The organism is Streptomyces sp. NPDC045431 (genome assembly GCF_040646655.1).
GTDB lineage: Bacteria > Actinomycetota > Actinomycetes > Streptomycetales > Streptomycetaceae > Streptomyces.
The window spans coordinates 115,344-169,001 of the sequence record NZ_JBEZAQ010000008.1 but is presented as its reverse complement, the minus strand read 5'-3'; the positions used below and the strand labels follow the sequence as shown (position 1 = coordinate 169,001).

At 72.3% G+C, this 53,658-nt stretch carries 59 protein-coding genes, 1 tRNA gene, 1 pseudogene and 1 riboswitch (2 of these 62 running past the window's edge); of the genes and pseudogenes, 18 read left to right on the top strand and 43 right to left on the bottom strand.

Annotation, left to right across the window (positions count from 1 at the left end):
* The 8 genes from AB0A69_RS19285 to AB0A69_RS19250 all read right to left on the bottom strand — a co-directional run.
* Positions 1-225, bottom strand: partial view of an ABC transporter permease subunit gene (locus AB0A69_RS19285; protein ID WP_361422907.1) — the start only. Its footprint begins 573 nt before the window's first position; 225 of the gene's 798 nt are visible here — the first part of the coding sequence; it begins with the start codon at positions 223-225; its stop codon lies beyond the left edge, outside the window.
* Positions 206-1,120, bottom strand: coding sequence for a 2-aminoethylphosphonate ABC transporter permease subunit (locus AB0A69_RS19280; protein WP_361422904.1), 915 nt, complete (start codon positions 1,118-1,120; stop codon positions 206-208). The genes AB0A69_RS19285 and AB0A69_RS19280 overlap by 20 nt, the downstream gene beginning before the upstream one ends.
* Complete coding sequence (locus AB0A69_RS19275; RefSeq protein ID WP_361422901.1) at positions 1,113-2,207, bottom strand: ABC transporter ATP-binding protein; 1,095 nt, start codon at positions 2,205-2,207, stop codon at positions 1,113-1,115. Before AB0A69_RS19275 ends, AB0A69_RS19280 begins: the two co-directional genes overlap by 8 nt.
* The gene (locus AB0A69_RS19270; RefSeq protein WP_361422898.1) at positions 2,204-2,896 is read right to left on the bottom strand and encodes a phosphonatase-like hydrolase; all 693 of its coding nucleotides are present in this window, start codon (positions 2,894-2,896) and stop codon (positions 2,204-2,206) included. Before AB0A69_RS19270 ends, AB0A69_RS19275 begins: the two co-directional genes overlap by 4 nt.
* Positions 2,897-2,898: 2 nt before the next feature.
* Positions 2,899-4,014, bottom strand: a complete 1,116-nt coding sequence (locus AB0A69_RS19265; RefSeq protein ID WP_361422895.1) for a TIGR03364 family FAD-dependent oxidoreductase — start codon at positions 4,012-4,014, stop codon at positions 2,899-2,901.
* Positions 4,015-4,114: 100 nt separating this feature from the next.
* The gene (locus AB0A69_RS19260; protein WP_361422892.1) at positions 4,115-4,876 is read right to left on the bottom strand and encodes a GntR family transcriptional regulator; all 762 of its coding nucleotides are present in this window, start codon (positions 4,874-4,876) and stop codon (positions 4,115-4,117) included.
* 29 nt (positions 4,877-4,905) lie between these two features.
* Positions 4,906-5,820, bottom strand: a complete 915-nt coding sequence (locus AB0A69_RS19255; RefSeq protein WP_361422889.1) for a cell wall protein — start codon at positions 5,818-5,820, stop codon at positions 4,906-4,908.
* A 507-nt stretch (positions 5,821-6,327) separates the two neighbouring features.
* Entirely contained in the window at positions 6,328-7,479 is a 1,152-nt protein-coding gene (locus AB0A69_RS19250; protein ID WP_361422886.1) for an ROK family transcriptional regulator, read from the bottom strand.
* 56 nt (positions 7,480-7,535) lie between these two features.
* Between AB0A69_RS19250 and AB0A69_RS19245 the strand changes: the two genes are divergently transcribed.
* The 3 genes from AB0A69_RS19245 to AB0A69_RS19235 all read left to right on the top strand — a co-directional run bounded on the left by AB0A69_RS19245 (position 7,536) and on the right by AB0A69_RS19235 (position 10,002).
* The gene (locus AB0A69_RS19245) at positions 7,536-8,618 is read left to right on the top strand and encodes a Gfo/Idh/MocA family oxidoreductase (RefSeq protein ID WP_361422883.1); all 1,083 of its coding nucleotides are present in this window, start codon (positions 7,536-7,538) and stop codon (positions 8,616-8,618) included.
* Positions 8,615-9,091 (top strand): heme-degrading domain-containing protein, encoded by a 477-nt coding sequence (locus AB0A69_RS19240; protein WP_361422880.1) that lies wholly within the window; start codon positions 8,615-8,617, stop codon positions 9,089-9,091. Before AB0A69_RS19245 ends, AB0A69_RS19240 begins: the two co-directional genes overlap by 4 nt.
* Positions 9,092-9,615: 524 nt before the next feature.
* Complete coding sequence (locus AB0A69_RS19235; protein WP_361422877.1) at positions 9,616-10,002, top strand: hypothetical protein; 387 nt, start codon at positions 9,616-9,618, stop codon at positions 10,000-10,002.
* A gap of 85 nt (positions 10,003-10,087) precedes the next feature.
* Here AB0A69_RS19235 and AB0A69_RS19230 read toward each other — a convergent pair whose 3' ends face one another.
* The 3 genes from AB0A69_RS19230 to AB0A69_RS19220 all read right to left on the bottom strand — a co-directional run bounded on the left by AB0A69_RS19230 (position 10,088) and on the right by AB0A69_RS19220 (position 12,189).
* A complete protein-coding gene (locus tag AB0A69_RS19230; RefSeq protein ID WP_361422874.1) occupies positions 10,088-10,945 on the bottom strand; it encodes a fumarylacetoacetate hydrolase family protein in 858 nt (285 codons plus the stop codon).
* A gap of 116 nt (positions 10,946-11,061) precedes the next feature.
* The gene (yidC, locus tag AB0A69_RS19225; protein WP_361422871.1) at positions 11,062-11,781 is read right to left on the bottom strand and encodes a membrane protein insertase YidC; all 720 of its coding nucleotides are present in this window, start codon (positions 11,779-11,781) and stop codon (positions 11,062-11,064) included.
* 108 nt (positions 11,782-11,889) lie between these two features.
* Positions 11,890-12,189, bottom strand: a complete 300-nt coding sequence (locus AB0A69_RS19220) for a DUF6412 domain-containing protein (RefSeq protein WP_361422868.1) — start codon at positions 12,187-12,189, stop codon at positions 11,890-11,892.
* A gap of 130 nt (positions 12,190-12,319) precedes the next feature.
* Here AB0A69_RS19220 and AB0A69_RS19215 point away from each other — a divergent pair, with 130 nt between their 5' ends.
* Together AB0A69_RS19215 and AB0A69_RS19210 are read left to right on the top strand one after the other, a co-directional pair.
* Positions 12,320-13,336 carry an SEC-C domain-containing protein gene (locus AB0A69_RS19215; RefSeq protein ID WP_361422865.1) on the top strand — a complete coding sequence of 339 codons (1,017 nt, stop codon included), beginning with the start codon at positions 12,320-12,322 and terminating at the stop codon, positions 13,334-13,336.
* 6 nt (positions 13,337-13,342) lie between these two features.
* Positions 13,343-13,611: pseudogene (locus AB0A69_RS19210) on the top strand (hypothetical protein); the annotation flags it as partial.
* Between the two features lie 59 nt (positions 13,612-13,670).
* On the opposite strand, the gene AB0A69_RS19205 reads toward AB0A69_RS19210, so the two are convergent.
* Entirely contained in the window at positions 13,671-14,273 is a 603-nt protein-coding gene (locus AB0A69_RS19205) for a hypothetical protein (RefSeq protein WP_361422862.1), read from the bottom strand.
* Positions 14,274-14,473: 200 nt separating this feature from the next.
* Here AB0A69_RS19205 and AB0A69_RS19200 point away from each other — a divergent pair, with 200 nt between their 5' ends.
* The gene (locus AB0A69_RS19200) at positions 14,474-14,776 is read left to right on the top strand and encodes a hypothetical protein (RefSeq protein ID WP_361422859.1); all 303 of its coding nucleotides are present in this window, start codon (positions 14,474-14,476) and stop codon (positions 14,774-14,776) included.
* A gap of 313 nt (positions 14,777-15,089) precedes the next feature.
* On the opposite strand, the gene AB0A69_RS19195 is transcribed toward AB0A69_RS19200, so the two are convergent.
* Complete coding sequence (locus AB0A69_RS19195) at positions 15,090-16,379, bottom strand: DUF445 domain-containing protein (RefSeq protein ID WP_361422856.1); 1,290 nt, start codon at positions 16,377-16,379, stop codon at positions 15,090-15,092.
* Between the two features lie 98 nt (positions 16,380-16,477).
* On the opposite strand from AB0A69_RS19195, the gene AB0A69_RS19190 reads away from it, so the two are divergent.
* Entirely contained in the window at positions 16,478-17,815 is a 1,338-nt protein-coding gene (locus tag AB0A69_RS19190) for a GDSL-type esterase/lipase family protein (protein ID WP_361422853.1), read from the top strand.
* Positions 17,816-17,849: 34 nt separating this feature from the next.
* Here AB0A69_RS19190 and AB0A69_RS19185 read toward each other — a convergent pair whose 3' ends face one another.
* The 3 genes from AB0A69_RS19185 to AB0A69_RS19175 form a co-directional block, all read right to left on the bottom strand.
* Positions 17,850-18,842: an ABC transporter ATP-binding protein gene (locus AB0A69_RS19185; RefSeq protein ID WP_361423197.1), complete on the bottom strand. Its 993-nt coding sequence runs from the start codon at positions 18,840-18,842 to the stop codon at positions 17,850-17,852.
* A gap of 93 nt (positions 18,843-18,935) precedes the next feature.
* Positions 18,936-19,703: an ABC transporter permease gene (locus AB0A69_RS19180; protein WP_361423194.1), complete on the bottom strand. Its 768-nt coding sequence runs from the start codon at positions 19,701-19,703 to the stop codon at positions 18,936-18,938.
* A 127-nt stretch (positions 19,704-19,830) separates the two neighbouring features.
* Complete coding sequence (locus AB0A69_RS19175) at positions 19,831-20,631, bottom strand: ABC-2 family transporter protein (protein WP_361422850.1); 801 nt, start codon at positions 20,629-20,631, stop codon at positions 19,831-19,833.
* 776 nt (positions 20,632-21,407) lie between these two features.
* Here AB0A69_RS19175 and AB0A69_RS19170 point away from each other — a divergent pair.
* On the top strand, positions 21,408-23,615 hold the full coding sequence (locus AB0A69_RS19170; protein ID WP_361423192.1) for a transglycosylase domain-containing protein: 2,208 nt from the start codon (positions 21,408-21,410) through the stop codon (positions 23,613-23,615).
* Positions 23,616-23,619: 4 nt separating this feature from the next.
* Here the strand turns inward: AB0A69_RS19170 and AB0A69_RS19165 are convergent, their stop codons facing one another.
* From AB0A69_RS19165 to AB0A69_RS19155, 3 genes are all read right to left on the bottom strand, one after another.
* Positions 23,620-23,940, bottom strand: coding sequence for a multidrug efflux SMR transporter (locus AB0A69_RS19165; protein WP_361422847.1), 321 nt, complete (start codon positions 23,938-23,940; stop codon positions 23,620-23,622).
* A 43-nt stretch (positions 23,941-23,983) separates the two neighbouring features.
* A riboswitch (guanidine-III (ykkC-III) riboswitch) is annotated at positions 23,984-24,051 on the bottom strand.
* A 1-nt stretch (position 24,052) separates the two neighbouring features.
* The gene (locus AB0A69_RS19160) at positions 24,053-24,391 is read right to left on the bottom strand and encodes a co-chaperone GroES (protein ID WP_031076289.1); all 339 of its coding nucleotides are present in this window, start codon (positions 24,389-24,391) and stop codon (positions 24,053-24,055) included.
* A gap of 43 nt (positions 24,392-24,434) precedes the next feature.
* Entirely contained in the window at positions 24,435-24,755 is a 321-nt protein-coding gene (locus tag AB0A69_RS19155; protein WP_361422843.1) for a DUF3618 domain-containing protein, read from the bottom strand.
* A gap of 121 nt (positions 24,756-24,876) precedes the next feature.
* Here AB0A69_RS19155 and bcp point away from each other — a divergent pair, with 121 nt between their 5' ends.
* On the top strand, positions 24,877-25,344 hold the full coding sequence (gene bcp, locus AB0A69_RS19150) for a thioredoxin-dependent thiol peroxidase (protein ID WP_361422840.1): 468 nt from the start codon (positions 24,877-24,879) through the stop codon (positions 25,342-25,344).
* A gap of 107 nt (positions 25,345-25,451) precedes the next feature.
* A tRNA-Leu gene (locus tag AB0A69_RS19145) sits at positions 25,452-25,535 on the top strand.
* A 57-nt stretch (positions 25,536-25,592) separates the two neighbouring features.
* On the opposite strand, the gene rdgB is transcribed toward AB0A69_RS19145, so the two are convergent.
* The 4 genes from rdgB to AB0A69_RS19125 form a co-directional block, all read right to left on the bottom strand.
* Positions 25,593-26,195 (bottom strand): RdgB/HAM1 family non-canonical purine NTP pyrophosphatase, encoded by a 603-nt coding sequence (gene rdgB / locus AB0A69_RS19140; RefSeq protein WP_361422837.1) that lies wholly within the window; start codon positions 26,193-26,195, stop codon positions 25,593-25,595.
* Positions 26,196-26,217: 22 nt separating this feature from the next.
* Positions 26,218-26,610: a hypothetical protein gene (locus AB0A69_RS19135; protein WP_361422834.1), complete on the bottom strand. Its 393-nt coding sequence runs from the start codon at positions 26,608-26,610 to the stop codon at positions 26,218-26,220.
* Positions 26,611-26,702: 92 nt separating this feature from the next.
* On the bottom strand, positions 26,703-27,434 hold the full coding sequence (gene rph / locus AB0A69_RS19130; protein ID WP_361422831.1) for a ribonuclease PH: 732 nt from the start codon (positions 27,432-27,434) through the stop codon (positions 26,703-26,705).
* 76 nt (positions 27,435-27,510) lie between these two features.
* On the bottom strand, positions 27,511-27,744 hold the full coding sequence (locus AB0A69_RS19125) for a PTS glucose/sucrose transporter subunit IIB (protein WP_031076305.1): 234 nt from the start codon (positions 27,742-27,744) through the stop codon (positions 27,511-27,513).
* Between the two features lie 197 nt (positions 27,745-27,941).
* On the opposite strand from AB0A69_RS19125, the gene AB0A69_RS19120 reads away from it, so the two are divergent.
* The gene (locus tag AB0A69_RS19120; protein WP_361422827.1) at positions 27,942-29,237 is read left to right on the top strand and encodes a PTS transporter subunit EIIC; all 1,296 of its coding nucleotides are present in this window, start codon (positions 27,942-27,944) and stop codon (positions 29,235-29,237) included.
* Between the two features lie 243 nt (positions 29,238-29,480).
* Positions 29,481-30,731, top strand: coding sequence for a PTS transporter subunit EIIC (locus AB0A69_RS19115; protein WP_361422824.1), 1,251 nt, complete (start codon positions 29,481-29,483; stop codon positions 30,729-30,731).
* 53 nt (positions 30,732-30,784) lie between these two features.
* Here the strand turns inward: AB0A69_RS19115 and AB0A69_RS19110 are convergent, their stop codons facing one another.
* The 8 genes from AB0A69_RS19110 to clpS form a co-directional block, all read right to left on the bottom strand.
* Positions 30,785-31,537, bottom strand: coding sequence for an MBL fold metallo-hydrolase (locus AB0A69_RS19110; protein ID WP_361422821.1), 753 nt, complete (start codon positions 31,535-31,537; stop codon positions 30,785-30,787).
* 200 nt (positions 31,538-31,737) lie between these two features.
* The gene (locus AB0A69_RS19105; protein ID WP_361422818.1) at positions 31,738-32,688 is read right to left on the bottom strand and encodes a cysteine synthase; all 951 of its coding nucleotides are present in this window, start codon (positions 32,686-32,688) and stop codon (positions 31,738-31,740) included.
* Positions 32,688-32,966 carry a MoaD/ThiS family protein gene (locus tag AB0A69_RS19100; protein ID WP_361422815.1) on the bottom strand — a complete coding sequence of 93 codons (279 nt, stop codon included), beginning with the start codon at positions 32,964-32,966 and terminating at the stop codon, positions 32,688-32,690. Before AB0A69_RS19100 ends, AB0A69_RS19105 begins: the two co-directional genes overlap by 1 nt.
* Before the next feature lie 122 nt (positions 32,967-33,088).
* Positions 33,089-33,205: a putative leader peptide gene (locus AB0A69_RS19095; RefSeq protein ID WP_355364863.1), complete on the bottom strand. Its 117-nt coding sequence runs from the start codon at positions 33,203-33,205 to the stop codon at positions 33,089-33,091.
* 87 nt (positions 33,206-33,292) lie between these two features.
* On the bottom strand, positions 33,293-33,715 hold the full coding sequence (locus AB0A69_RS19090; RefSeq protein WP_361422812.1) for a M67 family metallopeptidase: 423 nt from the start codon (positions 33,713-33,715) through the stop codon (positions 33,293-33,295).
* An 82-nt stretch (positions 33,716-33,797) separates the two neighbouring features.
* Positions 33,798-35,213: an amino acid permease gene (locus AB0A69_RS19085; protein ID WP_361422809.1), complete on the bottom strand. Its 1,416-nt coding sequence runs from the start codon at positions 35,211-35,213 to the stop codon at positions 33,798-33,800.
* Between the two features lie 281 nt (positions 35,214-35,494).
* Complete coding sequence (locus AB0A69_RS19080) at positions 35,495-36,073, bottom strand: DUF2017 domain-containing protein (protein ID WP_361422806.1); 579 nt, start codon at positions 36,071-36,073, stop codon at positions 35,495-35,497.
* The gene (gene clpS / locus AB0A69_RS19075) at positions 36,073-36,387 is read right to left on the bottom strand and encodes an ATP-dependent Clp protease adapter ClpS (RefSeq protein ID WP_361422803.1); all 315 of its coding nucleotides are present in this window, start codon (positions 36,385-36,387) and stop codon (positions 36,073-36,075) included. Before clpS ends, AB0A69_RS19080 begins: the two co-directional genes overlap by 1 nt.
* A 108-nt stretch (positions 36,388-36,495) precedes the next feature.
* Here clpS and AB0A69_RS19070 point away from each other — a divergent pair, with 108 nt between their 5' ends.
* Positions 36,496-37,824 (top strand): nicotinate phosphoribosyltransferase, encoded by a 1,329-nt coding sequence (locus tag AB0A69_RS19070; protein ID WP_361422800.1) that lies wholly within the window; start codon positions 36,496-36,498, stop codon positions 37,822-37,824.
* 107 nt (positions 37,825-37,931) lie between these two features.
* A complete protein-coding gene (locus AB0A69_RS19065; protein ID WP_361422797.1) occupies positions 37,932-38,519 on the top strand; it encodes an isochorismatase family protein in 588 nt (195 codons plus the stop codon).
* Positions 38,520-38,577: 58 nt separating this feature from the next.
* Here AB0A69_RS19065 and AB0A69_RS19060 read toward each other — a convergent pair whose 3' ends face one another.
* Positions 38,578-38,919, bottom strand: coding sequence for a hypothetical protein (locus AB0A69_RS19060; protein ID WP_361422795.1), 342 nt, complete (start codon positions 38,917-38,919; stop codon positions 38,578-38,580).
* A 120-nt stretch (positions 38,920-39,039) separates the two neighbouring features.
* Entirely contained in the window at positions 39,040-41,499 is a 2,460-nt protein-coding gene (locus AB0A69_RS19055) for an immune inhibitor A domain-containing protein (RefSeq protein WP_361422792.1), read from the bottom strand.
* Positions 41,500-41,943: 444 nt separating this feature from the next.
* Here AB0A69_RS19055 and AB0A69_RS19050 point away from each other — a divergent pair, with 444 nt between their 5' ends.
* A complete protein-coding gene (locus AB0A69_RS19050) occupies positions 41,944-42,210 on the top strand; it encodes a hypothetical protein (protein ID WP_361422789.1) in 267 nt (88 codons plus the stop codon).
* Here the strand turns inward: AB0A69_RS19050 and AB0A69_RS19045 are convergent.
* Together AB0A69_RS19045 and AB0A69_RS19040 are read right to left on the bottom strand one after the other, a co-directional pair.
* Positions 42,196-42,882, bottom strand: coding sequence for an RDD family protein (locus AB0A69_RS19045; protein ID WP_361422786.1), 687 nt, complete (start codon positions 42,880-42,882; stop codon positions 42,196-42,198). The genes AB0A69_RS19050 and AB0A69_RS19045 overlap by 15 nt on opposite strands.
* Positions 42,883-42,937: 55 nt before the next feature.
* Entirely contained in the window at positions 42,938-44,350 is a 1,413-nt protein-coding gene (locus tag AB0A69_RS19040; protein WP_361422784.1) for an RDD family protein, read from the bottom strand.
* Between the two features lie 260 nt (positions 44,351-44,610).
* Between AB0A69_RS19040 and AB0A69_RS19035 the strand changes: the two genes are divergently transcribed.
* Positions 44,611-45,048 carry an SsgA family sporulation/cell division regulator gene (locus AB0A69_RS19035; protein WP_361422781.1) on the top strand — a complete coding sequence of 146 codons (438 nt, stop codon included), beginning with the start codon at positions 44,611-44,613 and terminating at the stop codon, positions 45,046-45,048.
* A 23-nt stretch (positions 45,049-45,071) separates the two neighbouring features.
* Here the strand turns inward: AB0A69_RS19035 and AB0A69_RS19030 are convergent, their stop codons facing one another.
* The 6 genes from AB0A69_RS19030 to AB0A69_RS19005 form a co-directional block, all read right to left on the bottom strand.
* Entirely contained in the window at positions 45,072-45,389 is a 318-nt protein-coding gene (locus AB0A69_RS19030; protein ID WP_361422778.1) for an SCO5918 family protein, read from the bottom strand.
* 52 nt (positions 45,390-45,441) lie between these two features.
* The gene (locus AB0A69_RS19025) at positions 45,442-46,881 is read right to left on the bottom strand and encodes a DEAD/DEAH box helicase (RefSeq protein ID WP_361422775.1); all 1,440 of its coding nucleotides are present in this window, start codon (positions 46,879-46,881) and stop codon (positions 45,442-45,444) included.
* Between the two features lie 310 nt (positions 46,882-47,191).
* Entirely contained in the window at positions 47,192-47,395 is a 204-nt protein-coding gene (locus AB0A69_RS19020; RefSeq protein ID WP_064071132.1) for a cold-shock protein, read from the bottom strand.
* 161 nt (positions 47,396-47,556) lie between these two features.
* Entirely contained in the window at positions 47,557-47,907 is a 351-nt protein-coding gene (locus tag AB0A69_RS19015) for a MerR family transcriptional regulator (protein WP_361422771.1), read from the bottom strand.
* 109 nt (positions 47,908-48,016) lie between these two features.
* Positions 48,017-48,400, bottom strand: coding sequence for a VOC family protein (locus tag AB0A69_RS19010; protein ID WP_361422768.1), 384 nt, complete (start codon positions 48,398-48,400; stop codon positions 48,017-48,019).
* Between the two features lie 112 nt (positions 48,401-48,512).
* A complete protein-coding gene (locus AB0A69_RS19005; protein WP_361422765.1) occupies positions 48,513-49,880 on the bottom strand; it encodes an FAD-linked oxidase C-terminal domain-containing protein in 1,368 nt (455 codons plus the stop codon).
* A 98-nt stretch (positions 49,881-49,978) separates the two neighbouring features.
* Here AB0A69_RS19005 and AB0A69_RS19000 point away from each other — a divergent pair, with 98 nt between their 5' ends.
* A complete protein-coding gene (locus AB0A69_RS19000) occupies positions 49,979-51,484 on the top strand; it encodes a tetratricopeptide repeat protein (RefSeq protein WP_361422762.1) in 1,506 nt (501 codons plus the stop codon).
* Positions 51,485-51,539: 55 nt separating this feature from the next.
* Here AB0A69_RS19000 and hppD read toward each other — a convergent pair whose 3' ends face one another.
* Complete coding sequence (hppD, locus tag AB0A69_RS18995; RefSeq protein ID WP_361422759.1) at positions 51,540-52,685, bottom strand: 4-hydroxyphenylpyruvate dioxygenase; 1,146 nt, start codon at positions 52,683-52,685, stop codon at positions 51,540-51,542.
* A gap of 121 nt (positions 52,686-52,806) precedes the next feature.
* On the opposite strand from hppD, the gene AB0A69_RS18990 reads away from it, so the two are divergent.
* Positions 52,807-53,343, top strand: coding sequence for an Lrp/AsnC family transcriptional regulator (locus AB0A69_RS18990; protein ID WP_361422756.1), 537 nt, complete (start codon positions 52,807-52,809; stop codon positions 53,341-53,343).
* Here the strand turns inward: AB0A69_RS18990 and AB0A69_RS18985 are convergent.
* Positions 53,282-53,658 carry the 3' end of a S16 family serine protease gene (locus tag AB0A69_RS18985; protein WP_361423189.1) on the bottom strand. 412 nt of this gene lie beyond the right edge of the window, so the window shows 377 of its 789 coding nt (coding positions 413-789); the start codon falls outside the window, past its right edge; its stop codon occupies positions 53,282-53,284. The genes AB0A69_RS18990 and AB0A69_RS18985 overlap by 62 nt on opposite strands.

Below are 53,658 nucleotides of genomic sequence, written 5' to 3'. Positions count from 1 at the left end.
CGCGGTGACGGCCGTGACCACGCTGGTGGTGAGCGCCTGGAGCGACTCGCCGCGCACGGCGGAGGCGTAGTGCTCGGCGGTGGGTCCGGAGGGCAGGGCGCCGGACCAGTTCGTGGCGAAGGACGCGGCGAGGATGACGAGGAGGGGGAGGGCGAAGAGCGGCAGGAAGAGGACGAGGAAGCCCGCCCAGACCGCCCACCTGGCCTTAGCGCTGTGCACCAACACGACGGCTCACCACCCGGTACACGGCGTACAGCCCCACGGAGATCGCGATGTTGACGACCGCGACGACGCACGCGGCCGGATAGTCGGACTCGAGGATCGCCTTGCCGTAGACCAGCATCGGCAGGGTCGTCACGCCCTTGGCGCCGGTGAACAGGACGATGCCGAACTCGTTCAGGCACAGGACGAGGACGAGGCTCCCGCCGGCGGCGAGCGCGGGCAGCGCCTCAGGCAGGATGACCTGCCGCACGATCCGCGCCGGGCGGGCGCCCAGCGAGGACGCCGCCTCCAGCTGCGCGGTGTCGAGCTGCGAGAACGCGGCGAGGAGCGGCCGCATGACGAACGGCGTGAAGTACGTGACCTCGGCGAGCAGCACCCCCCACGGCGTCGCCAGGAACCGGAACGGCCCCTCGGGGGCCCCGGTGGCGTCGGTCCACAGGCCGTTGGCGATGCCGACGGTGCCGTAGAGGAAGAGGAGGGCGAGCGTGATGAGGAAGGAGGGGAAGGAGAGGAAGACGTCGATGGACTTGGCGACGGCCCGCCCTCCGGGAAACGGCACGAAGGCGATGACGAGCGCGAGCGTGAACCCGAGGACCAGGCACCCGACGGTCGCCCCGACGGCCAGCCACACGGTGGTCCCCAGCGCCTCCCGGAAGGCCCGCGAGGTGAGGACGTCGGCGTACGCGCCGGGGGCGAGGGACTCCTGCACGACGAGGCCGAGGGGGTAGAGGAACACCACCCCGAGGGCGAGGAGGGGAGGAAGGCCCCAGAGCCACGCGGGTGCGCACCGCCCGCCCCAGAGCCACGCGGGTGCGCGCCGCCCGCCCTGGGGCTGCGGGCTTCCGACCTCGCCGAGGGCGGCACGGGCACCGGTCAGCGGACGAGCCGCGCTACCCACCGGCCACCTCCGAGGGCAGCAGCACCGCGTCCTCCGGGGCGAAGTGCAGCGCCACCTCCGCGCCCAGCGGCGGCAGGTCGCGCGGCTCGCGCAGCTCGCGCACGTCCGCCAGCACGCGGTGGCCGGCGACGTCGACGTACAAGCGGTGCGTCGAGCCGCGCCACTGGACCTCCTCCAGCGTGCCGCGCAGGGCGTTGGGCCCCTCGCCGAGGCCGAGGAGGTGCGGGCGTACGCACAGCGTGGCCCCCGCGCCCGGCCGGGCCCCACCCGTCGGGACCGCCAGCGCGCGCCCCGCGAAGGCGACGGTCCCGGCGGACGGGCCGACGGTCACCGGCAGCAGGTTCGCGTTACCGACGAACGACGCCGTGAACTCCGTACGCGGCCGCCGGTACAGCTCCTGCGGCGTGCCGCAGTCCCGCAGCCGCGCCCGGTCCATGACCGCGATGCGGTCCGCCAGCGTCAGCGCCTCCACCTGATCGTGCGTGACGTACAGGATCGACACGTCCGGCAGCTCCCGGTGCAGCCGGGCCAGTTCCGCGAGCATCCCCGAGCGCAGCTGCGCGTCGAGCGCGGACAGCGGCTCGTCGAGGAGCAGCACGCCGGGGCGGATGGCGAGCGCCCGCGCGATCGCGACGCGCTGCTGCTGCCCGCCGGACAGCTCGCGCGGGTAGCGGCCGGCGTACGCGCCCATGCCGGTCATCTCCAGCGCCTCGGCGACCCGCCCGGGGATCCGGCCCTTCTCCACCTTCTGCGCGCGCAACCCGAAGGCGACGTTGTCCGCGACCTTCAGGTGCGGGAAGAGCGCGTACTGCTGGACGACCATCCCGATGCCGCGCCGGTACGGCGGCAGGGCGGTGACGTCCCGGTCGCCGATGAACACCCGTCCCGCCACCGGCCGGACGAACCCGGCGACCGCCCGCAGCGCGGTGGTCTTGCCGGAGCCGGACGGGCCGAGCAGCGCCATGACCTCACCGGGCTCGACGGTGAGGTCGAGGGAGTCGAGGACGACGTTCCCGCCGTACGCGACGGAGACCCGGTCGAAACGGATGCCGCTGCGGGTACCGCCGCGGGTACCGCCGCGGGTCATGACTCCACCCGTGCCAGGAGCTCCGGCAGTTCGGCGACCGAGCCGAGGACGTGCGTGGCGCCCGCCGCCCGCAGCGCGTCGGCGCCGTGCGCGCCCGTCAGCACGCCCGCGACGACCCGCGCCCCGGCCCGTACGCCGCTGAGCATGTCGTACGAGGTGTCGCCGGCGACCGCGACGCCCTGGACGCCGTCCGCCGCGCCGGTACGCAGCAGGGCGGCCAGCACCATGTCGGGGTACGGGCGCCCGCGCCCGCCGGGCGTGTCGGCGGGGCAGAGCGTCAGCTCGACGAGGTCGCGCCAGCCGAGCGCGTCGAGGATGGCGTCCTGCGTGACGCGCGCGAACCCGGTGGTGAGGACCACCGTGCGGCCCTCCGCCCGCAGCCGCCCGATGGCGTCGGCGGCACCGGGCAGCGGCGCGATCCGCCCGGTCGCGACCAGCTTCCCGTACGCCTCCTCGAAGGCGCGGTTGGCGGCTCGGGCACGTGTCTCGTCGCCGAAGAGGTGGCGGAAGACGGAGATCTTGGACTCGCCCATGGTGGCGCGGACGTGGTCCAGCATGGCCGCGGTCGGCCCCTCGCCGAGGTGGCGGGCGGCCGCGGCGAACGCCTCCTCCACCAGGCCGCCGTCGGCGACGGTGGTGCCGGCCATGTCGAGGACGACGAGTCCGATTCCTGCCCTTCGTACTGCCATGGTCACCAACCCAGTTCGTTCGCGGTCGTCTCGGCGATGGCGGGCGCGCACGTCATGCCGCGCCCTCCGGGCCCGGTCACCAGCCACACGGCCTCGCGCACCCGCTGGCGGTGGACGACGCGGCGGGTGTCGGTGCACTGCGCGTACACCCCGGCCCAGCGGCGGCGGATCCTCGGCAGCGGCCGGCCGAGGAAGGACTCGACGACCCGGGCGAGGTGCTCGTAGGGGTCTTCGAGGGTGTCGAAGGCGAAGGGGTGCTCGTACTCGTGCGTGTCGCCGATGGTCAGCCCTCCGTCGAGGCGCTGGACCATCAGCAGCTGCATGCGGTGCGCGGCGGCGACGGGTTCCTGCGGCTGTGCCGCCTCCAGGGCCTCGGAGGCGTACGCCGGGTAGTAGCGGAAGGAGTCGGCGTCGGCGACGGAGGTGGTGAGCGGCTCGCCGAGGGGGTCGGTCTGCATCATCTGGAGGCGTACGCGGCGTACGGGGAGGTCGGCGCCCGCGACCTCGCGGACGAGCCCGCCGAGCCAGGCGCCGGTGCACAGGACGACGGCGTCGCCCCGGTGGACGTCGCCGTGGTCGTCGCGCACGGCGTTCTCGCCGACGACCTCGCGTACCTCCCGCCCGGGGAGGAAGGTGTAGCGCCCGGACGCGTACAGGGCCTCGCGGAGGGCGGGTTGCGCGGTGCGCGGTTCGACGGCCGCGTCGCGTTCGCACCACAAGGCGGCGGCGAAGTCGCCGCGCAGGGCGGGGTTGAGGGCGCGGGCCTCGGCGGGGGTGACGAGCCGGTACCCGCGGGCGGCGGCGTCGGGACGGGCGACCGCCGCCTCGGCGACGGCGAGCTCCGGGTCGGTGCGGACGGGGGTCAGCGACCCGATGGCCCGGAAGCCGAGCGCGGGCACGCGGGCGCCGATGGCCTCCCACAACGCGCGGGCGCGCAGGGCGGTTTCCAGCTCCTCACCGCCCGCGCGGCCACTGACCCAGATCTGGCCGAAGTTGCGGAGGGACGCCCCCCGGGCCTCGGTCTCGCGCTCGATCTGTACGACCTCGTGGCCGCGCTCCACTGCGTGCCAGGCGTGCATGGTGCCCACCACGCCGGCTCCTACGACGATGACTCTCACGGACGGAAACGCTCGTGGCGGCGGGTGGCGCGGGCGGGTCGGGTTGTCGACGGGCGGGTGAACGCCCCCGCAAGCTTGGACTAGACCCGTTATGTTCTCGTTATCTGCCGAGGTGGGTGGTGAAGCTGAAGCGGTCGCCGCGGTAGAGGGTGCGGACGCGTTCCAGCGGTCTGCCGTCGGTGTCCCGCGAGACCCGGTGCAGCAGGAGCATGGGCAGCGCGGGCGGGGTTCCGATGAGCAGCGCCTCGCGCGGGGTGGCGAGGACGGTCTCGATGCGCTCGTCGGCATCGCCGAAGGAGATGCCGAGCCGTTCGCGCAGGTACGCGTAGAAGGAGGAGTCCGGATCGAAGTCGGCGTCCAGGCGCGGGACGCGCGCCTCCGAGACGTACGTGCTCTCCAGCCCGACCCGTTCGTCGTCGGCGAGCAGCACCCGCTCCAGGTGCCAGACGGGGTCGCCGGGCGCGATGCCGAGGTCGGCGGCGAGCTCGTCCGGCGACGGGAAGCGGTCGAGGGAGACGAGGTGGCGGCCGGGCCTGCGCCCCTGGCGCCGGACGCCCTCGGTATAGCTGGCGAGCGCCAGCGGCTGCTCCAGCTTGGGCCCGGCGACGACGGTGCCGCGCCCCTGGCGGCGCAGCCGCCCTTCGAGCAGCAGTTCGCGCAGGGCCTGGCGTACGGTCTCGCGGGAGACCTCGTACCGTACGGCCAGATCGCGCTCGGTGGGCAGGGTGCCGCCTTCGCCGAGCTCGTCGAGGAGGGCGGAGATGCGGGCCTTGACCGCGTAGTACTTGGGGACGCGGCCGTGCTCCGGGATGCCGGAGCGGACGGGTGCGCCAGGGGAGGCCTGGCCGTTCGGGTAGTCCACGGCGGGATGGTCGCAGACGTACGTGAACGTCAGGAGCGCCCGGCCCCTCGGCGCCCGCCGTCACGGCGCTCGACCCCTCGGCGCCCGCCGTCACGGCGCCCGACCCACCACCGTGCCCCGGTGCCGAGGAGGAGCGCGAGGGCGGTGGCCCCGGCCACGAGGAACGTGTCGTGGCCGGTCTTCGACAGCTCCTCGGCCACCCCGGGCTCCGCCGCCTCGCCGGTCGGCGGCGGCCCGGTGGGCTCGGCCGTGGCCTCGCCGGCCGGGCGCTCCTCCCCGCGGACGGCGAAGCGGTAGTCGCCGGACTCCCCGACCCAGTCGCCGTCGTCGCCGCGGCGCTGCACGATCGCGGCGTTGGCGGTGATCTCGTCGGGGCGGGCGGCGGAGGTGAAGGCGAGCCGTACGGGGACGGTGAGGGTCCGGCCGGGCGGCACGGTGTAGCCGGGGAAGCCGTTGTCGAGGACGCCGACGAGTTCGTTGTGGTCGGTCTTCTCGATGGTCACGGGGTGCGGGCGGCCGCCCTCCGCGGGGCCCCGCTCGTCCTCGTAGAACTCCAGCTGGATGTGTGAGGGCTGGAGGGTCTGGGCGCGGTCGGTGAAGACGATGACGGGGTGGATGTTGCCGCAGGTGCGGGCGGTGGTGTTGGTCAGCTCGACGCGCCAGGTCCGGAAGCCGCCGCCGGCCTCGTACGTGGTGGGCCCGTCCTTGATCCGCGTACCGATCGGGAAGGCGGTGTCGGCGGCGTTCCCGCAGGTCGGCTGGCGCTCCGGCACGGCGATGGTGTCGGCCCCGCCGGCGGTGTCGGCGCCGCCACCGCCGACGGGCGGGGGCGTGGGTCCGGGCGCGGTCGCGGTCGGTGCGGCCAGCGCGGTGCCTGCGACGACGGAGGGGACGGCGAGCAGGGCAACCGTGGCTCCGGTGGCGAGGGCGTGACGCAGTCGCATGGGGGCACCTTCGGCGGGGCGCGGAAAGTCGTGCCCCGAGAACCTGCCACGCATCGCCGCCACCGCACCGGCCGGGGCGGGGCGACCCGCCGTACGGGGGCACTTATGCGCCCGATCAGCGGAGCGGGGGGCGCGTGCCCGGCGTCGGGGTGGGGGCGCGTGCCCGGCGTCGGGGTGGGGGCGCGTGCCCGGCGGGGCGGCGGCGCGTGCCCGGCGGGGCGGGGGCGCGTGCCCGGCGGGGCGGGGCCGGAGCAGGGCGCGGCGGGGCCGGGGAGGTCCCGGCGGTGCGCGTGGCTTGCGGCGGCTCCCGGCCCGCAGGGGGCTCGGCGAGCCCGGCCACGCGGGGCCCACGCAGGCCCACGCCCCGACCCGGGCCCGGCGAGCCCGGCCCCTCGCCGACGTACCCGCCCGGCGGCCCGACGGCCGGGGTCCGGGGGTCCGGGGGGACCGGGGGTCCGGGGGTCCCGACCCGGCACAGCCGGGACCCGGCCCCTGCCCCTGCCCCGCTCAGAGTCCGAACAGCGGCGCCAGCGCCAGCAGTGCCGCGCCCTGGGCGACCTGGTGGTCGCCGGTGGCGGTACCGGCACCACCGGCACCACCGGCACCCCCATCACCGGCACCACCGGCACCCCCATCACCGGCATCACCGTCGCCACCGTCGCCGGGCTCCGCGTCCGTGAGGCTCACCGGGACCGGCCGCCCGCCGCCCTCGCGGCGCGCGCGCTCCTCCAGGACCGCGCCGACTCCTCGTACGAAGGGCTCCGGCGCCGCCGCGACGACGCGCCCGCCCAGCAGGACGCGGTCGATGTCCAGGAGGCCGACGAGGTTGGCGGCGCCGACGCCCAGCACGCGCGCGGCCTCCGCCAGGTCGCCTCGCGACACCGCCGCGAGGCACAGCGCCTCCAGGCAGCCGCGCGCGCCGCACCCGCACGGCGGGCCGTCGAGCTGCACGGTCTGGTGCCCGAACTCGCCCGCGCCGGTCCGGGCGCCCCGGTGGAGCGTGCCGCCGAGGACGAGCCCGGCGCCCAGTCCCGTACCGAGGTGGAGGTACGCGAACGACTCCCCGCCCCGCCCCCGCGCGGCGATACCGAAGGCGGCGGCGTTCGTGTCCTTGTCGAGGACCACGGGGAGCCCGAGGCGTTCGGCGAGCGCGTCGCGCAGCGGGAACCCGTCCCACTCGGGGAACCCGGTCACGCGGTGCGGTACGCCGGCGGCGTGGTCGAGCGGCCCCGGCATGGCGACCCCGGCGCCGAGGACGGTCGCGTCGAGGAGGCCCGCCGCCTCCCGCGCCGCCACCCCGAGGACGGCCTCCGTACCCGCGCCGAGGTCCAGCGGAACGCCGCGCGCCGCGACGACCGCCCCGGCGAGGTCGACGCGTACGACCGTGAGCTCGTCGCGGTCGAGGTGGAGCCCGAGGGCGTGGGCGGCGCCGGGCACGAGGCGCAGCACGGTGCGGGGCTTGCCGCCCGTGGAGGCGCGGCGCCCCGCGTCGACGGCGAGGCCCTCGTCCCGCAGCCGGGCGATGATCTTGCTGATGGCCTGCGGAGTGAGCCCGGTGCGCTCGGCGAGCTCCAGCCGACTGACGCCGTCCTCGCCGGCCTGCCGCAGCAGGTTGAGCAGCAGGGCGGTGTTGTGGCTGCGCAGAGCGTTGATGTTCACGGTCCCATTGTCCGGCCCGCTTGCACTTTGGCAACAGCGTTGCTTAAGTGGGCCGCATGACTGGAACGCTGACTGGAACGCTGCGCGTCGGACTCGTCGGCTACGGCCTCGCGGGCTCCGTCTTCCACGCCCCGCTGATCGCCGCGACCGAGGGCCTGGTGCTGGACACGGTCGTCACGTCGAACGCGGAGCGCCAGGAGCAGGCGCGCGCCGCGTTCCCGGGGGTCCGGGTCGCGGCGTCCACGGAGGAGCTGTGGGCCCGGGCGGGCGAGCTGGACCTGATCGTGATCGCCTCCCCCAACAAGACGCACGTCCCGGTCGCGACCGCCGCCCTCAAGGCCGGCCTGCCGGTCGTGGTCGACAAGCCGGTCGCGGGCACGGCGGCGGAGGCGCGGGGCCTCGCGGCCCTCGCCGAGGAGCGCGGCCTGCTCCTCTCCGTGTTCCAGAACCGCCGCTGGGACAACGACTTCCTCACGCTCCGCTCGCTCGTCGAGCGCGGCGAGCTCGGTGACGTACAGCGCTTCGAGTCCCGGTTCGAGCGGTGGCGGCCGCAGTTGAAGGGCGGCTGGCGGGAGTCGGGGGCGCCGGAGGAGTTCGGCGGGCTGCTGTACGACCTGGGCAGCCATGTCGTGGACCAGGCGCTGGTGCTGTTCGGCCCCGCCACGCGGGTGTACGCCGAGGCGGACGTCCGGCGGGCGGGCGCCGAGGCGGACGACGACACCTTCATCGCGCTGACGCACGCGAACGGCGTCCGCTCCCACCTGTACGTCAGCGCCACCGCCGCCCAGCTCGGCCCGCGCTTCCGGGTGCTCGGCTCGCGGGCCGGGTACGTCAAGTACGGCCTGGACCCGCAGGAGGCGGCCCTGCGCGAGGGACTGCTGCCGGGCACGAGCCCGGACTGGGGCACGGAGCCGGAGTCGCTGTGGGGCCGCCTGGGTGCCGGGGAGTCGCCGGTGACGGGCGGCGGCACGCCGGTCCCGTCGCTGCCGGGCGACTACCCGGCGTACTACGCGGCCATCGCCGCCGCCCTGCGCGACGGCACTCCCCCGCCGGTGACGGCCCACGAGGCGGCGGCCGCGCTGGACGTCCTGGAGGCGGCGCGCCGCTCGGCCCGCGACGGCGTGGCGGTGACGCTGTGACCGCGACGGCCCCCACCATCGAGGAGCTCGAAGCCCAGCAGGCCCGCCTGACGCTCCCCCACTTCACGCACGACGACGCCTGGCGCCTCGGCACCCTGCTGGTCGACCTGGCCCGCGAACGCCGGGCCCCGGTCGCGATCGACATCCACCGCGGCCCGCAGCAGCTGTTCCACTGCGCGCTGCCCGGCTCCAGCGCCGACAACGACGCCTGGATCGACCGCAAACGCCGCGTCGTCGAGCGCTACGCCGAGAGCTCCCTCCTCGTCGGCACCCGCTTCCGCGCCAAGGGCAAGTCCTTCGACACCGACTCCCGCCTGGACCCCGACCACTACGCGGCCCACGGCGGCTCCTTCCCGCTCACGGTCACCGGCGTCGCGGGCGTCATCGGCACGGTGACGGTCTCGGGCCTGCCACAACTGGAGGACCACGCCCTGGTGGTCGAGGCGCTGGAGCGGTTCATCGCGGGGCTGTGACGGCCGCCCCGGGTGGCGGCTGCGCGCCACCCCACGAGAAGGCGTAGGGCTCCGGCCCCCCGGAGCCGGAGTACACGCACCCCACCCCTATGTCAGGCAGGTCGAATTCCTCTCTGAGCCAGCCGTCCATGGTGAGGGCCGCCACTTCGGAGCGGTAGTCGCTCAGGGGGTAGTCGAAGGACCTCACCTCGACGCACACCGGGTCCGGCAACGTGGCGGAGCGGAGGGAAAGAGCGAAGGACATCCAGGCGAGGTCTTCCCAGTACATGCCCGCCGCGGGGAGGGCGAGACACACCCCTCGGTGAATCCGGACCAGGGGAGGCGACGTCTCACCGGGTGCCCTGACGCGAGCGGTGAGGTCCGCCGCGAGGCCACCGAGAGGACTCCTCAGGCGGTACTTGTACGTGCGCATCGCTTCACCCATTCGGAGTAATCCAACCGCGCGGCATCACCCGACCGGCCCTACGGTCGAGAAGGCGTGCGAACCGATCACCCTCGCCTAAGCGCGCCGGAAGGAGGCAGTCATGCGCTCCATGAGAGCAGCCGCCGTCGCCCTCGCGGGAGGCGCCACCCTGCTGGCCCTGACGGCCGCCCCGTCGTCGGCGGCGGCCCCGACCGTTGATCCCGGCGCCGCCACCAAGGCGGTGAACTGCGGTACCGGCTGGAACGGCCTCTCCGTCGTCGCGGTGACCACCAAGGGCAGCTCCGCCTGCGGCACCGCGCACCGCGTGGCCAACGCGTACGGCGACGCCGTCCAGGCCAAGCACCACGGTGGCACGGGACGCAAGGTCGTCGTGGTCCACGTGGACGACGCTCGCTGGAAGTGCCGCGAGCGCCAGGGCGACCCGAACCCGTACACGGAATGCGTCAACCTCAAGGACCGCGCCGAGAAGGTGCAACTGGTGTCCTGACCGGGCGTCGACGACGAGCGGCGGGCCGCCCCCGCACAGGGGCGACCCGCCGCATCAAGCCGTCAGGGTGCTGCGCGTCGCGCGCTCACGCGTCCTTGAGCTCCTGGCGCTGCCGCCCGAGCCCCTCGACCTCCAGCTCCACCACGTCGCCGGCGCGCAGGTACGGCTTCGGCTCCGGCTGGCCCATCGCCACGCCCGCCGGCGTACCGGTGTTGATGACGTCACCGGGGTAGAGGGTCATGAACTGGCTGACGTAGCGCACCACCTCACCGACCGGGAAGATCTGGTTGGCGGTGGTGCCGTCCTGCTTGAGCTCGCCGTTGACCCACAGTTTCAGCGACAGCGCCTGCGGGTCCGGCACCTCGTCCGCGGTCACGAGCCAGGGGCCGAGCGGGTTGAAGGTCTCGCAGTTCTTGCCCTTGTCCCAGGTGCCGCCGCGCTCGATCTGGAACTCGCGCTCCGAGACGTCGTGCGCGACCGCGTACCCGGCCACGTGCGCGAGCGCCGCCTCCGCGGACTCCACGTAGCGGGCCGTACGGCCGATGACGACCGCGAGCTCGACCTCCCAGTCGGTCTTGCGGCTGCCACGCGGTACGAGCACGGTGTCGTCCGGCCCGACGACCGTGTCGGCCGCCTTGAGGAAGACCACCGGCTCGGCGGGCGTCGCCTGGCCGGTCTCGGCGGCGTGGTCGTGGTAGTTCAGCCCGATGCACACGACCTTGCCGATCCGCGCGACCGGCGGCCCGATCCGCAGCCCGGTCGCGTCGAGCGCGGGCAGCACACCGGCGCCGACGGCGGCACGGATCCGGTCGAGGGCGGAGGCGTCGGAGAGCAGGTTCCCGTCGATGTCCGGCACGAGCGCGGACAGGTCGCGGAGGGTCCCCTCCTGGTCGAGCAGCGCAGGGCGTTCGGCGCCCGCCGTACCGACGCGCAGCAGCTTCATGGTCTTCTCCCTGTGGTCGAGGTGGGCCCCGGCCGATGGGGTGCGGCCATCGGAGGATTGGTCGATCCTCCAATACCGCAGGTCACCCCGCAAGACCTCGTTCACACAGTGGACCTTTACGCGCGAGTAACCTCAGGGGTCAGTGCACCCCCGCGAAAGAGGTACGCCCGCTCCGCCGCGCCCCACGCCGTGCTCGTGACGACGTACAGGCCGGCCGCCAGCGGCAGCACGGCGACGCTGATGAGCGTCCCGTACCCCAGCAGCGGCATCAGCCGGGTGACCGCCCCCGGCAGCTCCGCCCCGGCCGCCTCGCCCATCACGCCCATCACGCCCATCTCGCGCCGCGCCCGCCGGTACGTGTACGTGGCGAGCCCGGTCACGATCATGAACAGCGCCAGGTACACCAGCCCGGCCGCCCCGAAGAGCCCGCCGTCGGCCAGGGCACCCGTCCAGCGCCCGCCGAGGGGCGCGGCCAGCAGGGCGTGCCCCTCCATGCCACCGCCGGTGAAGAGGTGGTACATCAGGAAGAACGCGGGCAGCTGCAGCAGGCTCGGCAGGAACCCGGCGAACGGCGACACCTGCTCCCCCGCGTACAGGTCCATCACGGCCCGCTGCAGCCGCTCCGGGTTGCGCCCGTACTTCCTGCGCAGCTCGGCGACGCGCGGCGCGAGCCGCATCCGCGCCCGCTGCCCGCGTGCGGCGGCCCGCGCCAGCGGGTGGAGGGCGAGCCGTACGGCCACGGTGAACAGGACGATCGCGGCGGCGGTGGCGGAACCGTGGAACAGCGGCTGGAGCAGCGCGGCGAGGCGCTCGACCAGCGAGGCGAAAACGGACATGGTGAGGGAACCCTCCGAGGGTCTCGTCGTACCGGAATGAGGTGTTTTCGGCATGCCGGATTGACGACGGAACCGCGTGGAGAACGGCGAAAAGGGGAGCGGGAACCTCTACGCGGCCGTCGCGACGAGACGCCGGCCGGGCGCCCTGGGCCGTCGGCGGCCCGGCGCGTCGGGGTCGCGCTGCCGCAGGAAGGCGGTGCGCTGCTCGCGGTCCCGGAGAGCGGTGCGTATGCGGGTCGGCGGCACGGCGGCCGCGCGGCGCGAGGCGACGACGGCGTACGTGACCAGCGCGGACCCGACGGCGACGAGCGCGGCGGCGACGGAGAACGCCCCGCCGTCGGCGAAGAGGAGGTACAGGACAGCGGTCAGCCCGCACATCACGGACACCCACACGGCAAGACGGCGCATGCGATCCCCCTCCCTTCACCGTCTCGAACGCACGCCCGTCCCGCATGGTTCCCGGCGCGGACGACGTGCTCGGACGACGGGCGCGGGGGACGGGCCCCCGCCGCCCCCGTACAGCAGTACGGTGTCCCCCATGCGCCCCGATGACACGTCTGCCGACCACATCACCGAAGCCGAGCGCCTGCTGCGCACCGCGGCGCAGTACCCCGAAGACCGCGAACCGCTGCTCCTGCGGGCGGCCGCCCACCTGGAGCTGGCCGGCGCCCGCGCCCGCGCGACGACCCTGTACGACGACCTCCTCGCCGCCACCCCGCCGCCGGAGAACCCGCACCTGGTGAAGGCGCTCAAGGCGGCGAACCTGTGGGAGTACGGCCACGAGGCGGAGGCCCGGGCGATCCTCGACGGCCTGCGGGCGACGCCCCCGACCGACGCCGCCGCGTGGGAGATCGTCGCCGAGACGCTGGAGACCCACGACGAACTGGAGGCCGCCGAAGCGACCTTCACCACGGCGGTCACCACCCTCCTGCCCTCCCCCGACGACGAGGTCCCGTACCCGGCGCAGTCCCTCCTCGTGGGCCGCCACCGCGTCCGCCGCCTGCTCGCGCTGCCGCACGACGACTGGGACGTCCTGGCCGACCGCCTCCACCGGGGCGCGGTCCCCCTGGACGAGCTCCACGACCCCAAGCGCCTCTGGTCCCTGGGCTCGGACGACCCGGCCGAGCTCCAGGCGGAGATCGCGCGCCTGCGCAGCGAACTGGGCTCGTACCGCACGGCCCTCTCCCGCCCCTTCCCGGTGGCGGTCCTGCTCTGGCCGCCCAACGAACTGGCCGAGCTCCTCGCGGCCTACCCGGAGCTGGAGGCCGAGTACCCCACCCACGAGGCCCACCTCACCGACCTGGAGGCCTCCCTCCGCGAACTCGCGGCCGCCGGCACCCCGAACCTCGGCATCGTCCAGGGCACGGTCCCCTCGTACGAGGCCTTCGCCGCCTCCGAGGCCGCCTCCCCCGCCAACCCGGACCTGCTCCCCCAATACGCCACCACCCTCGCCGCCCGCGGCCGCGCGACCCCCTGGCCCCCGGCCCGCACGTCCCCGTGCTGGTGCGGCTCGGGCACGGTGTACGGGGAGTGCCACGGGACGTTGGAGGTCTGACAACGACCCGCCTACGACGAGCTCGACGCCCAGTGGCAGGGATGCGCCCGCATGCTCTTCTTCCAACTTCGGCCACTGGGCGGGCTCACCCGCAAGGGCTTCATCATCTACGACGAGGGGTTCGCCCCGCTCCGCGCCCAGGACGCCTTCCGCGACGAGCTGTGGCAGGTCCTGGCCTACAACCGGCCCACACGGAGCACGTCCCGACCCCGCTGCCGGGCGACCTCGGCGGACTGCCGCTCACCGAGCACGCCTCGTACAGCCGCGAAGAGATACGACTTCTGCGAGGGCGTCAGGTGGTGCGAGTCCATCAACTACCTGCCATCGCCGCGAGCTAAGGCCGCTCGACCTCGCCCCCCAGAAGTGGCGAGACATGCAACTGCGCGGCCCGTGCCTCCGTCATGAGGTCGTCGGGCCGGCAGAGGCGCTTCTCCATGACCTCCCGCAGCAGCGTCGCGACCGCACTCTCGTCGGCGAGGTGCGGGATCGCGTCCGCGACCGCGCGTGGGAGGGCCGCGCAGGCCAGGTTCCGGACCGGGACGCGGAGGGCGGGGCGGACCGTGGAGTGGACGCGGACGTACGCGTGGCTGCGCGGCGTCGCCCGGTGGGCGACCAGGACGTCCACCTTCGCCGGCGCGGCGGGCGCGGTGACGGACTCCAGGCCGTACAGAGCCAGGGCCGCGGGGCCGGTGAGGAGCGCGTCGGGCCCCGCGTACAGGAGGGCTCCGCGCAAGCGCTGTTGGGGCGTGGGCTCCGTCGTCTGCAGGACGATCACCCGAGGCAGCAACCGGCGCCAAGGGCCTGGCGGGCGGCAGTGGGCTGCGATCGCGGAGGAGGCGCAGCCCAGGTCCATGAGTTGGTGGACGGTGGCCACTCCGTCCTGCGCGACGACCAGCGGGTCGGCGGCGTAGCGGTGCGGCGGCGTGGGGGTCGGCATGCGCGTTTCGTGCCCGTACGGTGCGGTCGGCCATGCCTGCGCTCTGCGGTTGTTACGTGGTGGTGGCAGGAAGGGTCCTGCGCCACCCCTCGCGGTCACTTCTGTCGGCGAATCGGTACGAGGGCGTCACAAGCGCCCGAACCCGCCGCGTTAGCCTCGGGGCAGGTATGAACACGCGTGCGGAAGGCAGGACAGCGAAGATGGCCAGGATTCCGGCAGCAGCCGTGGCGGCGAGTGGGCTCGTCGGTGGGTACGCCGTGGCTCGGTGGACCAAGAAGCGGCCCCTCGGGGGTGTGGCGCTCGCGGCGGCGGGGGCCGTGGCCGCGCGGGAGTGGCAGCGGCAGAGCGGTGGAAAGGCCGCAGCCGGGCTGACCGCGGCGTACGTGGCCGCGTTCGCCGGGTCGCACCCGCTGGCGAAGAAGGTCGGGGCATGGCCCGCGGTGTTCTCGGTCGCCGGGGCCATGGCGGCCGCGTCCTGGGCGGTCGGTCGCCGGAGCGGTTGAGGCGGCTGAGGCGGCTGAGGCGGCTGAGGCGGCTGAGGCGGCTGAGGCCACGGTGCCGGACTGAGGCCGCGGTGCCGGACTGAGGCCGCGGTGCCGACCGGGCCCCGCTGAGGCGCTGCGCTCGCCGCGCTGCGCTGCGACGCGCCGCAGGCGCACCGAAAAGCCGTGCCGGGTGTCGCTGAACGCGGCGCCCGCCGGGTGCGTATAAGACGGCACCTCCCCACAGTGGCTGGGCGGGGGCCCGGGCGGCAGGGTCCGGGCGCCCGCCCAGCACGACCCCGGCACGATCCCGGCACGGTCCGGAAGACAGGCCCTAGCCGCCCAGCGCGTGCGAGACCGTGTAGATCAGCAGGCCCGCCAACGCGCCGACCACCGTGCCGTTGATGCGGATGAACTGCAGGTCGCGGCCGATATGAGCCTCGATCTTCCGCGACGTCTGGTCCGCGTCCCAGCTCGCCACCGTCTCGCTGATCAGTGACGTGATCTCGGCGCGGTACGTCGTCACGACGTACACCACCGCGTCCTCCGCCCAGCCCTCCACCTTCGCCTGCAACCGCGCGTCGGTGGCCAGCCGCCGGCCGAGCGCGAGGAGCGAGGCGCGGGCGCGCAGGCGCAGTTCGCTGCGTTCGTCCTCGGCCGCCGAGATCACCATGGCGCGGACCGACGCCCAGGCCGACGCGATGATGTCCTGGACCTCCGGGCGCGCCACCAGGTCCGACTTGAGGCGCTCCACCCGCGCCCGGGTGTCCGTGTCGGCCTGCAGGTCGGAGGCGAAGTCCGTCAGGAAGCGGTCCAGCGCGCCGCGCGCCGGGTGCCCCGGCATGTCGCGCATCTCCGTGACGAAGCGCAGCAGCTCCTTGTAGACGCGCTCGCCGACCTTCCGGTCGACGAAGCGGGGCGTCCAGCCCGGGGCCCCGCCCTGCACCGCGTCCATGATCGAGTCGGCGTGCAGCACCAGCCAGTCGTGGGCGCGGTTGCAGACGAGGTCCACCGCCCCGTGGTGCGCGCCGTCGGCGACGATCTTCTCCAGCGTCTTGCCGAGCCCGGGCGCGATCTCCGCCGCCTCCGCGCGCCGCGTGACCGCCTCCCCCACCACCGCCTGGACGTCCGCGTCCCGCAACACGGTCAGCGCGCCGCGCAGCGCCGTGGACAGTTCGGCCGTGACCCGGTCGGCGTGCGCCGGCTCGGCGAGCCACGCGCCGAGCCGGCGGCCGATGGAGAGCGCGTGCAGCCGGGCGCGTACGACATCGCCGGAGAGGAAGTTCTCGCCCACGAAGGAGCCGAGCGAGGCGCCCAGCTGGTCCTTCTTCGTCGGGATGATCGCCGTGTGCGGAATGGGCAGGCCCAGCGGCCGCCGGAACAGCGCGGTGACCGCGAACCAGTCCGCCAGCGCGCCCACCATGCCCGCCTCCGCCGCGGCCGCGACGTAACCGGGCCAGCCCTCCACGCCGGCGTTCCGCGCCCACGTGGCCAGGGTGTAGACGAGGGCGACCAGGAGCAGCAGCCCGGTCGCCATGAGTTTCATCCGGCGCACACCGCGGCGCTTCTCCTCGTCCGCCGCCGTGTACGAGAACGCCACGAGCGGGGTCTTCGACTGGTTCATCCGCACCACCATGTACGTAGTCCCTTCCCAGGGTCCCTACCTCAGGTACTCCCGGGGCGCACACCGAGTTCCCGTGTCCATGCCGGATGATGTCGGCCATGAGGGGAGTACGGGGGGAATACAGGCGTCCGCTCGCCGTGGTGCTGGCCGCGACCGTGCTGGGCTGCGGGGGCATCTTCGCGGCGGCGGTGGAGCGGACGGGCACGGACGGCCCGGTCCGGCACACCGACCCGCCGCACCAGGACGCGCGCGCCGCCACGACCGCGGAGAAGGCCGCGTGGATCGGAACCTGGTCCGCCGCGCCCGTCGAGCCCGCGCCGTCTCACGCCCAGGCGGCACGCGAGCCCCGCTCCATACGCAACGTCATCCACACCAGCATCGGCGGCACCACCGCCCGCATCACCCTCACCAACCGGTACGGCGGCCACCGCCCACTCCGCGTCGACGCCGCATCCCTCGCGGTACGCGCCGAGGGGGCCGCGGCCGTCCCCGGCACGCTCCGCCGCGTCACCTTCGCCGGCGGCCGCCCGTACGTCACCATCCCGCCCGGCGCCGACGCCGTCAGCGACCCCGTACCCCTCGCCGTCCCGTACGACGGTGACCTCCTGGTCACGCTGTACGTCCCGGCCGGCGCGCCCACGACCCGGCACCCGGTCGCCCGGCAGACGTCGTACGCCGCCGACGGCGACCACACGCGGGAGGTGAGCGGCGCCGCGTACACCGAGGCCCCCGCCCCCACCTGGCACCACCTGGCGGCCGTCGACGTCGTCAACCCGGCCGCCCGCGGCGCGGTCCTCGTCCTCGGCGACTCCCTCACCGACGGCGTCGGCTCCACCCGTGACGCCAACCACCGCTGGCCCGACCTGCTCGCCGACCGGCTGCGCTCCCGCGGCTACGGCGTGGTGAACCAGGGCATCGGCGGCAACCGCGTGCTGCGCGACGGCAGGGGCCCGAGCGCCCTCTCGCGCTTCGAGCGCGACGCGCTGAGCCGTCCGGGGGTCCGGACCGTCGTCATATGCCTCGGCATCAACGACATCATCCGCCCGCCCCACGAGACCGACCCGCGCCGCATCACCGACGGTCTGACCGCGCTGACACGGCAGGCGCACGCGCGCGGGCTGCGCGTCGTCGGCTCGACGCTCCTGCCGTTCGGCGGCCACCGGCGGTACACGAAGGAGCTGGAGGCCGTACGGCAGCAGGTCAACGCCACCATCCGCACGGGCGGCGTCTTCGACGCGGTCGTCGACTTCGACCGCGCCCTGCGCGACCCGTACGCCCCGACCCGCCTGCTGCCCGCGTACGACTCCGGGGACGGGCTGCACCCGGGCGACGCCGGCTACCGCCACATGGCCCGCACCGTCGACCTCGCCGAGCTCACCGCCCTCGCCGCCCTCGCCGCCCTCGCGGACGGTGGCGCTCCGCGGCAGGACCTCTAACCCTCCACCCCTGAGGCCGTCCGGTTCGTGCTGCTCACTCCGGCAGCTCCGACCGTTCCGCGTACATCTTCGCGATCACCGCCTCGATGTCCGGCTCCCGCACCGAAAGGTCCACCAGCGGATACTCCGCCGCGATCCGCGCCACCAGCGGCGCCGCCGACCGGTCCGCCGGGAACGCCAGCCACTGCCGCGGCCCCTCCACCCGCACCACCCGCGCCCCGTCGGGCGCCTCGATGGGCGGTAGCTCGCGCTCCAGGTCCACCACCAGCGTCCGCTCGCTCCGGCCCACCTCGTGCAGGCCGCCGAGCGCCCCGTCGTACATCAGCCGCCCGTGGTCGATGACCATCACCCGCTTGCACAGCTGCTCGATGTCGGTCAGGTCGTGGGTGGTGAGCAGGACCGTCGTGCCGCGCTCGGCGTTCAGGTCGCGCAGGAACTCCCGCACCCGGGCCTTGGAGACGACGTCGAGGCCGATGGTCGGCTCGTCCAGGTACAGCACCTCCGGGTCGTGCAGCAGCGCCGCCGCGATGTCACCGCGCATGCGCTGGCCGAGGGAGAGCTGGCGCACGGGCACGTTGAGCAGCTCGCCGAGGTCGAGGAGCTCGACGCAGCGGTCGAGGTTCTCGCGGTAGCGGGCCTCCGGGATCCGGTACAGGCGGTGGATCAGGCGGTACGAGTCGCGCAGCGGCAGGTCCCACCACAGGGTCGTACGCTGCCCGAACACCACGCCGATCCGCCGCGCGAGCCGCGTGCGGTCACGCGCGGGGTCGATGCCGGCGACGCGCAGCCGACCGCCGCTCGGGGTCAGAATGCCCGTCAGCATCTTGATGGTGGTGGACTTCCCGGCGCCGTTGGGGCCGATGTAGCCGACCATCTCGCCGCGCGCCACGCGGAAGGAGATCCCGTCCACCGCCCGGACCCGCCGCTTCTCGCGACGCAGGGTGCCGGGCACGCGGCGCCGCACGTCGAAGACCTTCTCGACGCCGACGAGCTCGATGAAATCCGACTCGCTGAAGGCCGGCTCCATGGTCTCGATGATCTCGATGATCTCGGTGGTCTCGGTGGTCTCGGTGGTCTCCATGGTCTCGGTGGTCTCGTTCGTCTCGTTGCTCACCGCTGCTCAGCTCCCTGTACTCCGGTACGAACGGACCCCAAACCGCCACGCCAGCCCCGCCAGCGCCCCCATCACCACCGCCACCACCGGCGACGCGAACGCCGCCCACCCCGGCAACCCCGCCGGCGCCTGGCGCCCGAGCACGTACAACGCGGGCACCCAGTTCACGAACGCGAGCGGCACGACGTACACCACCCCCCGCACCAGATCCGTCGCGAAGACCGTCGGCGGGTACTGGAGCAGCGTGTTGCCGCCGTACGTGAACGAGTTCGTCACCTCCGCCGCGTCCTGGGCCAGGAACTGGAAGGCCGCCCCCGCCACCATCACGGACGCGAAGATCAGCCAGCCGCTCACCACCATCAGCGGGACGAGCGCCACCTTCACCGGCGTCCATTCCACGTCGTCCAACAGCACCAGCGACCACACCAGCACCAGCAGTCCCTGCGACACCCGGCCCAGCCGCCGCAGCGCGAACCGGTCCGCCGCCACCTGCGCCAGCACCGGGGCCGGGCGCACCAGCAGCGTGTCCAGCGTGCCGTCCCGCACCCGCCGCCCCAGCCGCTGCGTCTGCCCCAGCGCCATGTCCGCCAGGCCGAAGGCGGTGCCGGTCGTCCCGTACAGGAACGCCACCTCGGCGAAGGAGAACCCGCCGAGGCCGCGGACGTGACCGAACATCAGCAGGATGACGACGAAGTCGAAGCCGGTCGCGATGAAGCTGGCGAGCAGCGTCATCGCGAAGGAGAAGCGGTACGTCATGGTCGACCGCATCCACATGGCGGCGATGAGCCCGTACGCGCGCAGCCCCGCGCCCACGTGCCCGTACGCGTGCCCGTACGCGTGGTCGTGGTCATGGCCGTGGCCGTGGCCGTGGCCGCGCTCGTGTCCGCGCTCGTACGTCTGATCAGCCACCCTGCACCACCACCCGGCGCGTCGCCGCCGCCTGGAGCGCCCGCCCGGCCAGCAGCAGGACCAGCGCCCAGCCGCCCTGGAAGGCGTACGCCTCCACCAGTCCCCAGCCCGTGCGCTTCTCCAGGAAGACGTCCGCCGGAACCTGGAGCATCGACGACCAGGGCAGTACGCGGGCGACCTCGCCGAGCACGCCGGGGAAGACGTTCAGGGGCAGGAGCATGCCCGAGAAGAACGTCCCCGACAGCCACGCCACCTGCACCACCCCGTGCCCGTCCATCAGCCAGAACGCGCTCAGCGCCACCAGAAACCACACCGCGAAGCTCACCACCGCGCCCAGCACCACCGAGAGGAGGAAGGCGAGCCAGGTCAGCGGCTGCTCGGGCAGCGCGATGTCGAAGGCGAGCGCGCCGACGGCCAGCGGCGCCACGCCCCGCCCCAGCAGCAGGAAGCCGGACCGGCCCAGGGCGACGGACAGCCACCACAGCTGGAGGTCGGCGGGGCGGTAGAGGTCGACGGCGATGTCGCCCGTCCTGATGCGCTCCATCAGCTCGTCCTCGAACCCACCCCCCATCAGGCCGCAGGCGGCGAGGAGGGCTTGGCCGATCCACACATAGGCGAGCGCCTCGCCCATGTCGTAGCCACCGAGGTGAGGGCGCTCATCCCAGAGGGCTATGTAGGTGAACGCCAGGATGAAGCCGAAGACGGTGTTGGTGAACACCCCTGCCGCGGTCGCCACCCGATACGTCGCATGGCGCCGGAAACCACCGGCCGCCACGGCCGCGTACAGCCGCACCCTGAGCTCCCTCCGTCAAAGCTGACGAGCCTAGCCCTGCGGAATCCGTCGTCACGACTGCTTTTCGGTGCAAGATGAGTTTCGGACAAATCGTCATAAACAGCGCAGCAGTCATCGACAGGCCGGAGAACATGAGCGACGAGCCACCGAAGCAGGCCTGGGAGCCCCGCGACCCGACCGTCGCCGGCCCCCCGGCCCGCGAGACGCCGCAGAAGGGGAAGAAGGCGGGGAGGGAGGGCGGGCGGAAGAAGCCCGAGAAGCCGGAGACGCCGGAGGCACCGGAGACACCGGTGCGGGAGACGGAGACACCGGAGACCGAGACGCCGGAGACGCATACGAAGCCGGTGAAACCGGTGAAGCCGGAGGGCCGTAAGCAGGCCGCTGACACCGCACGCCCCCGGGCAGGTGCCACGCCCGGAACCGAGCCCACGGCCCGTTCTGGCGGTGGCACGGAAAGCGAACGCGCAGCAGACACCAGCCCAGGCACAGACACCAGCCCAGGCACCAGCACCACCAGCACCAGCACCAGCACCGGCCAGAGCTCCGCCCCCGACCCGGCGTCCGACACCGCCCGCCCGGCCGGCACCCGCACCACAGGCACCCGCCCCCGCCCAGGCGCACCAAGCGCCCCCGCCGACCCGGGCGCCCCCGCCGGACCCCCGGACCAGAGCCACCGCGGGTCGCGCAGGCCCCGCGGGCAGCAGCGGCCGAAGGGCCGCGGCAAGCGGCAGCGCGAGAAGCGCACCGGGTGGCGGCGCGCCGTGCCCACCTGGCGCATGTTCCTCGGCGGCTTCCTCTTCGCCTGCCTCCTCCTCGTCGGCGGCTTCTTCATCGGCTACCACCTCGTCGACATCCCGCCCGCCAACGCCGCCGCCACCGCCCAGTCGAACGTCTACCTCTACAGCGACGGCACCCAGATCGCCCGCGACGGCAGCGTCAACCGGGAGAACGTCCGCCTGAAGCGCGTCCCGCCCCACGTCCAGCACGCCGTCCTCGCCGCCGAGGACCGCGACTTCTACTCGGCGGCCGCCGTCGACCCCGAGGCGATGCTCCGCGCCGCCTGGAACACCCTCACCGGCAAGGGCACCCAGGGCGGCTCCACCATCACCCAGCAGTACGTCAAGAACTACTACCTCGGCCAGGAACGCACCATCACCCGCAAGGTGAAGGAGTTCTTCATCGCGATCAAGCTCGACCGCGAGAAGACCAAGAACGACATCTTCGAGGGCTACCTCAACACCAGCTACTACGGCCGCAACGCCTACGGCATCCAGGCCGCCGCCCACGCCTACTACGACAAGGACGTCGAGGACCTCGACGTCGCCGAGGGCGCGTACCTCGCCTCGCTGCTCAACGCCCCGAGCGCGTACGACGTGGCCACCCACCCCCAGAACCGGCCCCGGGCCATCGCCCGCTGGGTGTACGTCCTCGACGCGATGGTCAAGGAGCGCTGGCTCACCCCGAGGGCGCGCGCCGAGGCCGTCTTCCCCACGCCGCTCGCCGCACGCTCCACCATCGGGCTCTCCGGCCAGCGCGGCTACGTCATCCAGGCCGTCCAGGACTACCTCACCGACCACGGCGTCCTGCACTCCAAGGACCTCGCACGCGGCGGCTACCGCATCACCACCACCCTGCAGAAGCGCAAGCAGGACGCGTTCATCCAGGCCGTCGAGGACCAGGTCATGGCGCGGCTCGACACCACCGCCAACGAGACCGACCGCTTCGTACGCGTCGGCGGCGTCTCCCTCGACCCCGCCACCGGCAAGGTCCTCGCCATGTACGGCGGCGTCGACTACACCAAGCAGTACGTCAACAACGCGACGCGCCGCGACTACCAGGTCGGATCCACCTTCAAGCCGTTCGTCCTCGCCGCCGCCGTCCACCACGGCTCGCGCACCCAGCACGGCGAGCGCATCACGCCCAACACGACGTACGACGGCACCAACGAGCGCCACGTGGAGGGCTGGACGGGCCCGGCGTACAACCCGAAGAACGAGGACGACGTCTCGTACGGCAGCATCCCCGTGACCACCGCCACCGACAAGTCGGTCAACGCCGTGTACGCCCAACTCGCCGTCGACGTGGGCCCGGCCAAGGTCGAACAGACCGCCATCAACCTGGGGCTGCCCGTCGACACCCCGGACCTGAACCCGTCGCCGTCGATCGCCCTCGGCCCCGCCACCGCCTCCGTACTCGACATGGCGCAGGCGTACGCGACCCTCGCCAACCACGGCAAGCACAGCGCGTACACGCTGGTCGAGCGGGTGCAGCGGGACGGCGAAGACCTGGAGCTGCCCGGCGCCGAGACCACCCAGGCCATCAGCCGCGAGGCGGCGGACACCACCACGGCGGTGCTGCGCGGCGTCATCGAGGGCGGTACGGGCACGGCGGCCCAGGCGGCGGGACGCCCGGCCGCCGGCAAGACCGGCACGGCGGAGGACGACAAGGCGGCCTGGTTCGCCGGCTACACGCCGAACCTGACGACCGTCGTCGCGGTGATGGGCCAGGACCCGAAGACGGGCGGCCAGAAACCGCTGTACGGGGCGCTCGGCCTGGAGCGGATGAACGGCGGCGGCGCACCGGCGGAGATCTGGGCCCAGTACACCCGCGAGGCCCTGGCGGGCACGGAGGCGCGCGACTTCGACCTGCGGATCGCGGAGGGCATGGAACCGCGCCCCGACCCCTCGGACGGACCGGACGAGCGGGACGGACGGGACGGCTTCGGCCGCCGCACCCCGGACACGGAGAACGCCGGCCCGAGACACGACCGGGGCGCCGGCGCCCCCGCGGCTCCCGTCGCCCCCGCCGCCCCCGCCGCCCCGGCAGCCGCGGCACCCCCCGCCGAGCCGCGCGTCCGCAGCGCCCCGGTCGCCGCAGCACCGTCACCCGAGACGGCCTCGCAAGCCCCCCAAGCCCCACAGACCCCGACAGCCCGGGAGCCCGGGCAGCCGTGGGACGCCTGGGAGGCGCACGACATGTCCTAGTGACCTAGTGCCCCGAGGTGGCCTTCAGACCGACCACCGCGACCAGCAGCAGGCACACGAAGAAGATCCGGGCGGCGGTCGCCGGCTCCCCCAGCACCACCATGCCGACCACCGCCGCGCCGGCCGCGCCGATGCCGACCCACACGCCGTACGCCGTACCGATGGGCAGGGTCTTCGCCGCCTGCGACAGCAGCACCATGCTGGCGACGATGCCGGCGCCGGTCAGCAGGCTCGGCCACGGGCGCGTGAACCCCTCGGTGAACTTCATCCCGATCGACCAGCCGACCTCGAGCAGACCGGCGATGATCAGCAGAACCCATGCCATGACGGCGGCACCTCCGTGAACGCGAAAACGAACGGACAACAGGGGTGCGTCGTCTTTGCGTCAACCCGGTACGGCGCGTCTCGTCGGGTCCCTCGACCGTAACAAACCGGCGCTACAGGTACAGCCCCGTCGAGTCCTCCGAGCCCTCGAACCGGTCGGCGGCGACCGCGTGCAGGTCGCGTTCCCGCATCAGTACGTAGGCCACACCGCGCACCTCGACCTCGGCACGGTCCTCGGGGTCGTACAGCACCCGGTCACCGGGCTCCACGGTCCGTACGTTCTGGCCGACCGCGACCACCTCGGCCCAGGCCAGCCGGCGGCCGACGGCGGCGGTCGCCGGGATCAGGATGCCGCCGCCCGAGCGCCTCTCGCCCTCGGGCGTGTCGTTCCGTACCAGCACGCGGTCGTGCAGCATGCGGATGGGCAGCTTGTCGTGGGTGTTCTCGCTCACCCCACGAAACTACCTGGCCCGGCGCGGCCCGCGCGCCGAAGGGTCAGCCCTTGCGGCGCCGCGCGGACACGGCGAGCAGCCCGACCACGCCGATCGCGAGCAGCGCCACCGGCACGACCCGCTCCAGCCGCGGCGAGCCGTCCTCCGCGACGAACCGGCCCTTCACGTCCGTGACGACGCGGTTCACGGTGACGAAGGCGCGCCCCGCGGTCTGGTCGACCGTCGACGCCACCTTGGCCTTAGCGTCCCCGATGATCGTCTTCGGGTGCATGCGTACGCCGATCTCGTCGAGTGTGACGGCGAGCTGCTCGCGACGGCGGACGATGTCCGCCTCGATCTGCGCAGGGGTCCTGGCATCCGACACCGCGCTGCCTCCGTAGGTCTGTCCAAATCCGTGATGGACAGTCTGTCAGCTCAACGGCCCGCTCACTGTCCCCGACCCCCATTAGGCTCTGAAGGCGTACGCCCAAGCCAGGAGAGAGACCATGAGCGAGCGACTGCAGCCCGGCGACACCGCCCCCGCCTTCACCCTGCCCGACGCGGACGGCAACGACGTCTCGCTCGCCGACTACCAGGGCCGCAAGGTGATCGTCTACTTCTACCCTGCCGCGCTGACTCCCGGCTGCACCAAGCAGGCGTGCGACTTCACCGACAACCTCGACCTGCTGGCGGGCGCCGGCTACGACGTGATCGGCGTCTCGCCCGACAAGCCGGAGAAGCTCGCGAAGTTCCGCGAGAAGGAGGACCTGAAGGTCACGCTGGTCGGCGACCCGTCGAAGGAGACGCTGGCGGCGTACGGCGCATTCGGCGAGAAGAAGCTGTACGGCAAGACGGTGACGGGCGTGATCCGCTCGACGATCGTCGTCGACGAGGACGGCAAGGTGGAGCGCGCCCTGTACAACGTGAAGGCCACCGGCCACGTCGCCAAGATCATCAAGGACCTCGGCATCTGACCACCCCCGCGCCCGGCCCGACGCCGTCCGACGCCGCATCTGAGCCACCGTCATCCGGTGATCCCGCCGACGGCCCGCGCGCTGCCCATTACGATGGGGTCGCGCATGCGGCCGTGGTGGAATTGGCAGTCACGCTGGGTTTAGGTCCCAGTGGGGTAACACCCGTGAGGGTTCGAGTCCCTCCGGCCGCACGTGAGCGAAGGCCCGGCCCCACCAGGGGACCGGGCCTTCGGCGTACACCGCGCGCCTCAGCCCACCAGCTCCCGGATCACCGGTACCAGTGCGCGGAACGCCTGGCCCCGGTGGCTGATGGCGTTCTTCTCGGACGGGGTCAGCTCCGCGCAGGTGCGGGGCTCGCCGTCGGGCTGGAGGATCGGGTCGTAGCCGAAGCCGCCGGTGCCCGTGGGGGTGTGGCGGAGGGTGCCGCGGAGGCGGCCTTCGACCACGCGCTCGGTGCCGTCGGGGAGGGCGAGGGCGGCCGCGCAGGCGAAGTGGGCGCCGCGGTGTTCGGGGGCGATGTCGGCGAGCTGGGCGAGGAGCAGCTCCAGGTTGGCCCGGTCGTCGCCGTGGCGGCCGGCCCAGCGGGCGGAGAAGATGCCGGGGGCGCCGCCGAGGACGTCGACGCAGAGGCCGGAGTCGTCGGCGATCGCGGGCAGGCCGGTGGCCCGGGCGAGGGCGTGCGCCTTGAGGAGGGCGTTCTCGGCGAAGGTGACGCCGGTCTCCTTGACGTCGGGGACCTCGGGGAACGCGTCCGCGCCGACGAGGTCGTGGTGGAGACCCGCGTCGGCGAGGATGGCGTGCAGTTCGGTGATCTTCCCGGCGTTACGGGTGGCGAGGATCAGGCGGCTCATGCACCCCAGTATCTACGGGCCGTCAGGGGGTGCAGACCTTGCCGATCTCGGTGGCCGCGTCCGTGACGGGCTTGATGTCGGGGGTGGTGTCGCCGTTCTTGACGGCGGTGCGGACGGTGTCGACGCCCTTGCCCAGGTCGTCGACGGCCTTGGAGAGGTCGGCGTTGTCCGTCTTGTCCTTCAGCGAGGCGAGTTCCTTGTCGATCGCGTCGAGGGACTCGTTCAGCTGGGCGGGGTCGCTGGTGGCGGACGACGCCGCCTGGCTCAGCTTGTCGACGCTGGTGGCGATGGCGTCGGCGGCCTGGACGCAGTCCATGGCCTTGTCGAGCGCGCCGCAGCCCGTTACGGCGGTCAGGGCGAGTACGGCGGCGGCCGCGGTGGTGGCGATGGCTGCGGTGCGTCGGCGTCGGCGCATGGGTGGTGTCCTCCGAAGGGTTGGCCGGGCGTACGGTTCGATCCGTACGCCCGTAACCGTACGGACGCGGCCGGACCCCGTCATGGTTGCCGCTACAGGGTCTCCGCCAGCGCGCGGCGCTGGATGTCGGCGAGGTCGGCGCAGCCGCCGGTGGCGAGGTCGAGGAGGGCGTTGAGCTCCTTGCGGTCGAAGGGCTCGGCCTCGGCGGTGCCCTGGACCTCGACGAAGCGGCCGTCGCCGGTGCAGACGACGTTCATGTCGGTCTCGGCGCGGACGTCCTCCTCGTAGCAGAGGTCGAGGAGCGGCGTGCCGTCGACGATGCCGACGGAGACGGCGGCGACGGTGCCGGTCAGGGGCTTGCGGCCGGCCTTGACGAGCTTGTTGCGCTGCGCCCAGGCGACGGCGTCGGCGAGGGCGACGTACGCGCCGGTGATGGCGGCGGTGCGGGTGCCGCCGTCGGCCTGGAGGACGTCGCAGTCGAGGACGATGGTGTTCTCGCCGAGGGCCTTGTAGTCGATGACGGCGCGCAGGGAGCGGCCGATGAGGCGGGAGATCTCGTGGGTGCGGCCGCCGATCTTGCCGCGTACGGATTCGCGGTCGCCGCGGGTGTTGGTGGCGCGGGGCAGCATCGAGTACTCGCCGGTGACCCAGCCTTCGCCGCTGCCCTTGCGCCAGCGCGGGACGCCTTCGGTGACGGAGGCGGTGCAGAAGACCTTGGTGTCGCCGAAGGAGATGAGGACGGAGCCCTCGGCGTGCTTGCTCCATCCGCGTTCGATGGTGACCGGGCGGAGCTGTTCGGGGGTGCGGCCGTCGATTCGAGACATGACATGAGCCTAGCCCCCTCGTGCGAAGGGCCCGTTCCGGTTCCGGAACGGGCCCTCGAGGGTGAGCGGCGGTGGCTCACATCATGTCTTCGATCTCCGCGGCGATGGGGTCGGCGTCGGTGCCGATGACGACCTGGATCGCGGAGCCCATCTTGACGACGCCGTGGGCGCCGGCGGCCTTGAGCGCGGCCTCGTCGACCAGGGCGGGGTCGGCGACCTCGGTGCGCAGGCGGGTGATGCAGCCCTCGACCTCTTCGATGTTGTCGATGCCGCCGAGCCCGGCGACGATCTTCTCAGCCTTGCTGGCCATGTCCTTCTCCCTGCGTCCAAGAGCCGTTTCGGAGCACTGAGCGCTGCTCGGCCCACCTAGGTCTTTCGTCACCGTAACGCACGGTTGGCCCATCTTCGCGGGCACATGACCGGCTTGTAGCGAAGGATGACGATCACCAGCGCCTACGATATCGCAACTGGTCTACACCAGTCTCGCAGGAGACCAGGAGGACGCCGATGAGCTCCGACAGCTCCGCCGGCACGGCCGCTCCGCAGCGGAAGCGGTGGTCCGGCGCCTTCCAGGGGCTGCAGAAGATGGGCCGCAGCCTCCAGCTGCCCATCGCCGTCCTGCCCGCGGCGGGCATCCTCAACCGCCTCGGCCAGCCGGACGTGTTCGGCGCGGACGGACTGGGCTGGAACGACGTCGCCAAGGTCATCGCGGGCGCGGGCGGCGCGCTGCTCGACGCGGACCTGGGCCTGCCGCTGCTCTTCTGCGTGGGCGTCGCGATCGGCATGGCGAAGAAGGCGGACGGCTCCACGGCGCTCGCCGCGGTCACCGGCTTCCTGGTCTACCGGGGCGTGCTGCGCGCCTTCCCCAAGGACTGCCCGCCGGGCACCAAGGACGTCAACGGCGGCTGCCTGGGCGCGGACGACACCTTCGTGGCGTACACGTACCAGAATCCGGGTGTCTTCGGCGGCATCGTCATGGGCCTGCTCACGGCCTACTTCTGGCAGCGGTTCCACCGGACCCGGCTGGTGGACTGGCTGGGCTTCTTCAACGGGCGCCGGCTCGTGCCGATCATCATGTCGTTCGTCGCCATCGCCTTCGCGGTCGTCTGCCTCTTCGTCTGGCCGCCGGTCGGCGACGCCCTGGAGGGCTTCAGCGACTGGCTGGTGGGCCTCGGGGCGTGGGGCGCGGGCCTGTTCGGCATCGCGAACCGCGCGCTGCTGGTGATCGGGCTGCACCAGTTCCTGAACGTGCCCGTGTGGTTCCAATTCGGCACGTACACCAAACCGGACGGCACGGTGGTGCACGGCGACATCAGCATGTTCCTGGCAGGCGACCCGGACGCGGGGCAGTTCACCACCGGCTTCTTCCCGATCATGATGTTCGCCCTGCCGGCCGCCGCGCTGGCCATCACCCACTGCGCCAAGCCGCACCGCCGCAAGGAGGTCGGCGGCCTGATGCTCTCGGTGGCCCTCACCTCGTTCGTCACGGGCATCACGGAGCCGATCGAGTACTCGTTCCTCTTCGTCGCGCCCGTGCTGTACGCGATCCACGTCGTGCTGACCGGCGTGTCGATGGCGGTGACGTGGGCGTTCGGCGTGAAGGACGGCTTCAGCTTCTCGGCCGGCCTGATCGACTACGTCATCAACTGGGGGCTCGCGACGAAACCCTGGCTGATCATTCCGATCGGTCTCGCGTTCGCGGCGGTGTACTACGCGATCTTCCGCTTCGCCATCACCGCATTCGACCTGAAGACGCCGGGGCGCGAGCCCGAGGAGGCGGAGACGGACGTCACCAAGCCGTAGGCGCGGCACCCGGCGCCCGGCGCCCGACGCCCGACTGACGCCCGAAGGGGCCCGTGACCTGCGAGGTCGCGGGCCCCTTCGGGCGTTATCAAATTGCAAGTTCCTTATCTATCCTTCACCGTGCTACAACAGGTCTACACCACAATTGGTGTAGACCACGCGCGCATTTCTGCGCAGCGCTTCACGAGACGCCGCCGTCCCCTTTCACAGTCCCCGGGCGGCGCCTTGCCTACTGGAGGAAGTATGAGTACGGCCACCGCCACGGCGGCGCCCGCGAAGAAGCGGGGCTCCGGCCTGTTCCAGGGCCTGCAGAAGATCGGCCGCAGCCTGCAGCTGCCCATCGCCGTCCTTCCCGCAGCAGGCCTCATGGTCCGGCTGGGCCAGGACGACGTGTTCGGCAAGGACGGACTCGGCTGGGACAAGGTCGCCGCCGTCTTCGCCAACGCGGGCAGCGCGATCACCGGGGCGCTGCCGATGCTCTTCTGCATCGGCGTGGCGATCGGCTTCGCCAAGAAGTCCGACGGTTCCACCGCGCTCGCCGCCCTCGTCGGCTTCCTCGTCTACAGCAAGGTGCTCGAGGCCTTCCCGGTCACCGAGGCCGTCGTCAAGGCCGGCAAGGACGATCCGGCGACGTTCAACAACCCCGGTGTCCTCGGCGGCATCGTGATGGGTCTGCTCGCCGCCGTGCTGTGGCAGAAGTACCACCGCACCAAGCTGGTGGACTGGCTCGGCTTCTTCAACGGCCGCCGGCTCGTCCCGATCATCATGGCCTTCGTCGGTGTCATCGTCGGTGTCTTCTTCGGCCTGGTCTGGGAGCCGATCGGCGAGGGCATCGCGAACTTCGGCGAGTGGATGACGAGCCTGGGCGCGCTGGGCGCCGGTCTCTTCGGCGCGATCAACCGTGCGCTGATCCCGATCGGCATGCACCAGTTCGTGAACACCGTGGCGTGGTTCCAGCTGGGTGACTTCACCAACGCCGCGGGCGAGGTCGTGCACGGCGACTACGGCCGCTTCCTCGCGGGCGACCCGACCGCCGGCATGTTCATGTCCGGCTTCTTCCCGATCATGATGTTCGGCCTCCCGGCCGCCGCGCTCGCCATGGCGCACACGGCTCACCCCACGCGCCGCAAGGCCGTCCTCGGCATGATGGTGTCGCTGGCGCTGACCTCGTTCGTCACCGGTGTCACGGAGCCGATCGAGTTCGCGTTCATGTTCGTGGCGCCGGTGCTGTACGTGATCCACGCGGTCCTCACGGCCATCTCCCTCGCCCTCACCTGGGCCCTGGGCGTGCACGCGGGCTTCAACTTCTCGGCCGGTCTGATCGACTACCTGCTGTACTGGAAGCTCGACACCAAGCCGTGGCTGATCATCCCGATCGGTCTCGTGTTCGCGGTGGTCTACTACGTGGTCTTCCGCTTCGCGATCGTCAGGTTCGACCTCGCGACCCCGGGCCGTGAGCCCGAGGAGGAGATCGAGGATCTCACCAAGGCGTGAGCACATGACGGAACGCCCCCGGAACCACAGGTTCCGGGGGCGTTCGCATGCCGTCAGACCTCGTACACGGCACCCGCGTGGGCCAGCTCCGCCGGGCCGTCGTAGACCGCCCGCGCGTCGGCGAGGTTCCGCTCGCCGTCCGTCCACGGCGGGATGTGCGTGAGCACCAGCCGCCCTGCCCCCGCGCGGGCCGCGTGCGCGCCGGCCTCGCGGCCGTTCAGGTGCAGGCCGGGGATGTCCTCCTTGCCGTACGTGAACGACGCCTCGCACAGGAACAGGTCCGTCCCGGCCGCCAGCGTGTCCAGCTCGTCGCACACGCCGGTGTCACCGGAGTACGTGATCGACTTCCCCTGGTGCTCGATGCGGATGCCGTACGCCTCGACCGGGTGGCACACCTTCTCCGTACGGATCTGGAAGGGGCCGAGGTCGAAGGTGCCGGGCTTGAGCGTGTGGAAGTCGAAGACCTCGCTCATCGACTTGTCGGACGGCGTGTCCGCGTACGCCGTCGTCAGGCGCTGCTCGGCGCCGTCGGGCGCGTACACCGGGAGGGCGGGGCAGCGGCCGCCCTCGTGCCGGTAGTAGCGGGCGACGAAGTACGCGCACATGTCGATGCAGTGGTCGGCGTGCAGATGGCTCAGGAAGATCGCGTCCAGGTCGTACAGACCGGTGTGGCGCTGCAGCTCGCCGAGGGCGCCGTTGCCCAGGTCGAGGAGCAGCCGGAAGCCGTCGGCCTCTACGAGGTAGCTCGAGCAGGCCGATTCCGCGGACGGGAACGACCCGGAGCAGCCGACGACGGTGAGCTTCATGGAGCGTGAACCTCCGTGGACGGGGGCGGGGCGCTGGGGGGAGGTCGTGCGGTTTACCGAGCGTAAGGCGCGGGAGGGCGGGCCGCTCCTTCGCAGTGGCCGCTTGTGGTCGAACTCACCCGCGCTGTCACCGATTCGGGCCTCTCCCGCCCCTTGCGACCGCCCGTGCCGGCCTCCCCGCCGCTCCCCTTCCCCACCCCCTAGGCCCAGAGCTGGCCCTGGAGTGTTTCGATCGCCGCTTCCGTCGTCGGGGCCGTGTAGACGCCCGTCGACAGGTACTTCCAGCCGCCGTCGGCCACGACGAAGGCGATGTCCGCGCTCTCGCCCGCCTTGAGCGCCTTCCGTCCGACGCCGATCGCCGCGTGCAGCGCCGCGCCCGTCGAGACGCCCGCGAAGATGCCCTCCTGCTGGAGGAGCTCCCGCGTCCGCGTCACCGCGTCGGCTGAGCCGACCGAGAAGCGGGAGGTGAGGACGGAGGCGTCGTACAGCTCGGGGACGAAGCCCTCGTCGAGGTTGCGCAGGCCGTAGACGAGGTCGTCGTACCGGGGCTCCGCGGCGATGATCTTGACGTCGGGCTTGTGCTCGCGCAGGAAGCGGCCGACGCCCATCAGCGTGCCCGTCGTGCCGAGGCCCGCCACGAAGTGGGTGATGGAGGGGAGGTCCGCCAGGATCTCCGGCCCCGTCGTGGCGTAGTGCGCGCCCGCGTTGTCGGGGTTGCCGTACTGGTAGAGCATCACCCAGTCGGGATGCTCGGCGGCGAGCTCCTTCGCGACGCGGACGGCCGTGTTGGAGCCGCCTGCCGCCGGGGAGGAGATGATCTCGGCGCCCCACATGGCGAGCAGGTCGCGCCGCTCCTGCGAGGTGTTCTCGGGCATCACGCACACGATGCGGTAGCCCTTGAGCTTGGCCGCCATCGCGAGCGAGATGCCCGTGTTGCCGCTGGTCGGCTCGAGGATGGTGCAGCCGGGGGTGAGCCGGCCGTCCTTCTCCGCCTGCTCGATCATGTGCAGGGCCGGCCGGTCCTTGATGGAACCGGTCGGGTTGCGGTCCTCCAGCTTGGCCCAGATGCGTACGTCCTCGGAGGGGGACAGGCGCGGCAGGCGTACCAGCGGCGTGTTGCCGACCGCCGCGAGCGGGCTGTCGTAACGCATCAGCGCATTCCGCCGGCCACGGCCGGAAGGATCGTGACGTTGTCGCCGTCGGAGAGCTTGGTCTTGATGCCGTCCAGGAAGCGGACGTCCTCGTCGTTCAGGTAGACGTTCACGAACCGCCGCAGCTCGCCCTCGTCGACGATGCGGCCCTGGATGCCGGCGTGCCGGGTCTCGAGGTCGGCGAAGAGGTCGGCGAGGGTCTCCCCGTTGCCCTCGACGGCCTTGGCGCCGTCGGTGTAGGTGCGGAGGATGGTCGGGATGCGGACCTCGATGGCCATGGCGTGGGCTCCTGTCGGAAGGTGAGTCGATGGCAGGCAGGCAGGCGTACTGCGTGCGCGTTCCCCGGGGGGCACGCGCGGCGGTGCGGAAGGCGGTGCGGTGGCGGTGCGGAGAGGTGCGCTCAGGCGGCGCAGCGCGGTGGACACATCGCGCTGGCGAGGCGGCACAGGTCGACGTGCAGCCGCGCCACGAGCAGCACGGTGCCCGGCGTCTGTTCGCTCACGTCGATGGAAACCATGCGGTCATCGTATCGATTCCCGGTCCGGATCCTGGAGTGTGATCTCGCATTGCGGACGTTTTCCGCCCGCCTGGCGAGACGCCGCACTCAGTACGCGTCGACGACCTGGACCTCTTCCTCCGTGATCTCGCCGTCCACGATCCGGTACGAGCGGAACTGGAAGGGTCCCGCGCCGTCCGTGTCCGCCGTCGACACCAGGACGTAGTGCGCGCCGGGCTCGTTGGCGTACGAGACGTCCGTGCGCGAGGGGTACGCCTCGGTCGCGGTGTGCGAGTGGTAGATGACGACCGGCTCCTCGTCGCGGTCGTCCATCTCGCGGTAGAGCTTCAGGAGGTCGCCCGAGTCGAACTCGTAGAAGGTGGGCGAGCGAGCGGCGTTGAGCATCGGGATGAAGCGCTCGGGGCGTCCGGAGCCGGCCGGGCCCGCGACCACGCCGCAGGCCTCGTCCGGGTGGTCCTCGCGGGCGTGCGCGACGATCTGGTCGTAGAGGGCCCGTGTGATGGTCAGCATGCGCATCAGGATAAGCAGAGGGGCCCGCCTGTACCGAGGAGTGGTACGGGCGGGCCCACATGCTGGACAGCCGGTTACGGCGTCACCGCTTGAAGGCGGTGTTCTCCGGGTTCCGGTTCTTCAGGAACAGGTAGCTGACGCCGAGCAGCAGGGCCCACAGCGGGGCGCAGTACAGCGAGACCCGCGAGCCCTCGTCGATGCCCATCATGACGATCACGCCGAAGATGAACAGCAGCGCGAACCAGCTGGTGAAGGGCGCTCCGGGGGCCTTGAACTCCGACTCCGGCACCTCACCGCGGTTGACGGCGGCGCGGTAGCGGATGTGCGAGACCAGGATGGCGATCCAGGCCCACATGCCGGAGATGGTCGCGAAGGAGACGACGTACTCGAAGGCCTTGCCGGGGGCGACGTAGTTGATCCAGACGCCCACGAGCATCAGCGCCGCCGAGAAGGTGGTGCCGAGGAGCGGGGTGCCGGACTTCGTCAGCCGGGTGAAGACCTTGGGGCCCTGGCCGTTGAGCGCGAGGTCGCGCAGCATGCGGCCGGTGGAGTACATGCCCGAGTTGCAGGAGGACAGGGCGGCCGTCAGCACCACGAAGTTCACGATGGCGGCGCCGATGCCGAGGCCCATCTTCTCGAAGGCGGCGACGAACGGCGAGACGCCCGGCTGGAAGTGCGTCCACGGCACGACCGACAGGATCATGATCAGCGCGCCGACGTAGAAGACGGCGATGCGCCACGGGACGGTGTTGATGGCCTTCGGCAGCGTGACCTTCGGGTCCTTGGACTCGCCGGCGGTGACGCCGACCAGTTCGACCGCGAGGAAGGCGAACATCACGATCTGGAGCGTCATCAGCGTGCCGCCGATGCCCTTGGGGAAGAACCCGCCCTCGGACCACAGCATGGTCATGGACGCGGTGTCGGCGGCGTCCGAGAAGCCGATGGTGAGGATGCCGGCGCAGATGAGGATCATGCCGATGATGGCGGTGACCTTGATCATCGAGAACCAGAACTCCAGCTCACCGAAGAGCTTCACCGAGATCAGGTTCGCGCCGTACAGGATGACCGTGAAGACCAGGGCCGAGACCCACTGCGGGATGTCCCACCAGTACGTCATGTAGGTGGCCGCGGCGGTGACCTCGGTCATCCCGGTGATGACCCAGAACAGCCAGTACGTCCAGCCCGTGACGAAGCCGGCGAAGGGGCCGATGAACTCGCGGGCGTACTCCGAGAAGGACCCGGAGACGGGGCGGTACATGAGCAGCTCGCCCAGGGCCCGCATGATGAAGAAGATCACGAGCCCGGCGATGGCGTACGCCAGGATGAGGCTCGGCCCGGCCTTGGAGATGGCCTTGCCCGCGCCGAGGAAGAGCCCGGTGCCGATGGCTCCGCCGATCGCGATCATCTGGATCTGGCGGGCGCCGAGGCCCCGCTGGTAGCCCTCGCCCTCACCGGCGACGGGGCTGTCGTTCTGGTTGCCGACCTGCGTTGAGGTCATCGTTCTGCTGCGCCTTTCTCCACGCTGATCCCCCCGGATATGGATGGAGTGCCACCGGCGATCAGCCGGCCCAAGCGCACCCGGGGAACAGGGGTGGCGTTCCCGGGCGATCGTGCAGATTTATCACGGCCGCAACGATGATCGAGTAGCGGTGATGTGAATCGAGACACAGCGAAAACAGGACAAACACCCCTTTCGTGGCTGAAAGGGGTGTCCTGGTAATCCGATCGTTATGCGGATTTGAGCGTCCGCTGAGCGGACGCCCGCATGGACGTCCGCCCCTACGGCATCAGCGTCTCGACGAGCGTCTCCTGCAGGGCGCCGAGCCAGAGGTACGCCATGACCATCGGCTTGCGCGGGTCGCTGTCCGGCAGCCGGTACAGGTCGTCGTTGTCGTCCTCGTCGCCGACCTCCAGCCGGGTGCCGATGGTCAGCCGCAGGTCGTTGAGCGCGCCGAGCCAGTGGCGCGCCTCGTCGGCGGACAGCTTGAGCACCGCGGCGCCCTCCCCGGCCACGGTCAGCGCGTCCAGGCTCCGTACGACGGCGAGGGCGTCCTCCCGCTTGCGGGTGCGCAGGTCGTTCTCGGTGAACCGGCGGAACTCCGCGGACATGGCGCGCAGCTGCTCGTCGTCGTCCGCGTACGCGTTCGGGAAGAGCCGGGCCAGCGCCGGGTCGGCCGGGGGTTCGCTCGGGCCGTCGCGGAACAGCTCGGCGAGCGGGTCCTCGCCCCGGGGCGGCTGCTCGCCGGGCCCGATCAGCTCCAGCAGCTGCACGGTCAGGGAGCGCAGGATGGAGACCTCGACCTCGTCCAGCAGGACGGCCGCGCCGCCGCCCGGCAGCGCCTCGAAGTGCCCGCTCATCAGCCGCGGTCCTGGGAGAGCGTCGCCCACAGTCCGTATCCGTGCATCGCCTGCACGTCCCGCTCCATCTCCTCGCGGGTGCCGCTGGAGACCACGGCCCTGCCCTTGTGGTGCACGTCGAGCATCAGCTTGTGCGCCTTGTCCTTGGGGTAGCCGAAGTACGCCTGGAAGACGTAGGTGACATAGCTCATGAGGTTGACCGGGTCGTTGTGGACGATCGTCACCCAGGGCACGTCGGGTTCGACGACGGCGAACGACTCTTCGGCCGATTGGGGGCGTTCGATCTCAGTGGGAGCAACACTCACCTTGCCCATGCTGCCACTGGAGGGGGACCACCGCACAAACCGGCCCCGCCGAAGCGCTTCCCGCGGGCTCCCAGAGAAATCGTCACTCTGACGAGTATTGGAGGTAGCATCCGTCATATGAACGCTGCGGATCTTGGGCTGCCGGTGGACGTGCCGTCTACCGCGCTCTTCACCGACCAGTACGAGCTGACGATGCTCCAGGCCGCCCTGCGGGGCGGGACCGCCGACCGGCGCTCGGTCTTCGAGGTCTTCACCCGGCGGCTGCCGGAGGGGCGCCGGTACGGCGTCGTCGCCGGCACCGGGCGCGTCCTGGACGCCGTGGAGAACTTCCGCTTCGACGCGGGCGTCCTCGGCTTCCTGCGCGAGCACGGCATCGTGGACGAGCCGACCCTCGCGTGGCTGGCGGACTACCGCTTCGGCGGCGACATCTGGGGCTACCCCGAGGGCGAGGTGTACTTCCCCGGCTCGCCGATCCTGCGCGTCGAGGGCTCCTTCGCCGAGTGCGTGCTGCTGGAGACCGTGATCCTGTCGATCCTCAACCACGACTCCGCCATCGCCGCCGCGGCCTCCCGGATGTCGTCGGCGGCCGGCGGGCGACGGCTGATCGAGATGGGCGCCCGGCGCACCCATGAGCTGTCCGCGGTCGCCTCGGCCCGCGCCGCGTACGTCGGCGGCTTCGACTCCACCTCCGACCTGGCCGCCGGGTTCCGTTACGGCATCCCGACCGTCGGCACCTCCGCGCACGCCTTCACGCTGCTGCACGACACCGAGCGCGACGCCTTCCGGGCGCAGGTGGACTCCCTGGGCCGCGGTACGACGCTGCTCGTCGACACCTACGACGTGACCGAGGCCGTCCGTACCGCCGTCGAGGTGGCCGGCCCCGAGCTGGGCGCGGTGCGCATCGACTCCGGCGACCTGCTCCTGGTGGCGCACCGGGTGCGGCAGCAGCTGGACGAGCTGGGGGCGCGCGACACGCGGATCATCGTCACCTCGGACCTCGACGAGTACGCCATCGCCTCGCTGGCGGCGGCGCCGGTGGACGCGTACGGCGTCGGTACGCAACTGGTGACCGGCAGCGGCCACCCGACGTGCTCCATGGTCTACAAGCTCGTCGCCCGGGCCGAGTCGGCGGACGTGCGGGCGCCGCTGGTGCCGGTGGCGAAGAAGTCGCTGGGGGCCAAGATGTCGATCGGCGGCCGCAAGTGGGCCGCGCGGCGTCTGGACGCGGACGGCGCGGCCGAGGCGGAGGTCGTGGGCACGGGTCCGGTGCCGGCCGGGCTCGCCGACCGGCAGCTGCTGGTCGAGCTCGTCAAGGGCGGCGAGGTCGTGGCCCGTGAGCCGCTGGAGGCGGCGCGCGAGCGGCACATCGCGGCGCGGGCGGGGCTGCCGATGTCGGCGACGCAGCTGTCGCGGGGCGAGCCGGTGATCCCGACGGAGTACGTCTGAGCCGGTCCGCGTCCGTCCGGGCCTTCTGGGCCCCCTCCCGCAGGGCGGGGGAAGTCTCTAGGCTCGATGCCATCCCCGCCGTCCCCCACCACCGAAGGACACCCGCCATGCACCGCGCATTGATCGTCGTGGACGTTCAGAACGACTTCTGCGAGGGCGGCAGCCTCGCGGTGGCGGGGGGCGCGGACGTCGCCGCCGCCATCACGGACCTGATCGGCCAGGCCGCGGGCGCCGTGTACCAGCACGTCGTGGCCACCCGGGACCACCACATCGACCCGGGCGGCCACTTCTCCGACGCCCCGGACTACGTGAACTCCTGGCCGAAGCACTGCGTGGCCGGTACGGAGGGCGTGGGCTTCCACCCGAACTTCGCGCCGGCGGTCGCGTCGGGCGCGATCGAGGCGGTGTTCGACAAGGGCGCGTACGACGCGGCCTACAGCGGCTTCGAGGGCACCGACGAGAACGACGTGCCGCTGGCCCGCTGGCTGCGGGAGCGGGAGGTGACGGAGGTGGACGTGGTCGGCATCGCCACGGACCACTGCGTCCGCGCCACGGCCCTGGACGCGGCCCGCGAGGGCTTCAGAACCCAGGTGCTCCTGGACCTGACGGCGGGCGTCTCCGAGGAGACCGTCCAGCGGGCCCTGGAGGAGCTGCGCGAGGCGGGCGTGGAGCTGACGGGCAAGCCGGTGGTCTGAGGCGCCGGGAAGGCCGCCGGGGAGGAGCCGGGGCGGCGGGGAGGCTCCGGGCGGCGCGCTACGCGCCGTCCGCGAGCCGTGGCGTGCCCCAGGTGCGGCTCTGCGGCAGCAGGGCCCGGATCGGGTGCCAGAGCTCCGTCGCGCCCTCCGGGCAGGTGCGCCACAGCAGGCCGTCGGGGTGGTGGAGGACGGCGGTGACCTCGTCCGGCGTCGGCGGGTGGAGGTTGCCCCGGAGGTAGACGGAGCGCAGGCCGAGGTTGCGCAGGCGGGTCAGGGCCCGGGCGCGGTTCGGCGCGTGCACGAGGACGCGCACCGTGGAGCCGTCGCCCACCGGGTTGGGCAGGCTGAGCGCGACCACCACGCTGCCGCCGGGCAACCTGATGAAACCTCCGCCGGGCATATGAAACCACTCCCCCGTGAAATGGTGTGTCAATAAGACGGGCCACTGGCACCTAAACAGAATCGGCCGCCGCCCGCTAGAGGGCGACGGCCGATCATGCTTTGACCTGCGGTGATGCGGTTACTTCGTCGACGGGCCGACCTGGACCGTGATCGTCCGGCCGTTCTTCGGCTGCTTGACGATCGAGATCTTGGTGTTGGTGTCAGTTACCTTGACGCCCGCGCGCGGGTTCGACTCGTACCAGTAGACGCCCTTGCGGTCGTCGAACACCGGGACACCCGGCTGGGACGCGATCGGGGCCGCGACACCCGCCTTGTGCAGCGTGATGCCGGTGGTGCGGTACAGGCTGAACGGCGAGTCGTACGCCTGGATCCGGTTGCGCATCAGCGTGCCGTCGGCCCACTTCGTCGGCGTCGGGTGCGCGTCGACCGGCAGGATCAGGCCCTGGCCCTCGTGGACGGCGGTGTTGTTGTCCTTCTGGGAGGTGTCCCACTGCCAGACCAGCAGACCGGTCTGGTACGGGTAGTGCTCCACCCAGCCGTCCATGGGGGCGGCGAAGCCGAAGTTGTACGGGCCGACCTTGAGGGTCGCGTCGTACGAGACGTACTGGCGGTTCTCGGCCAGGTAGTACTGCTCGTACTCGTTGGTGAAGGACTCACCGATGCGGGAGAAGCCCTTCGCCGTCCAGGCGGCGTCGGCGTTCTCGGCGTTGTCCGAGAAGACCGGGGCGCCGTCGGCGGTCAGCGCGATGTTGTCGGCGGTGAAGCCCTTGCCGCCCGCGCCGCCGTCCGTCTGGTAGCGGAAGCGGAGGTCGAACTTCTTGCCGGCGTACGCGTCCAGCGGGAAGGCCAGCTTCTGCCAGGAGCCGGAGACGTCCGTCAGCGCCGGGGCGCCGCTCGCGTCGGCCGGGATCGGCTTGCCGTCGGCGGTGCCGGCCAGGGCCGTCCAGTTCTTGCCGCCGTCGGTCGACACCTCGGTGTAGAGGTAGTCGTAGTCCTTCTCGATGTCCCACCAGCCGTCGAGCGTCAGCTCGGCCTTGGTCTTGCCGGTGAGGTCCACGGAGCGGGTGAGGGTGTTCTTGAGGTCGTCACCCATGTCGCTCCACCACTGCGTGGCGCCCTGGGCGGGCTTCACGACCGGGGTGGTGACCTTCTTCTTCGGCAGCTCGACGACGAGGGCCTGCGGGTTCTTGGTGTTGTACTCCGCGACGCCCAGCGTGTGCGTGGACTTCGTCGCCGCCTTGGCCTTCTCGTAGTTGAGCCAGCCCAGCTGCAGCTTGTCCCAGGCGGTCATGTCGCCCGGCATGTCGCCGATGGAGTCCTTGCCCAGGCCGAGCCAGGAGCCGGAGGACATCAGGGACCAGAAGCCCGTGGAGTTCTCGGCGCCCGCCTTGCCGGAGGTGTCGTACAGGTCCGGCAGGCCGAGGTCGTGGCCGTACTCGTGGGCGAAGACGCCGAGGCCGCCGTTCTCCGGCTGCATGGTGTAGTCGCCGACCCAGATGCCGGTGTCGCCGATCTGGGTACCGCCGGCCTTGTTGTGCGCCGGGCCGGTCTTGCCGGCGTCGGTGCCGTACGCGTACCAGCGGTGGGCCCACAGGGCGTCGCTGCCCTGGGCGCCGCCGCCCGCGGACTCGTCCTCGCCGGCGTGGACGATCTGGAAGTGGTCGATGTAGCCGTCGGCCTCGTTGAAGTTGCCGTCGGCGTCGAAGTCGTAGCGGTCCCACTGGTCGTACTGGGCCAGCTGCGCCTTGATCTCGGCGTCGGTCTTGCCGGCCGCCTTCTGCTGCGCGGTCCACGCCGTCACACCGTCGCGGACGGCGTCCCAGACGTTGGCGCAGTTGCTGCTGCCGCAGTAGTTCGAGCCGTAACGGGCCTCGTTGTACTGGACCTTGACCCAGTCGGAGACCGCGCCGTCGACCGAGTACCGGCCCGAGGAGGTCTTCTCGTAGTAGGTCTTGAGCGAGTGCTTCTGCTGACCGGTCTTCGGGTCCTTGCCGGTGCCGAAGTACAGGTCCTGGAAGTGCTGCTGGTTGTAGTCCTTCTGCCAGGCCGTCGAGTTGTCCTTCGAACGGTCCGGCTCTTCTATCTGGTTGTGCAGCGGGCCGGGCTTGCCACCGAACTTGGGCTTCTTCTCGGTGGTGTCGTCGTCCGCGCGGTCGACGAGCGTCTCGTTGTCGACCTTGTCGCCGAACTCGACCAGGATCGTGAAGATCTTGTCGGTCTTCTCACGGCCCAGCTCGACGTACTTCTTGTCGTCGAGCTTGACGACCTGGGAGGCACCCCTGCGCTCCACCTTCAGGTCGCCGGCCAGCACCTGCTCCAGCGCCGCCTCGCGCTGCTGCGCCTGCTGCTTGCTGAACGGGCCGTCGAGGTCGTGGTCGACCTTCGCGGCGTGGTCGTGCCCCGGGGCCCCGTGGGCGTCCCCGGCCTCGTGCGCGCCGGGCGCCGGGTCGTGGCGCTCGATGCCGTGGTCGGGGCGGTTGTCTGCCTGGGCCGTGGTGAGAGCCGAGGCGGTCGCGGCGGTGGCCGCCAGGGCCACGAACACCGCGGACGCTCTGAACGCGCGTCGTCTGCTGGTCACTTAATGTCCTCCCCGCGCCCGCGATCCGCGGATGGGGGGTCGAAGTGATATCCGCGTGCGAGTCGCGCCATAAGTGACGACATTCGACCGGATGGACGCAAGAAAAGACAGATCTTGACTTGAACAGGCCAAGCCACTATGTGCGAACCATGATCCGGATTCCGGACGAACGGAGCGACGGCGCGCGCGAGTTCGGGCGGCGGTCGCTCCGGGCATGGATCAGGTGGGCCCCACCGTACGGGGGTGTCGGCGGAACGCGTCAGCTCCCGCCCTCTTCCGGCCAATCGGCATAGGCGGTGATTCTGTGCGCCCCCCATGCACCGGTACCGTGGGTTAGGTCACGCTTACTACTGGTTTCTCTCGGGCATCCACCTTCGTAGAGTCGCCGGTGAGTGCGACCGAGTTGCGAGTCACCCATACCGATGCATTGAGGACGGATCCGTCATGCCGCGTCCGACTGCCGCACAACTCGCCTACGGTTCGGCCACCGTCGTCTTCTCGACCGTCGCCCTGCTGCTGCTCTCGCGCACCACCACCGGGCTCGGCGTCGCGCTGATCGGCGTGGGCGCGCTGCTGCTCGGGCTGCTGGTCGCGCTGACCATGCCCGTACCCGCGAAGACGAGGACGAAGGCCGCGACGCGGGCGGCGGCCGACGCCCGGGTGCCGCGCCCGCGCGCCGAGGCCGCCGCCCCGCAGTCAGTGCGTCGTTGACACGACGACGGTTCTGGCCGCCTTGTCGTGCAGGCCCTGTTTGTACGGCTTGTCGACGAGGATCAGGATCAGCAGGAGCAACGGCCACAGACAGGCGCAGCACACCAGCGCGGGCAGCCACAGCACGATGGCCCGGGTCAGCGCCGCGCTCGTGTTCGGCACGTTCCCGTCGTTGAGCATCGCCACCCGCATGCCCATCAGCCGCTTGCCGACGGTCTGGCCGTGCCACTTGGTCGTCATGAGGGTGTCGTAGGCGATGTACGCCACGATCGTGAGGAGCTGGAAGGCCCACTGTCCGCCGTCGTTGGTCGTCTGCCAGACGTCCGCGAGGTCGGACTCCTCCGCCACGCGGTCGTAGATGTCGAACGGCAGCCCGATCAGGGCCAGCGGTACGAAGATGATGAACCAGTCGATCAGCCGGGCCAGGACCCGCTTGCCGGAGTCGGCGAGCGGTGGCATGCCCGCGAGCGGGTCGGTTCCGCCGTAGCCGTACGGACCACCACCACCGCCACCGCCGCCGTACGGACCGCCGCCACCGTAGGGACTGCCACCGCCGCCGTACGGGCCCCCACCGCCGCCCGGGGGCGGAGGGGGCGGCGGTTCCTCGGGCGGCCTCTTGCGGAACGGATCGTCCTCGGGCGGCTGACCGGGCGGCGGCGGTTCGTTGCTCATGTGGGCAGTGCATCCCGCCCGCCGGACCGCCGCAACGGATCACCGGCCGTTCGGGCTACCCGCCCTGCCCCGCCACGAAGGTGTGCGCCGCCTTGTCGTGCCACGCCTGGCGCCACGGGCGGTCGATCAGCGCCCACAGGACGCCCACGATCCCGATGACGAGGAGCCCCGGCACGCTGTAGACGAGCCAGCGGCGCAGCGCCGCGCCGAACGCCGGGGGTGCGTGCGACTCGATGTCCCGCACCTCCAGGCCGCACACCCGCTTGCCCAGCGTGCGGCCCCACTTGGCGGTCGGCAGCGCCTCGTACAGCACGCCGAGGACCAGCAGGGCGGCGAGCGTGATGCCGAAGTACGTGGACGTGGTGGAGTCCAGCAGCCAGACGGTGACCGTCTCGCCGGACTGCTTGGCCTGCTGAATCTTGCCGTCGATGTGGTCCAGCGCCTTGGAGACGAGCGGTACGCCGACGGCGCCGACGGCCGCCCCCAGGACCACGGTGTCGATCAGCCGGGCCGCCAGCCGCTTGCCGAGCGGGGCCGGGCGGGCGGCGGCCTGGGCGCGCGCGGCGCGCAGGAACGGGTCCTCCACCGGGGGCTTCCACGGGACGACCGGCGGCTCCTGCTGCGACTCCTGCCGTGGCCCGGACTGAAGCGGCTGCTGCTGGTGCTGCTGGTGCGCCGCCTGGGGCGGCTGCGCGAGCTGGTGCACCTGCTGGGCCCAGGAGGCAGATCCGCCACCGGCGCCGTGTGCGACAGGGGGTGCGGGTGCGGGTGCCGGGGCCGGCTGTGGGACCTGAGCCTGCGCCTGCGGGGCCTGGGCGGCCTGTGGGGCGGGCTGTGCCTGCGGCTGGTGCTGGGCCGGGACCTGCGGGGTGCGCGGCGCGTCCTTGCCCAGCGCGCGGATGGTCATGGTGCCGTCGGCGGGCCGCTCCTGCGCGGGCACGGGGGCCGGCGCGGTCGCGGGTGCGGGCTTCTGGGCGCGGATGGTGACCGTGCCGTCGGAACGGGGCTCCACCTTCCGTACGCCCGGCAGCGCGCCGCCCGTCGGGTCCGTGCCCGCCGGCACGCGCGGGTCCGCCGCGGCGCCCTGGGGCTGCGCCTGGGCGCTCTCCGCGCCCCAGGAGACCCGGCGGTCGCGGTCGCCGCCGAAGCCGGTCTGGCGGGCGGCGTCGGCCTGCCAGGCGGACGCGGGCTCCGACTTGGCGGCCGCCTCCTCGGCGGCCTCCTCCTCGTCGAAGAAGACGGGCCCGGTCTCCTCGACGGACGGCGCCGGGGCCGGCTTCGGGGCCGGGGAGGCCGGTACGGCCGAGGCCGGTGGCGCCGGCACGGCCTCGCCCTCCGCGGGCGCGGGCCGGCTCGTGCCGGGCACCCAGGCGGCGCCGTTCCAGTACCGGATGTATCCGGGGATGGACGGATCGGGGTAGTACCCAGCCAGGGGTACGTTCCCGCCGTCACCAGGAGGTGTAGCCACAGCCCCCAACTCCGTTCCTTCACGACACCGCATGTCCAGGGAGGACATTAACGAAGAACGCCGGAGCCGTAAGAAGGAGACGGGCAAAGACCGTGTTCGAGCGAGCTTGACCGATCAGGTGACGGACACCCGGGGCGAACATCACGGAAAGTAATGAGAAATTCCCCGCCCGTGTCGCGTAATGACGGGGGGGGAGCGCCTCTCCACCGGTGCGGGGCCACTCCAGGACCCCGTACGAGGAGCAGGAGAAGGAGCGTCCCATGGAGCACACCGAGCACACCGAGCACGCTGGACACACCGCCGTCGAGCGCGAGCTGGAGCTGAACCTGGTGCTGTCGCCGGAGCGCAGCATCCCCGTGCCGGCCCGGCTGACGTACCGCACCGACGACCCGTACGCCGTGCACATCACCTTCCACGTCGGCTCCGACCACCCGGTGCACTGGACCTTCGCCCGTGAGCTGCTGGTGGAGGGGGTCTTCCGGCCCTGCGGCCACGGCGACGTGCGGATCTGGCCCACCACGCTCGACGGGCGGGCGGTCGTGCTGATGGCGCTGACGTCGCCGGACGGGGACGCCCTCCTGGAGGTGCCGGCCGTGGCGGTGTCGGCGTGGCTGGAGCGGACGCTGCGCGTGGTGCCGCCGGGGGCGGAGGCGGAGCAGCTCGGCCTGGACGAGGAGCTGGCCGAGCTGCTGGCCTGAAGCCGCCGGGAGTACCGGGGTGGCTACAGCTGGGCCTGGGGCTCCGGCGTACCCAGCAGTGCGGCCGCCGTCTGCAGGGGGGTGGGGCCGGGCGCGGGCAGGACGGCGGCGGCGGAGTGGCAGGTGAAGCCGAGCTTGGTCAGCGCCCTGCGCACCTCACCGGCGGTGAAGTCGCGGCGGTCCTGCCGGGTGATCACTTCGCCGACCTGCTTGAGCGGGTAGGTGCGGCGGCCGATGGTCACGGACTCGCCGGAGACGGGTTCGGGCTTGATGCCCCTCATCGCTTCCTGCACGTCGGACTTGAACAGGTCGAAGGGGAAGTGGGCGATGACGCAGCGCATGGTTCCTCGCGGGGTCGAAGGGGAGTTCCGGAAGGGACGGATGAGCCTGGGGTTACGCGGCGGTGCGGGGTGCGGAGGAGCGGCCGCGCGAGCGCGCGGGCCGGCTCCGTCGTCCGCGCGTGGTGGAGTCGGCGCGCCCGGTCCGCTCGGCGGCGGGGGCGCTGATGGTGACGGGGACGCCCGAGGGCGCCTGGGCGCCGGTGATGCGGCTCAGCTCGGCCTCGCCGGAGCGGACCTTGGTCACCCGCGCGGTGATGCCGGCGTCGGCCATCACGCGGTTCATGCCGCGTCGCTGGGCGGGCAGGACGAGCGTGACGACGGTGCCGGACTCCCCGGCGCGGGCCGTGCGGCCGCCGCGGTGCAGGTAGTCCTTGTGGTCGCTGGGCGGGTCGACGTTGACGACGAGGTCGAGGTTGTCGACGTGGATGCCGCGGGCCGCGACGTTGGTGGCGACCAGGACCGTGACGTGGCCGGTCTTGAACTGCGCGAGGGTGCGGCTGCGCTGGGGCTGGGTCTTGCCGCCGTGCAGGGCGGAGGCGCGCACCCCGACGGCCAGGAGGTCCCTGGTCAGCCGGTCCACGGCGTGCTTGGTGTCCAGGAACATGATCACTCGTCCGTCGCGGGCGGCGATCTCCGTGGTGGTGGCGTGCTTGTCGGCGCCGTGCACGTGCAGCACGTGGTGCTCCATCGTGGTGACGGCCCCGGCGGACGGGTCGACGGAGTGGACCACCGGGTCGGCCAGGTAGCGGCGGACCAGGAGGTCGACGTTCCGGTCGAGCGTCGCGGAGAAGAGCAGGCGCTGCCCTTCGCGCCGTACCTGGTCGAGGAGCTGGGTCACCTGGGGCATGAAGCCCATGTCGGCCATCTGGTCGGCCTCGTCCAGGACGGTGACGGCGACCTGGTCCAGGCGGCAGGCGCCCCGGTCGACGAGGTCCTTGAGCCGGCCGGGGGTCGCGACGACGACCTCGGCCCCGGAGCGCAGCGCGCCCGCCTGGCGGCCGATCGGCATCCCGCCGACCACCGCGGTGAGCCGCAGGCGCAGCGAGCGGGCGTAGGGGGTGAGCGCGTCGGTGACCTGCTGGGCCAGTTCCCGGGTGGGTACGAGGACGAGGGCCAGCGGCTGCTTGGGCTCGGCCCGCTGTCCGGCGGTACGGGCCAGCAGGGCCAGGCCGAAGGCGAGCGTCTTGCCGGAGCCGGTACGCCCGCGGCCCAGGACGTCCCGGCCGGCCAGCGAGTTCGGCAGGGTCGCGGCCTGGATCGGGAACGGCACGGTCATGCCTTCGGAGTGGAGCGCGGCCAGCAGGGCGGCCGGGAGGTCGAGGCCGGCGAAGGTCTCGACGGGCGGGAGCGCCGCGGTGCGGGTGGCCGGCGGCGCGAACTCGCGGGGGCCGTGCCCGACCGGGCGGGAGGGGCGCGGGGCGCGGGTGGCGCCGGCGCCGCGGGGGGCGCCGGAGGGACGGAAGCGGTCGTTCGTGCGAGCGGTGCGGTTCACGGGGAACCTTCCTCGATGCGGCACGTATCGCGTCGCGAGAACGAGCCGAAGAAAAAGACGAGACGGGTCCGGGCCGGCTGTGCGGCGGTTCGTCTCGAAGAGGACGCCGGAGTGCGGGCGAGCCGAGGAAAGCGGCATCGGCATTCGGGCGCGAGGGCCGGGCGTATTCATCCGGCCGGAGTTCATGGGCCCGTCGGAAGCGACGGGCGCGAACAGAGTGACCGGCTCGGTGGGGAGCCGGCTGGAGCTGGGTAACGAGCAGGGGCCCACACCCACGGTGCGGGCCCCGACTACGTCGTACGCGTCAGCGTCAGGCGGGAACGATGTTCTCGGCCTGCGGGCCCTTCTGGCCCTGCGTGACGTCGAAGTTCACCTTCTGGCCTTCCTGAAGCTCGCGGAAGCCGGAGCTGGCGATGTTCGAGTAGTGGGCGAACACGTCGGCGCCGCCACCGTCCTGCTCGATGAAGCCGAAGCCCTTTTCCGCGTTGAACCACTTCACGGTGCCAGATGCCATATTGAATCTCCCTCGGGGGCAGTGCCCGGAGTCCGCACCTTGCGAACCCGGAGTCGCTGCATGATTTACCCTCCGGAAGAACCGGACTGAAAAGTATCTGGGAACCACGACCGCAACTGACATCACCGTAGCACGATGGTCGGCGGGAGAGCTCGATATGTTTACCGGTCGCCCATTTCCTGATTTTCTGCATCGGCGGTGGCAGATTTCCGCATTTCCTCGTTGAGGCGGAGGGCCTCTTCGAGCTGGTCCTCCAGGATGATGATGCGGCAGGCGGCCTCGACCGGTGTGCCCTGGTCGACGAGTTCGCGAGCCCGGGCGGCGATGCGCAGCTGGTAGCGGGAGTAGCGCCGGTGCCCGCCCTCCGAGCGCAGGGGGGTGATGAGCCGCGCCTCGCCGATCGCGCGGAGAAAGGCGGGCGTCGTGTCCAGCAGGGCGGCGGCCCGCCCCATGGTGTAGGCGGGGTAATCGTCGTCGTCGAGGTGGTCGACGGCGGGCTTCTCAGAGGGCATAGCACCTTCGTTCGGGGGGCGCATCGAGGATGCCTGCGTACAGCGCAAACCCTACGTTCCGCGCCGCCCGATATCTACTTCCGCCGGTACAGGAAATCCGCGGGGCCGGTCAGTCGACGACGTACGTGTGGGTGATGAATTCGATCGAGTGGCCGTCCGGGTCGTCGACGTACACGCCGCGGCCCCCGTGGTGGTGGTTGATCCGCTGGGGTTCGTGGTGGTGCGGGTCGGCCCAGTACGGCAGCCCGCGCTCCTTGATCCGGCCGAAGATCTCGTCGAACTCGTCCTCGGAGACGAGGAAGGCGAGGTGCTGCGGGACGATCCGTTCGGAGTCGTCGTCGAGGTAGTCGAGGGTGACTCCGCCGTCGAGCGCGACGCCGGCGAAGGGGCCGAAGGGCTTGGGCTCCGGCGCCGCGAGCAGGTCGGTGAGGAAGCGGGCGCCGGCGAAGCGGTCGCGGCTGCGGACGATGGTGTGGTCAAGGCGCGCGGGCACGGCTCTCTCCTCTTCCGTTCGACTCGTACTCGGCTGCTTCCGTCGACGTCCTTTCACGCTAGGCGGCGGGGCGGGCCGGTGACCATCGGGCATGGGGACCAGGACCGGAGACCTAGAAGAGCTTGCCCGGGTTGAGGATGCCGAGCGGGTCGAAGGCCTGCTTGATGGAGCGCTGCAACTCCACCTCGACCGCGCCCAGTTCGCGGGCCAGCCACTCCTTCTTCAGGACGCCGACGCCGTGTTCGCCGGTGATCGTGCCGCCCAGCTCCAGGCCGAGCGCCATGATGGCGTCGAACGACTCGCGGGCGCGCCGGGACTCGTCGGGGTCGGTGTGGTCGAAGCAGACGACGGGGTGGGTGTTGCCGTCGCCCGCGTGGACGCAGACGCCGATGGTGAGGCCGTACGTCTCGGCGATGGCGGCCGTGCCGTCGAGCATCTCGGCGAGCCGGCTGCGCGGTACGCACACGTCGTCGATCATCGTCGCCGACGAGACGGTCTCCAGGGCGGTGAGCGACAGGCGCCGGGCCTGCAGGAGCAGCTCCGACTCGGCCTCGTCCTCGGCGGGTACGACCTGCGTGGCGCCCGCCGCCGTGCACAGCTCGCCCACCGCCGCGAGGTCGGCGGCCGGGTCCGGGGTGTCGAAGGCGGCGAGGAGCAGCGCCTCGGTGGAGTCGGGCAGGCCCATCTTGGCCAGCCGGTTGACGGCCTGGATCGTCGTGCGGTCCATGAGCTCCAGCAGCGACGGCGTGTGGCCGCGTTCCATGATCGCGCAGACGGCCGCGCAGGCGGCGGCCGCCGACGGGAACTCGGCGGCGAGCGCCAGCTGCCGCGGCGGCTGCGGCTTGAGCGCCAGCACGGCCCGTACGACGATGCCGAGGGTGCCCTCCGAGCCGACGAGGAGCCGGGTCAGGTCGTAGCCGGCGACGCCCTTGGCGGTGCGGCGGCCGGTGGTGAGCAGGCGGCCGTCGGCGAGGACGACGTCGAGGCCGAGGACGTACTCCGCCGTGACCCCGTACTTGACGCAGCACAGGCCGCCGGACGCCGTGCCGATGTTGCCGCCGATGGTGCACGTCTCCCAGCTGGACGGGTCGGGCGGGTAGTACAGGCCGTGCGCGGCGACCTCGCGGGAGAGGGTGGCGTTGACGACGCCCGGCTCGACGACCGCGATCCGGTCGACCGGGTTGATCTCCAGGATGCGGTCCATCGTGACGAGGGACAGGACGATGCAGCCGTCGGAGGCGTTGGCGGCGCCGGACAGGCCCGTGCGGGCGCCCTGCGGGACGACGGGCACGCGCAGCGCGGTCGCCGTGCGCATGACGTGCTGGACCTGCTCGACGGTGCTCGGCAGGACGACCACGGCGGGCGCGCCGGCGGCGCAGAAGCTCGCCGCGTCGTGGGCGTACGAGGCGGTGACGTCCGGGTCCGTGAGGATCGCTTCCGCCGGGAGGCCGGCGCGCAGGTGTGTCAGCAAGTCGTCCATGATCCCAGCCTGGCAGTCGGGGCCATCGGTGTGAACCCGTTCGCCGCTGCGGTCGGCGTGCCGCGGGTGACCGGTCGTACTGGCGCACAGTGAGCCGCATGAAGAGCCGTACCCAGGGCCGGGAGCGTCCACGTCGTACGAAGTCCGAACGGGTCACGCTGGCCGTCCTGCTGTCGGGTGCGGGCTTGGTGCTCGCGGGCGCGGTGCTGCTGTACGTCCCCGGCGTGCCCGGCGTACCGGACGCGCTGCGCGGGGTGGACTCGGCGCCGCCCGCGCCGGGGCCGCTGGCGCGGGCGCGGGAGGCGGTGCGGGCGGGCGCGCAGGCGTCGCTGCCGGAGCTGACCGCGTTCATCGCCGACCGGGAGAAGTGGCTGCGGACGCATCCGCGGGACGAGGCGGCCTGGGCGGAGCTGGGCACGGCGTACGTGGAGCGGGCGGCCCGGAACGGCGACACCGCCGCGTACGTACGCGCCGAGAAGGCGCTGGAGCGGTCGCTGACGGTGCGGCCGGCCGCCGAGGGCAACACCGACGCGCAGCTCGGTCTGGGCGTGCTCGCCCAGGCCCGGGGCGACTTCGCCGCGGCCCGGCGGTGGGGCGAGGCCGTACGGCAGCGGGAGCCGCGGCGCTGGCAGGCGCACGCGCTGCTGGTCGACGCGTACACCGGTCTCGGCGCGTACGGGGCGGCCGACAAGGCGGTAGGGCGGCTGCGCGAGCTGCACCCGGGTGGCGCGGCCGCGCTGTCGCGCGCGTCCCGGGTGTACCGCGACAAGGGCTGGCGCGAGGACGCGGCGGCGCTCGCCTCCGACGCGGTGGCCCTCGCCGCGACCCCGGCGGAGCGGGCCGAGTGCCTGCGCCACCTCGGCGACCTGGCGTGGGAGCGGGGGGAGCCGGCCGAGGCGATCGGCTACTACGAGGCCGCGCTGCGGCTGGTGGCCGGCCATCCGCCGTCGCTCGCGGGGCGGGCGCGGGCGCTGGCGGCGCTGGGGCGGGCCGATGAGGCGCTGCGCGACTACGGGGCGGTGCTGGACGCGCTGCCGCTGCCTGAGTACGCCCTGGAGGCGGGCGAGTTGTACGAGTCGCGGGGCCTGGACGGGGACGCGCGCACGCACTACGAGCTGCTGCGCACGCGGGCCGAGAAGGCACGGACGCACGGCGTGGACCCGTACCCGGTGCTCGCGCGGTACGAGTCCGACCACGGCGACCCGGAGCGGGCCGTGAAGTGGCTCTCCGACGCGTGGGCGCGCGGCCACCGCTCCGCGCACGTCGCCGACGCGCTCGGCTGGGCCCTGTACCGCTCCGGGGAACCGGCGCAGGGCCTGCGGTACGCGAAGAAGGCCACGGAGGCGGGCCTGCGCAGCGCGCTGTTCGCGTACCACCGGGGCCAGATCGAGCGGGCGCTCGGCCAGTACGGGCCGGCGCGGCGCCACCTCACGCAGGCGCTGCGGACGAACCCGGCGTTCTCGCCGCTGCTGGCGCCGGAGGCGCGGCGAGCGCTGGCGGTCCTGGGGGAACCCGCGGCGGGCGGCCCGGCGGACGTGCGGGGCACGAAGCCGCGGCCGAGCGCGACCGCCGGTGCGAGCGCGGCGGGACGCCCGTCGCGCTGACGGTGCTGCGGGCGGGTGGCGGAGTCCCCGGTGCTCCGCCACCCGCGCGGAGCGGTCAGAGGTTGCCGCGCTTGGCCTGCTCCCGCTCGATCGCCTCGAAGAGGGCCTTGAAGTTGCCCTTGCCGAAGCCCATCGACCCGTGCCGCTCGATGAGTTCGAAGAAGACGGTCGGACGGTCCTGGACCGGCTTGGTGAAGATCTGGAGCAGGTAGCCGTCCTCGTCGCGGTCGGCGAGGATCTTCAGCTCGCGCAGCTCGTCGATCGGCACGCGCGTGTCGCCGACCCACTCGCCGAGCGTGTCGTAGTACGAGTCCGGGACGTCGAGGAACTGGACGCCGGCCGCGCGCATGGTGCGGACGGTGGCGACGATGTCGTTCGTGGCGAGGGCGATGTGCTGGACGCCGGGGCCGCCGTAGAACTCCAGGTACTCGTCGATCTGCGACTTCTTCTTCGCGATCGCCGGCTCGTTGATCGGGAACTTGACCTTCTTGGTGCCGTCCGCGACGACCTTCGACATGAGCGCGGAGTACTCGGTGGCGATGTCGTCGCCCACGAACTCCTTCATGTTGGTGAAGCCCATGACCTTGTTGTAGAAGGCCACCCAGTCGTTCATCTTGCCGAGCTCGACGTTGCCCACGCAGTGGTCGATCGCCTGGAAGGTGCGCTTGGCGGGCGGCTCGACCATCGGCTGCGCGGCGACGAAGCCGGGCAGGTAGGGGCCGTCGTAGCCGGAGCGCTCGACGAGGGTGTGGCGGGTCTCGCCGTACGTGGCGATGGCGGCGAGGACGACGGTGCCGTGCTCGTCCTTGAGCTCGTACGGCTCGGTGACGCCGGTGGCGCCCTGCTCGACGGCGTACGCGTACGCCTTGCGCGCGTCCGGCACCTCGATGGCGAGGTCGACGACGCCGTCGCCGTGGGCGGCGACGTGCTCGGCGAGGAAGCGGCCCCAGTCGGTGGACGGCTTGATGACGGAGGTGAACACGAAGCGCGCGGCGCCGTTCGTCAGGACGTAGCTGGCGGTCTCGCGGGTGCCGTTCTCCGGTCCGGAGTAGGCGACCAGCTTCATCCCGAAGGCCGTGGAGTAGTAGTGCGCGGCCTGCTTGGCGTTGCCGACGGCGAAGACGACCGCGTCCATGCCCTTCACCGGGAAGGGGTCGGCCTGCCGGGCGGTGTCGGGGGTCTGGGAGAGGGTCTCAGTCATGGCCGCAGACTCTCTCCGTTCCGCAAGGTGCGCAATAGTTCGCGGGAGGGCTGGGCAAGCTGCACAGCGACTGGGCAGTATGGCCGGGCGTTCTGTACAGGATGACCACCGGGAGGCCGTCGTGGCGATCGATCATCTGGACGGCAGGCTCATCGCCCTGCTCGCGCGCGAGCCGCGCATCGGCGTCCTGGAGGCGTCGCGCCGCCTCGGCGTGGCCCGCGGGACGGTCCAGGCGCGCCTGGACCGGCTGCAGGCGAACGGCGTCATCCGGGGCTTCGGGCCCGACGTCGACCCGGCGGCGCTGGGCTATCCGGTCACCGCGTTCGCCACGCTGGAGATCAAGCAGGGGCAGGGCGCGGACGTACGGGAGCACCTGGCGGGCGTGCCGGAGGTGCTGGAGCTGCACACCACCACCGGCCACGGGGACATGCTGTGCCGGCTGGTGGCCCGCTCGAACGCCGACCTCCAGCGGGTGATCGACCGGGTGGTCGGCTTCGAGGGCATCGTGCGGGCCTCCACGGCGATCGTCATGGAGAACCCCGTCCCGTTGCGGATCATCCCGCTGGTGGAGCAGGCGGCGGGCGAGGACGCCGGCCTCAGCAGGACGGGACCTTCGTCCCCCGCTGCAGCGCCCGGAGCGACGACACCGCGTCCTTGAGCGTGGTGACGGGGATGAGCCGGAGGCCGTCGGGCCGCTCGGCCCGGGCCTGCGCGCACTCGTCCTTCGGTACGAGGAAGACGGTGGCGCCGTCGCGCGCGGCGGCCTGCGTCTTGAGGGAGACCCCGCCGACGGCGCCGACCTTTCCGTCCGGGGTGATGGTCCCCGTACCGGCGATGGTGCGCCCGCCGGTGAGGCTCGCGCCGCCGCCGTCGAGCTTGTCGACGATGCCGAGCGCGAAGAGCAGCCCGGCGCTGGGCCCGCCGATGTCGGCCAGGCGCAGCGTGACCTTGACGTCCTTCGGGCTCTTGCCGA

What these genes read in the sequence shown, in the direction of transcription:
- AB0A69_RS19115 (WP_361422824.1), top strand. Translation starts at nt 29,481, where the DNA reads ATGAGTACGGCCACCGCCACGGCGGCGCCCGCGAAGAAGCGGGGCTCC.
- AB0A69_RS19005 (WP_361422765.1), bottom strand. Translation starts at nt 49,880, where the DNA reads ATGGACGACTTGCTGACACACCTGCGCGCCGGCCTCCCGGCGGAAGCG.
- AB0A69_RS19000 (WP_361422762.1), top strand. Translation starts at nt 49,979, where the DNA reads ATGAAGAGCCGTACCCAGGGCCGGGAGCGTCCACGTCGTACGAAGTCC.
- AB0A69_RS19170 (WP_361423192.1), top strand. Translation starts at nt 21,408, where the DNA reads ATGTTCCTCGGCGGCTTCCTCTTCGCCTGCCTCCTCCTCGTCGGCGGC.
- rdgB (WP_361422837.1), bottom strand. Translation starts at nt 26,195, where the DNA reads ATGAGCCGCCTGATCCTCGCCACCCGTAACGCCGGGAAGATCACCGAA.
- AB0A69_RS19030 (WP_361422778.1), bottom strand. Translation starts at nt 45,389, where the DNA reads ATGCGCTGCGTCATCGCCCACTTCCCCTTCGACCTGTTCAAGTCCGAC.
- AB0A69_RS19020 (WP_064071132.1), bottom strand. Translation starts at nt 47,395, where the DNA reads ATGGCATCTGGCACCGTGAAGTGGTTCAACGCGGAAAAGGGCTTCGGC.
- AB0A69_RS19135 (WP_361422834.1), bottom strand. Translation starts at nt 26,610, where the DNA reads ATGCGCCGACGCCGACGCACCGCAGCCATCGCCACCACCGCGGCCGCC.
- AB0A69_RS19015 (WP_361422771.1), bottom strand. Translation starts at nt 47,907, where the DNA reads ATGCCCTCTGAGAAGCCCGCCGTCGACCACCTCGACGACGACGATTAC.
- AB0A69_RS19090 (WP_361422812.1), bottom strand. Translation starts at nt 33,715, where the DNA reads ATGCTGACCATCACACGGGCCCTCTACGACCAGATCGTCGCGCACGCC.
- AB0A69_RS19045 (WP_361422786.1), bottom strand. Translation starts at nt 42,882, where the DNA reads ATGAGCAACGAACCGCCGCCGCCCGGTCAGCCGCCCGAGGACGATCCG.
- AB0A69_RS19220 (WP_361422868.1), bottom strand. Translation starts at nt 12,189, where the DNA reads ATGCGCCGTCTTGCCGTGTGGGTGTCCGTGATGTGCGGGCTGACCGCT.
- AB0A69_RS19165 (WP_361422847.1), bottom strand. Translation starts at nt 23,940, where the DNA reads ATGGCATGGGTTCTGCTGATCATCGCCGGTCTGCTCGAGGTCGGCTGG.
- AB0A69_RS19110 (WP_361422821.1), bottom strand. Translation starts at nt 31,537, where the DNA reads ATGAAGCTCACCGTCGTCGGCTGCTCCGGGTCGTTCCCGTCCGCGGAA.
- AB0A69_RS19085 (WP_361422809.1), bottom strand. Translation starts at nt 35,213, where the DNA reads ATGACCTCAACGCAGGTCGGCAACCAGAACGACAGCCCCGTCGCCGGT.
- AB0A69_RS19060 (WP_361422795.1), bottom strand. Translation starts at nt 38,919, where the DNA reads ATGCCCGGCGGAGGTTTCATCAGGTTGCCCGGCGGCAGCGTGGTGGTC.
- AB0A69_RS19065 (WP_361422797.1), top strand. Translation starts at nt 37,932, where the DNA reads ATGCACCGCGCATTGATCGTCGTGGACGTTCAGAACGACTTCTGCGAG.
- AB0A69_RS19235 (WP_361422877.1), top strand. Translation starts at nt 9,616, where the DNA reads ATGCGCTCCATGAGAGCAGCCGCCGTCGCCCTCGCGGGAGGCGCCACC.
- AB0A69_RS19275 (WP_361422901.1), bottom strand. Translation starts at nt 2,207, where the DNA reads ATGACCCGCGGCGGTACCCGCGGCGGTACCCGCAGCGGCATCCGTTTC.
- AB0A69_RS19095 (WP_355364863.1), bottom strand. Translation starts at nt 33,205, where the DNA reads ATGGTTTCCATCGACGTGAGCGAACAGACGCCGGGCACCGTGCTGCTC.
- AB0A69_RS19200 (WP_361422859.1), top strand. Translation starts at nt 14,474, where the DNA reads ATGGCCAGGATTCCGGCAGCAGCCGTGGCGGCGAGTGGGCTCGTCGGT.
- AB0A69_RS19080 (WP_361422806.1), bottom strand. Translation starts at nt 36,073, where the DNA reads ATGAGCGGGCACTTCGAGGCGCTGCCGGGCGGCGGCGCGGCCGTCCTG.
- AB0A69_RS19270 (WP_361422898.1), bottom strand. Translation starts at nt 2,896, where the DNA reads ATGGCAGTACGAAGGGCAGGAATCGGACTCGTCGTCCTCGACATGGCC.
- AB0A69_RS19195 (WP_361422856.1), bottom strand. Translation starts at nt 16,379, where the DNA reads ATGAACCAGTCGAAGACCCCGCTCGTGGCGTTCTCGTACACGGCGGCG.
- AB0A69_RS19255 (WP_361422889.1), bottom strand. Translation starts at nt 5,820, where the DNA reads ATGCGACTGCGTCACGCCCTCGCCACCGGAGCCACGGTTGCCCTGCTC.
- clpS (WP_361422803.1), bottom strand. Translation starts at nt 36,387, where the DNA reads ATGGGCAAGGTGAGTGTTGCTCCCACTGAGATCGAACGCCCCCAATCG.
- AB0A69_RS19070 (WP_361422800.1), top strand. Translation starts at nt 36,496, where the DNA reads ATGAACGCTGCGGATCTTGGGCTGCCGGTGGACGTGCCGTCTACCGCG.
- rph (WP_361422831.1), bottom strand. Translation starts at nt 27,434, where the DNA reads ATGTCTCGAATCGACGGCCGCACCCCCGAACAGCTCCGCCCGGTCACC.
- AB0A69_RS19125 (WP_031076305.1), bottom strand. Translation starts at nt 27,744, where the DNA reads ATGGCCAGCAAGGCTGAGAAGATCGTCGCCGGGCTCGGCGGCATCGAC.
- AB0A69_RS19245 (WP_361422883.1), top strand. Translation starts at nt 7,536, where the DNA reads ATGACTGGAACGCTGACTGGAACGCTGCGCGTCGGACTCGTCGGCTAC.
- yidC (WP_361422871.1), bottom strand. Translation starts at nt 11,781, where the DNA reads ATGTCCGTTTTCGCCTCGCTGGTCGAGCGCCTCGCCGCGCTGCTCCAG.
- AB0A69_RS19205 (WP_361422862.1), bottom strand. Translation starts at nt 14,273, where the DNA reads ATGCCGACCCCCACGCCGCCGCACCGCTACGCCGCCGACCCGCTGGTC.
- AB0A69_RS19035 (WP_361422781.1), top strand. Translation starts at nt 44,611, where the DNA reads ATGGAGCACACCGAGCACACCGAGCACGCTGGACACACCGCCGTCGAG.
- AB0A69_RS19050 (WP_361422789.1), top strand. Translation starts at nt 41,944, where the DNA reads ATGCCGCGTCCGACTGCCGCACAACTCGCCTACGGTTCGGCCACCGTC.
- AB0A69_RS19105 (WP_361422818.1), bottom strand. Translation starts at nt 32,688, where the DNA reads ATGCGTTACGACAGCCCGCTCGCGGCGGTCGGCAACACGCCGCTGGTA.
- AB0A69_RS19180 (WP_361423194.1), bottom strand. Translation starts at nt 19,703, where the DNA reads ATGTGGATGCGGTCGACCATGACGTACCGCTTCTCCTTCGCGATGACG.
- AB0A69_RS19100 (WP_361422815.1), bottom strand. Translation starts at nt 32,966, where the DNA reads ATGGCCATCGAGGTCCGCATCCCGACCATCCTCCGCACCTACACCGAC.
- AB0A69_RS19215 (WP_361422865.1), top strand. Translation starts at nt 12,320, where the DNA reads ATGCGCCCCGATGACACGTCTGCCGACCACATCACCGAAGCCGAGCGC.
- AB0A69_RS19230 (WP_361422874.1), bottom strand. Translation starts at nt 10,945, where the DNA reads ATGAAGCTGCTGCGCGTCGGTACGGCGGGCGCCGAACGCCCTGCGCTG.
- AB0A69_RS19120 (WP_361422827.1), top strand. Translation starts at nt 27,942, where the DNA reads ATGAGCTCCGACAGCTCCGCCGGCACGGCCGCTCCGCAGCGGAAGCGG.
- bcp (WP_361422840.1), top strand. Translation starts at nt 24,877, where the DNA reads ATGAGCGAGCGACTGCAGCCCGGCGACACCGCCCCCGCCTTCACCCTG.
- AB0A69_RS19190 (WP_361422853.1), top strand. Translation starts at nt 16,478, where the DNA reads ATGAGGGGAGTACGGGGGGAATACAGGCGTCCGCTCGCCGTGGTGCTG.
- AB0A69_RS19185 (WP_361423197.1), bottom strand. Translation starts at nt 18,842, where the DNA reads ATGGAGCCGGCCTTCAGCGAGTCGGATTTCATCGAGCTCGTCGGCGTC.
- hppD (WP_361422759.1), bottom strand. Translation starts at nt 52,685, where the DNA reads ATGACTGAGACCCTCTCCCAGACCCCCGACACCGCCCGGCAGGCCGAC.